The sequence below is a fragment of the Pseudomonas sp. R5(2019) genome (genome assembly GCF_009905435.1).
Taxonomy (GTDB): Bacteria; Pseudomonadota; Gammaproteobacteria; order Pseudomonadales; family Pseudomonadaceae; genus Aquipseudomonas.
On the sequence record NZ_JAAAMT010000038.1, the window covers coordinates 1 to 57,671 of the forward strand.

43 protein-coding genes (1 of these 43 running past the window's edge) are annotated in these 57,671 nt (G+C 60.6%); 21 read left to right on the plus strand and 22 right to left on the minus strand.

From position 1 onward, the window contains the following. Positions 1-294 precede the first annotated feature (294 nt). The 8 genes from GUY40_RS20915 to GUY40_RS20950 all read left to right on the plus strand — a co-directional run bounded on the left by GUY40_RS20915 (position 295) and on the right by GUY40_RS20950 (position 7,468). The gene (locus GUY40_RS20915) at positions 295-1,044 is read left to right on the plus strand and encodes a GntR family transcriptional regulator (protein WP_166570817.1); all 750 of its coding nucleotides are present in this window, start codon (positions 295-297) and stop codon (positions 1,042-1,044) included. Then, positions 1,041-2,759, plus strand: a complete 1,719-nt coding sequence (locus GUY40_RS20920) for a fumarate reductase/succinate dehydrogenase flavoprotein subunit (RefSeq protein ID WP_166570818.1) — start codon at positions 1,041-1,043, stop codon at positions 2,757-2,759. The genes GUY40_RS20915 and GUY40_RS20920 overlap by 4 nt, the downstream gene beginning before the upstream one ends. Before the next feature lie 22 nt (positions 2,760-2,781). After that, positions 2,782-3,027, plus strand: a complete 246-nt coding sequence (locus GUY40_RS20925; RefSeq protein WP_166570819.1) for a ferredoxin family protein — start codon at positions 2,782-2,784, stop codon at positions 3,025-3,027. Positions 3,028-3,161: 134 nt separating this feature from the next. Next, entirely contained in the window at positions 3,162-4,568 is a 1,407-nt protein-coding gene (locus tag GUY40_RS20930) for an ABC transporter substrate-binding protein (protein ID WP_166570820.1), read from the plus strand. Between the two features lie 11 nt (positions 4,569-4,579). Next, positions 4,580-5,377, plus strand: coding sequence for an ABC transporter permease (locus GUY40_RS20935; RefSeq protein WP_166570821.1), 798 nt, complete (start codon positions 4,580-4,582; stop codon positions 5,375-5,377). Next, the gene (locus tag GUY40_RS20940) at positions 5,374-6,228 is read left to right on the plus strand and encodes an ABC transporter ATP-binding protein (RefSeq protein ID WP_166570822.1); all 855 of its coding nucleotides are present in this window, start codon (positions 5,374-5,376) and stop codon (positions 6,226-6,228) included. Before GUY40_RS20935 ends, GUY40_RS20940 begins: the two co-directional genes overlap by 4 nt. After that, entirely contained in the window at positions 6,225-7,193 is a 969-nt protein-coding gene (locus tag GUY40_RS20945) for a HEAT repeat domain-containing protein (protein ID WP_166570823.1), read from the plus strand. The genes GUY40_RS20940 and GUY40_RS20945 overlap by 4 nt, the downstream gene beginning before the upstream one ends. Then, positions 7,190-7,468: a gamma-butyrobetaine hydroxylase-like domain-containing protein gene (locus GUY40_RS20950; RefSeq protein WP_166570824.1), complete on the plus strand. Its 279-nt coding sequence runs from the start codon at positions 7,190-7,192 to the stop codon at positions 7,466-7,468. Before GUY40_RS20945 ends, GUY40_RS20950 begins: the two co-directional genes overlap by 4 nt. On the opposite strand, the gene GUY40_RS20955 is transcribed toward GUY40_RS20950, so the two are convergent. Next, positions 7,462-8,367: a LysR family transcriptional regulator gene (locus GUY40_RS20955; RefSeq protein ID WP_166570825.1), complete on the minus strand. Its 906-nt coding sequence runs from the start codon at positions 8,365-8,367 to the stop codon at positions 7,462-7,464. The genes GUY40_RS20950 and GUY40_RS20955 overlap by 7 nt on opposite strands. 192 nt (positions 8,368-8,559) lie before the next feature. Here GUY40_RS20955 and GUY40_RS20960 point away from each other — a divergent pair, with 192 nt between their 5' ends. Then, positions 8,560-8,838: a DUF3303 domain-containing protein gene (locus GUY40_RS20960; protein ID WP_166570826.1), complete on the plus strand. Its 279-nt coding sequence runs from the start codon at positions 8,560-8,562 to the stop codon at positions 8,836-8,838. Between the two features lie 144 nt (positions 8,839-8,982). Here the strand turns inward: GUY40_RS20960 and GUY40_RS20965 are convergent, their stop codons facing one another. The 5 genes from GUY40_RS20965 to ribBA all read right to left on the minus strand — a co-directional run bounded on the left by GUY40_RS20965 (position 8,983) and on the right by ribBA (position 14,164). Continuing rightward, positions 8,983-10,134, minus strand: a complete 1,152-nt coding sequence (locus tag GUY40_RS20965) for an ABC transporter ATP-binding protein (protein WP_166570827.1) — start codon at positions 10,132-10,134, stop codon at positions 8,983-8,985. Positions 10,135-10,151: 17 nt separating this feature from the next. Continuing rightward, entirely contained in the window at positions 10,152-10,961 is an 810-nt protein-coding gene (locus tag GUY40_RS20970) for an ABC transporter permease (protein ID WP_166570828.1), read from the minus strand. Between the two features lie 6 nt (positions 10,962-10,967). Beyond that, on the minus strand, positions 10,968-11,906 hold the full coding sequence (locus GUY40_RS20975) for an ABC transporter permease (RefSeq protein ID WP_178117913.1): 939 nt from the start codon (positions 11,904-11,906) through the stop codon (positions 10,968-10,970). Then, entirely contained in the window at positions 11,891-12,916 is a 1,026-nt protein-coding gene (locus tag GUY40_RS20980) for a polyamine ABC transporter substrate-binding protein (protein ID WP_166570829.1), read from the minus strand. The genes GUY40_RS20975 and GUY40_RS20980 overlap by 16 nt, the downstream gene beginning before the upstream one ends. Positions 12,917-13,054: 138 nt before the next feature. Further along, positions 13,055-14,164: a bifunctional 3,4-dihydroxy-2-butanone-4-phosphate synthase/GTP cyclohydrolase II gene (gene ribBA / locus GUY40_RS20985; protein ID WP_166570830.1), complete on the minus strand. Its 1,110-nt coding sequence runs from the start codon at positions 14,162-14,164 to the stop codon at positions 13,055-13,057. 88 nt (positions 14,165-14,252) lie between these two features. Between ribBA and GUY40_RS20990 the strand changes: the two genes are divergently transcribed. Next, the gene (locus GUY40_RS20990; protein ID WP_166570831.1) at positions 14,253-14,546 is read left to right on the plus strand and encodes a DUF1330 domain-containing protein; all 294 of its coding nucleotides are present in this window, start codon (positions 14,253-14,255) and stop codon (positions 14,544-14,546) included. Positions 14,547-14,681: 135 nt separating this feature from the next. On the opposite strand, the gene paaZ is transcribed toward GUY40_RS20990, so the two are convergent. From paaZ to paaF, 11 genes are all read right to left on the minus strand, one after another. Beyond that, positions 14,682-16,736, minus strand: coding sequence for a phenylacetic acid degradation bifunctional protein PaaZ (paaZ, locus tag GUY40_RS20995; RefSeq protein ID WP_166570832.1), 2,055 nt, complete (start codon positions 16,734-16,736; stop codon positions 14,682-14,684). A 272-nt stretch (positions 16,737-17,008) separates the two neighbouring features. Next, complete coding sequence (paaE, locus tag GUY40_RS21000) at positions 17,009-18,085, minus strand: 1,2-phenylacetyl-CoA epoxidase subunit PaaE (RefSeq protein ID WP_166570833.1); 1,077 nt, start codon at positions 18,083-18,085, stop codon at positions 17,009-17,011. Between the two features lie 32 nt (positions 18,086-18,117). After that, on the minus strand, positions 18,118-18,651 hold the full coding sequence (paaD, locus tag GUY40_RS21005; protein WP_166570834.1) for a 1,2-phenylacetyl-CoA epoxidase subunit PaaD: 534 nt from the start codon (positions 18,649-18,651) through the stop codon (positions 18,118-18,120). After that, positions 18,638-19,393, minus strand: coding sequence for a 1,2-phenylacetyl-CoA epoxidase subunit PaaC (gene paaC / locus GUY40_RS21010; RefSeq protein ID WP_166570835.1), 756 nt, complete (start codon positions 19,391-19,393; stop codon positions 18,638-18,640). The genes paaD and paaC overlap by 14 nt, the downstream gene beginning before the upstream one ends. A gap of 8 nt (positions 19,394-19,401) precedes the next feature. Continuing rightward, positions 19,402-19,683, minus strand: a complete 282-nt coding sequence (gene paaB / locus GUY40_RS21015; protein ID WP_166570836.1) for a 1,2-phenylacetyl-CoA epoxidase subunit PaaB — start codon at positions 19,681-19,683, stop codon at positions 19,402-19,404. A gap of 17 nt (positions 19,684-19,700) precedes the next feature. Then, positions 19,701-20,690 (minus strand): 1,2-phenylacetyl-CoA epoxidase subunit PaaA, encoded by a 990-nt coding sequence (gene paaA / locus GUY40_RS21020; RefSeq protein WP_166570837.1) that lies wholly within the window; start codon positions 20,688-20,690, stop codon positions 19,701-19,703. A gap of 275 nt (positions 20,691-20,965) precedes the next feature. Further along, positions 20,966-22,273, minus strand: coding sequence for a phenylacetate--CoA ligase PaaK (gene paaK / locus GUY40_RS21025; protein ID WP_166570838.1), 1,308 nt, complete (start codon positions 22,271-22,273; stop codon positions 20,966-20,968). Positions 22,274-22,385: 112 nt separating this feature from the next. Next, positions 22,386-23,597 carry a 3-oxoadipyl-CoA thiolase gene (gene pcaF / locus GUY40_RS21030; protein ID WP_166570839.1) on the minus strand — a complete coding sequence of 404 codons (1,212 nt, stop codon included), beginning with the start codon at positions 23,595-23,597 and terminating at the stop codon, positions 22,386-22,388. Then, positions 23,590-25,107, minus strand: a complete 1,518-nt coding sequence (gene paaH / locus GUY40_RS21035) for a 3-hydroxyacyl-CoA dehydrogenase PaaH (RefSeq protein WP_166570840.1) — start codon at positions 25,105-25,107, stop codon at positions 23,590-23,592. The genes pcaF and paaH overlap by 8 nt, the downstream gene beginning before the upstream one ends. A gap of 1 nt (position 25,108) precedes the next feature. Beyond that, positions 25,109-25,900, minus strand: coding sequence for a 2-(1,2-epoxy-1,2-dihydrophenyl)acetyl-CoA isomerase PaaG (paaG, locus tag GUY40_RS21040; RefSeq protein ID WP_166570841.1), 792 nt, complete (start codon positions 25,898-25,900; stop codon positions 25,109-25,111). Between the two features lie 36 nt (positions 25,901-25,936). Then, complete coding sequence (paaF, locus tag GUY40_RS21045; RefSeq protein WP_166570842.1) at positions 25,937-26,707, minus strand: 2,3-dehydroadipyl-CoA hydratase PaaF; 771 nt, start codon at positions 26,705-26,707, stop codon at positions 25,937-25,939. Positions 26,708-26,976: 269 nt separating this feature from the next. On the opposite strand from paaF, the gene paaY reads away from it, so the two are divergent. The 6 genes from paaY (at position 26,977) to GUY40_RS21075 (ending at position 35,892) form a co-directional block, all read left to right on the plus strand. Further along, on the plus strand, positions 26,977-27,576 hold the full coding sequence (paaY, locus tag GUY40_RS21050) for a phenylacetic acid degradation protein PaaY (RefSeq protein WP_166570843.1): 600 nt from the start codon (positions 26,977-26,979) through the stop codon (positions 27,574-27,576). Between the two features lie 59 nt (positions 27,577-27,635). Then, on the plus strand, positions 27,636-28,559 hold the full coding sequence (paaX, locus tag GUY40_RS21055; RefSeq protein WP_166570844.1) for a phenylacetic acid degradation operon negative regulatory protein PaaX: 924 nt from the start codon (positions 27,636-27,638) through the stop codon (positions 28,557-28,559). A gap of 303 nt (positions 28,560-28,862) precedes the next feature. Further along, on the plus strand, positions 28,863-29,777 hold the full coding sequence (gene feaR / locus GUY40_RS21060) for a transcriptional regulator FeaR (protein ID WP_166570845.1): 915 nt from the start codon (positions 28,863-28,865) through the stop codon (positions 29,775-29,777). A gap of 108 nt (positions 29,778-29,885) precedes the next feature. Further along, positions 29,886-31,919, plus strand: coding sequence for a hypothetical protein (locus GUY40_RS21065; protein WP_166570846.1), 2,034 nt, complete (start codon positions 29,886-29,888; stop codon positions 31,917-31,919). A 183-nt stretch (positions 31,920-32,102) separates the two neighbouring features. After that, on the plus strand, positions 32,103-34,283 hold the full coding sequence (locus GUY40_RS21070; protein ID WP_166570847.1) for an autotransporter outer membrane beta-barrel domain-containing protein: 2,181 nt from the start codon (positions 32,103-32,105) through the stop codon (positions 34,281-34,283). A gap of 130 nt (positions 34,284-34,413) precedes the next feature. Further along, positions 34,414-35,892 (plus strand): hypothetical protein, encoded by a 1,479-nt coding sequence (locus tag GUY40_RS21075; RefSeq protein ID WP_166570848.1) that lies wholly within the window; start codon positions 34,414-34,416, stop codon positions 35,890-35,892. 12 nt (positions 35,893-35,904) lie between these two features. Here GUY40_RS21075 and GUY40_RS21080 read toward each other — a convergent pair whose 3' ends face one another. From GUY40_RS21080 to GUY40_RS21100, 5 genes are all read right to left on the minus strand, one after another. Next, entirely contained in the window at positions 35,905-36,975 is a 1,071-nt protein-coding gene (locus GUY40_RS21080) for a fimbrial protein (protein WP_166570849.1), read from the minus strand. 54 nt (positions 36,976-37,029) lie between these two features. Beyond that, positions 37,030-39,543: a fimbria/pilus outer membrane usher protein gene (locus GUY40_RS21085; RefSeq protein ID WP_166570850.1), complete on the minus strand. Its 2,514-nt coding sequence runs from the start codon at positions 39,541-39,543 to the stop codon at positions 37,030-37,032. A gap of 23 nt (positions 39,544-39,566) precedes the next feature. Further along, positions 39,567-40,319 (minus strand): molecular chaperone, encoded by a 753-nt coding sequence (locus GUY40_RS21090; protein WP_166570851.1) that lies wholly within the window; start codon positions 40,317-40,319, stop codon positions 39,567-39,569. A 91-nt stretch (positions 40,320-40,410) separates the two neighbouring features. Further along, positions 40,411-40,965: a fimbrial protein gene (locus GUY40_RS21095; RefSeq protein ID WP_166570852.1), complete on the minus strand. Its 555-nt coding sequence runs from the start codon at positions 40,963-40,965 to the stop codon at positions 40,411-40,413. A gap of 231 nt (positions 40,966-41,196) precedes the next feature. Further along, a complete protein-coding gene (locus tag GUY40_RS21100) occupies positions 41,197-46,140 on the minus strand; it encodes an RHS repeat domain-containing protein (RefSeq protein WP_166570853.1) in 4,944 nt (1,647 codons plus the stop codon). Positions 46,141-46,378: 238 nt separating this feature from the next. Here GUY40_RS21100 and GUY40_RS21105 point away from each other — a divergent pair, with 238 nt between their 5' ends. The 5 genes from GUY40_RS21105 to GUY40_RS21125 all read left to right on the plus strand — a co-directional run. Continuing rightward, positions 46,379-48,130 carry a hypothetical protein gene (locus GUY40_RS21105; protein ID WP_166570854.1) on the plus strand — a complete coding sequence of 584 codons (1,752 nt, stop codon included), beginning with the start codon at positions 46,379-46,381 and terminating at the stop codon, positions 48,128-48,130. Between the two features lie 114 nt (positions 48,131-48,244). Next, positions 48,245-50,518, plus strand: a complete 2,274-nt coding sequence (locus tag GUY40_RS21110) for a hypothetical protein (RefSeq protein WP_166570855.1) — start codon at positions 48,245-48,247, stop codon at positions 50,516-50,518. Then, on the plus strand, positions 50,511-53,348 hold the full coding sequence (locus GUY40_RS21115; protein ID WP_166570856.1) for a hypothetical protein: 2,838 nt from the start codon (positions 50,511-50,513) through the stop codon (positions 53,346-53,348). The genes GUY40_RS21110 and GUY40_RS21115 overlap by 8 nt, the downstream gene beginning before the upstream one ends. A 51-nt stretch (positions 53,349-53,399) precedes the next feature. After that, positions 53,400-53,954: a hypothetical protein gene (locus GUY40_RS21120; RefSeq protein WP_166570857.1), complete on the plus strand. Its 555-nt coding sequence runs from the start codon at positions 53,400-53,402 to the stop codon at positions 53,952-53,954. A gap of 91 nt (positions 53,955-54,045) precedes the next feature. Next, positions 54,046-57,671, plus strand: partial view of an RHS repeat domain-containing protein gene (locus tag GUY40_RS21125; protein ID WP_166570858.1) — the 5' portion only. The gene runs 274 nt beyond the window's last position; the window shows 3,626 of its 3,900 coding nt (coding positions 1-3,626); it begins with the start codon at positions 54,046-54,048; its stop codon lies beyond the right edge, outside the window.

The window sequence follows — 57,671 nt, forward strand, 5'->3', positions numbered from 1 at the left end:
CGCGATGGGCTGCGCAGCGGCCCCCGAGGCCGGTGATATCTACGACAAGCCCTGGGAATGCGGGCGACTTTGGAATCGCCGGGGCCGCTTCGCAGCCCATCGCGGCCAGGTCCGCTCCTACAAGGGTTTGCGTCGCTCTATTCCTTAACTGACCGGCATTAAAAGGCAAGCCTGGGCCCTACCATTGGATCAAAAGCGCCCTGTGTCTATAGATATAGCATTTTGGTATTTCAGATTATTTGGTTAGATCGACTATTGTTCACGGCATATCTTGTCATAACAAGTTGATCGCGCATGGCACAGTTACTCCCCCTGTCACCCGTTCCCCTCTACAGCCAGCTCAAGGAGCTGCTGCGTTCGCGCATTCTCGACGGCACTTATGCGCCCATGGCGCGCATGCCGTCGGAAAGCGAGCTTGGCGCTGCGTTCGAGGTCAGCCGCATCACCGTGCGCCAGGCGCTGGGCGACCTGCAAAAGGAAGGGCTGATTTTCAAGATCCACGGCAAAGGCACCTTTGTCTCCAAACCCAAGGCGTTCCAGAACGTATCGACCCTGCAAGGCTTGGCCGAATCGATGACGCAGATGGGCTATGAGGTGTTGAACCGCCTGCGCAGCTTCAAGTCGGTGCCCGCCACGGCGCTGGTCGCCGAGCGCCTGCAGGTGAAGGAGGGCACGCCGGTCACCGAGATCAAGCGGGTGCGCCTGATCAACCGCGCGCCGGTGTCGCTGGAAATCACCTACCTGCCGCAGAGCATCGGCGAGCGGCTGGAAAAGGCCGACCTGGCCACTCGCGACATCTTCCTGATTCTGGAAAACGACTGCGGCATCGCCCTTGGCCACGCTGACCTTGCGGTAGACGCCGTGCTGGCTGACGCCGACCTCGCCCAGGCGCTGGAAGCCGAGGAGGGCAGCCCGATCATGCGCATCGAACGGCTGACCTTTGATGCCAATGGCGCGCCACTGGATTTCGAATACCTCTATTACCGCGGCGACTCCTTCCAGTACCGCCTGCGGATCGACCGGAACAAGGAGCCGCGTGCATGAACACCCTGGAACAGGAATACGACATCGTCGTGATCGGAGGCGGCACCGCCGGCCCCATGGCGGCGATCAAGGCCAAGGAGCAGAACCGCGATCTGAAGGTGCTGCTGGTGGACAAGGCCAACGTCAAGCGCAGCGGCGCGATCAGCATGGGCATGGACGGCCTCAACAATGCCATTATTCCCGGCCACGCCACGCCCGAGCAGTACACCAAGGAAATCACCGTGGCCAACGATGGGGTGGTCAACCAGACCGCTGTGCTGGCCTACGCCGAACACAGTTTTGCGACGCTTGAACAGCTGGACCGCTGGGGCGTGAAGTTCGAGAAGGACGAGACCGGCGATTACGCGGTGAAAAAAGTCCACCACATGGGCGCCTATGTGCTGCCGATGCCCGAAGGTCACGACATCAAGAAAGTCTTGTACCGCCAGCTCAAGCGGGCGCGGGTGCAGATCAGCAACCGGTTGGTGGCCACGCGGCTGCTGACTGACGAGCAAGGCGCGGCCAACGGCGTGATGGGCTTTGACTGCCGCACCGCTGACTTCCATGTGATCAAGGCCAAGGCGGTGATTCTTTGCTGCGGCGCAGCGGGCCGCCTGGGCTTGCCGTCGTCGGGCTACCTGATGGGCACCTACGAGAACCCGACCAATGCCGGCGACGGTTATGCCATGGCCTACCACGCCGGGGCGGAACTGGCGAACCTGGAGTGCTTCCAGATCAACCCGCTGATCAAGGACTACAACGGCCCGGCCTGCGCCTACGTGACCGGCCCCCTGGGCGGGTATACCGCCAACAGCAAGGGCGAGCGCTTTATCGAGTGCGACTACTGGAGTGGCCAGATGATGTGGGAGTTCCATCAGGAACTCGAAGGCGGCAACGGTCCGGTGTTCCTCAAGCTCGACCACCTGGCCGAAGAAACCATCCAGGACATCGAGCAGATCCTGCACAGCAACGAGCGCCCCAGCCGTGGCCAGTTCCACGCCGGGCGCGGCACCGACTACCGCCGGAAAATGGTCGAGATGCACATCTCCGAGATCGGTTTTTGCAGCGGTCACAGCGCTTCGGGCGTGTGGGTCAACGAGCGTGCCGAAACCTCGGTCAAGGGCCTGTACTCGGCCGGTGACATGGCGGCAGTGCCGCACAACTACATGCTCGGCGCTTTTACTTATGGATGGTTTGCCGGCGTCAATGCGGCGACCTATGTGGCCGGGCGCGAGCACGGGCCAGTGGATGCCGCCCAGGTGGCCGCCGAGAAAGCCCGGGTCCAGGCCCCGCTGCTGCGTGAGCACGGCCTGCCACCTTCGCAAGTGGAGTACAAGCTGCGGCGCATGGTCAACGATTACCTGCAGCCGCCGAAGGTGACCAAAAAGATGGAAATCGGCCTTGAGCGGTTTGCCGCCATCGAAGCGGACCTGGCGCAGATCAAGGCCAACAACCCCCACGAATTGATGCGGGCGATGGAAGTGGCGGTGATTCGCGATTGTGCCGAAATGGCCGCCCGCGCCTCGCTGTTCCGCAAGGAAAGCCGCTGGGGCCTGTACCACCACCGGGTCGATTATCCGCTGCGCAATGACGCCGACTGGTGGTGCCACTGCCACCTGAAAAAGGACCCGAACGGCACCATGGTCAGCTTCAAGAAGCCGATCGAGCCCTACCGTGTGGCCCTCGACGATCAAGAACAGCAGGCCTACAACCGCCTGCGCGTCGGCGCCGCCTGAGCGCCCAAGGGAGAACCGAACCATGGCTTTTCAACCCCAGGAAATCTTCTTTCGCAGCAACGCCCCGGTCACGGTCGATGAAGACCTGTGCATCGCTCACAAAGGCTGCACCGTGTGCGTGGACGTCTGCCCGATGGATTTGCTGGCCATCAACCCGGCAACGCAAAAGGCCTACATGGCGTTTGACGAATGCTGGTATTGCATGCCGTGCGAAACCGACTGCCCGACCGGGGCGGTGAAGGTCGAGATTCCGTACCTGCTGCGCTGAAAAACACCGCAAGCCAACACTATAAAAAGCCACCGGCCACCCACCGGACGCCTGATGCCATACCCCTCGTCTCCTACCACGCCGACCCGTGGCGCAGACGATTTCCCGTAGCCAAGACTCGAGGGGACACACCCATGCGTGCACGCACCACCATCGCCGGCCTGTTACTGGCGGTCAGCGCCCTGTCGGCGCAAGCCCAGACCATCCGCATTGCCATCGGCACCCAGGACACCACCATCAACTGCGCCGCCGGCGGCCTGATGATTCGCGAACTGGGCCTGCTGGACAAATACCTGCCCAGGGACGGCGCCTATAAGGACGTCACCTATGACATTCAGTGGAAGAACTTCACCAGCGGCGCACCGCTGACCAACGAAATGGTAGCCGGCAAGCTGGACTTCGGCGCCATGGCCGACTTCCCAGGGTCGCTCAACGGCGTGGCCCATGAGGCCGCGGGCAGCCACAGCCTGTTTATCAGTGTGCTGTCCGGCAGCACCGAGGGCAGCGGCAACGGTATCGTCGTACCGAAGGACTCCAGGGTGCAGTCCTTCGCCGAGCTCAAGGGCCAGACCATTTCGGTACCTTTTGCTTCCACCGCCCACGGCATGCTGTTGCGCGCCGTTGCGGCCCAGGGCTGGGACCCGGACAAGGACCTGACCATCATCGCCCAGCCGCCTGAAGTGGCGGGCTCGGCGCTGCAGGCCAACAAGATTGCCGCCCACGCCGATTTCGTGCCCTTCGCCGAGCTGTTCGAAAGCCGGGGCTTTGCCCGCAAGATCTACGACGGCTCGCAGTCCAGGGCGCCGACCTTCCATGGCGCACTGGTCGAAAGCGACTTCGCGAAAAAATACCCGCAAATCGTCGTCGCCTACCTTCGCGCCAGCCTTGAGGCCAACCAGCTGCTGGCTGCAGAGCCTGAGAAATACAGCGAGCTGATCGAGAAGGTCACCGGCATCGACGCTTCGGTGAACTACCTGTTCCACGGCCCGCTGGGCCTGCAAACCCGCGACCTGAGCTGGAAACCGGAATACCGCCAGGCGGTGGCGACAGCCATCGACACCCTCAAGCTGCTGAAAAAGGCCGACCGTGGCCTGAACACCGACACTTTCATCAACGACCAGTACATCCGCGAAGCCTTCAAGGCCCAGGGCATGGACTACGACCAGCAGTTGCACCACTACGCCCAGCAGCCGCTGAAGGCCACGGATGCCAGCACGGGCGCTGCGATCACCGACTTCAAGAACGTCGCGCAGATCTGGGTCAAAGGCGAGCCGACGGTGCGCAGCTACGCCTCGCCACAATCAGCGTTGGCGGCACTGGCCAACCTTGAAGCCGAGGGCAAGGGCATTCGTGCCCTGTACACCCAGGCCAGTGACAGCGGCATCAAACTGTTGGCCAATCAAGCCTGGTTCGTTCGCGATGGCAAAGGCCAGCTGCGGGCCTTCCTGCTCAAGGAGCAAGCCGAGCGCCATGCGGCGAGCCACGGCGGCCAGGTCAATGATTTCTCGGCCACCCGCCGGGCATTCGTGGCCGCACGTTGAGGGCCATTGCGATGCCAAACCTTTTATCCACTCGACTGGGGCGTCGAGCGCTCCAGCTCGGTTCGGTGCTGGCGTGCCTGCTGTTCTGGCAACTGGCCGCAAGCCAGCGGCTGGACCTTGGGCTGGTGACGTTTCGCAACGTCCCGCCGCCGCTGGAGGTGCTGGCGGCGGCCTGGGCGCTGGTCAGCTCCGATGCCCTGGCGCGCCATCTTTTCAGCAGCCTGGGCCGAGTGGCCGCGGGCTACCTGGCGGCGGCTCTGGTGGCGGTGCTGCTGGGCCTGGCCATCGGCCGCTCGCGCTGGGCTGAAAGCCTGCTGCTGCCACCGTTGGAAGTGCTTCGGCCGATCCCGGCGGTGGCGTGGATTCCGCTGGCAATCCTGATGTTTCCATCATCGGAACTGTCGATGATCTTCATCACCTTCACCGGCGCCTTGTTCCCGATCCTGCTCAATACCGTTCATGGGGTTGAAGGCGTCGACCGCCGCCTGATCGCCTCGGCCCGCAGCCTCGGCGCAGGGCGCCTGGCGATCCTGCGCGAGGTAATCATCCCCGGCGCTGCGCCCAGCATCGTCACCGGGCTTGCGATCGGCATGGGGACCTCGTGGTTCTGTCTGGTCACCGCGGAAATGATCTCCGGCCAATGGGGTATCGGTTACTACACCTGGGAGGCCTACACCTTGCAGAACTACGCAGACATCATCGTCGGCATGTTGCTGATCGGTTTGCTGGGCATGCTCAGCAGCGGCCTGATCAAGCGCCTGGGCGGGCTCGCCACGCCCTGGTATCGCCTGCAGGAGAAAAGCGCATGAGTGCTCTGAAAACACCCAGCGTGAAAGGGCGCGTGGACATCGACCAGGTCAGCATTCGCCTGGGGCAGGGGCCGCAGGCGTTCGAGGCGGTGCAGGCGCTGAGTTTCGATATCGCCCCCGGCGAGTTCGTCTGCATTCTCGGGCCGTCCGGCTGCGGCAAGTCGACGTTGCTCGGTGCGCTTGCCGGGCACTTGCAACCTTCGGCCGGCAGCGTGAAGGTCGATGGCAAGCCGGTGTCCGGCCCGTCGCCCGAGCGCGGCATGGTGTTCCAGCACCATACCCTGCTGCCCTGGCGCAGGGTGCTCGACAACGTCGCTTTCGGCCTGAAGATGCAGGGCATCGGCAAGGCCGAGCGCCGCCAGCGCGCGCGGGAATTTCTCGCTTGGGTCGGCCTTGAAGATTTCGCCGAGCGCTGGCCGCAGCAACTCTCCGGCGGCATGCAGCAACGGGTGGAAATCGCCCGGGTGTTGATCAATCGCCCGGGCCTGCTGCTGATGGACGAGCCCTTCGGCGCGCTCGATGCGCAAACCCGCAGCCAGATGCAAGCGCTGCTGCTGGACATCTGGGCGCGCATCGGCACCACGGTGCTGTTTGTCACCCATGACATTGATGAAGCGCTGTTTCTGGCCGACCGCATCCTGGTCATGAGCCCGCGCCCGGGGCGCTTTATCGAAGACCTGCGGCTGGACTTTGCCCGCCCGCGCCAACCGGAGCTGATCACCAGCCCTGCCTTTGTCCACCTCAAACGCCATTGCCTGGAGCTGCTGCGCCATCAGGATGGCCGTGAACTGCCGCGCCTGACCCCGCTCGGGCTCCCCCTGGAAAACCAGAGGCCTCGATTTGCCCTATGAATACTCTTGTCAGTGACAACCCGGATATTCTCGAACTGCAACCGCGGCTGATCGATGAGGACGCTGCCGTAAGGCGCATCGCCCTGATCGAACTGGCCGACCTGGAAGACCCGGACGCTTTGCCATGGCTCACCGCCAGCCTGGGCGACGACCCGGCCGATGAGGTGCGCGCCGAAGCTGCGCGCTTGCTGGAGGCCTGGGAGGAACCGGAGGTGGTGCAGGCCCTGTGCGAAGCCCTGAGCGACCGTGACCTCAAGGTCCGGGTCGCGGCCGCGCAAAGCCTCAGCCAGCTGAAGACCGCCGAAGCCGGTCGGGTGATTCTGCCCTGGGCTTCTCACACCGATGTGTTCGTTCGCAGCAGCGCCTTGCGGGCCTTGCGTGAATTGCGCCTGCCCGCCAGCGCCGCCGTGGCCCTGGCAGCCTTGAACGACACCCAGGCCAGCGTGCGCCGCGAAGCGCTGGGCATTCTGGGCTGGCTCAAGCAACACAGTGCGCTGGCAGAGCTTGCCCGGCTGTTGCGCGACGACCCGGACACCGATGTGCGCCGCGCCGCTGCCGGGGCGCTGGGCTTTGCCAGTGACGACTCGGTGCTGGCCGCGTTGCAGGCGGCGCTGGAGGATGCCCAATGGCAGGTGCGCGAGGAAGCGGCCACCACCCTGGGCAAGCTTGGCCTGGTACCGGCCGGGCCTGCCCTGGTGAAAGCGCTCGATGACGACTATTGGCAAGTGCGCCTGCGCGCGGCCCGTGCATTGGGCCGCCTGGCCTTCCCGGCGGCGCTGCCGGGGCTGGTCGAATTGCTCGAACATCCGATCAGCAACCTGCGCAAGGAAGCCGCCCTGGCCTTGGGTGAATTGCGTGACCCGGCGGCGCTCGCTGCGCTTGAAGCAGCAGCGCACGACAGCGACCCCGAGGTGCGCAAGGCTGTGCGCATTGCCCTGACTCAACTGCAGGGTGGCGGGCAATGATCCCGGTCGCCCTCGACAACGCCCGGGGCCGCGGCGAGCTGAAGGTGCACTGGCAGGATGGGCTCAGCCAGACCTTCAGCCATGCCGGCCTGCGCGCTCGTTGCCCGTGCTCGCGCTGCCGGGCTGCGCGCCTGGGCGGGCGCATCGAGCTGGTCAGTGACAGCGTCCGGCTGATTGCGCTGAACCCGCAGGGCTATGGCGTGCAGTTGGTCTTCGACGACGGCCATGACCTGGGGATTTTCCCGTGGCATTACCTGCGCGAACTAACTCACTGAACGCGGAATTGCTCCTTGCAGTACTCGATAAACAACTGGGCTGGCTTGGTCAGCTGGGCGCGCTTGAGCCAGCCGGCGACCAACCCGGAGCCCGTCACGTTCTCGGCGATATTGACGCTCACCACCTGTTTGCCGTCGTAGGTAAACGGCGAGTGCGGTCGAGTGACCAGCACTGAAAAGCCGAAACCCTGGCCGACCATGCCACGGACCATCTCGATCGAAGGTGAGCTGAAAACGATATTGGGCGTTAGGCCCAGCTCTTCGAAAATGCTCACGAAGTAGGTCCGGCTAGGCTGCACGTCGAGCAGTATCATCGGTTCCAGCGCCAGGTCGCGCAGCGACACCTGGGCTTGATCGGCAAAGCGATGGCCCTCGGGCAACAAGGCATAGGGCCGTTGCGGCGCCATCAACGGCTCGGTTTCGATGGTGCCGTCCAGCTCGTGGTCGTAGAAAATCGCCAGGTCAAAGCGCCCGCCGGTCAGGCCTTGCACCAGCTCCTGTTGTTCGCCGTCCTGCAGGCGAATCTCGACGCCCGGGTAGCGCTCGCGAAAGCCGGCGATCAGGCGCGGCAGGTAAAGCGGGGCGACGGTTTCAAAGCAGCCGATATCGATCTGGCCGCAGATCACATCGTTGTCGGCCAGGGCGTTCTGTTCGAACTCCTTGGCCATGCGCAGCAGCTCCTGGGCCTTGCGGTAAAAGCGCCCGCCGCTCGGCGTCAGCGACACGCCCTGGGCGTGATGGCGGATAAACAATTGCACGTTGAAACTTTCTTCCAGGCCCTTGATCGCCGTGGAAATCGACGGCTGGGCGATATACAGCTTGCGCGAGGCTTCGGCGACACTGCCGCATTCCACGGTGGTGACGAAGTACTTCAGCTGACGCAGGGTATAGGAAGCCACGGCATACCTCGAAGACGTTCCGGTTATCCCGTTACCTTACCCTGTTCACGGCGCGGCGCTGCTTCGGATTTTGCTTGCCAGTGACAATATTTACGCTGGAAGGCGTGACTGGAGGATCAACGGTCATACGCCCTGGCGGGCAAGTGCTAAGCCTTGTGATTGGGGGTCACTGAGCAAGGCTGGAGGTGACACATGTTATTTATCGTCAAGTGGCGGGCGTGCCCGGCGTCGCGCGATGCCGCGATCGAACGTTTTGTCCGTACCGGTGGCTTGCCGCCTGAAGGCGTGAAGATGATTGGCCGCTGGCATGCGGTTGGCAGCGGTATGGGCTTTGGCGTGGCGGAGGCGGATGACGTCACGCCGGTTCAGCGCTGGGCCCTGCAATGGAATGATTTGCTCGAGATGGAAGTGTACCCGGCGATGACCGATGAACAGGCGGGGCCGTTGATGGCGGCGGCGGTGGGGCGCTGACGCTGCTGTTTTCCTGAAACACCGCAGCGTCTGTATCGCGAGCAAGCCTTGCTCCTACCGGGTAGGAGCAAGGCTTGCCTGCGATGACTTCAACACGGTGTGCCAGATCCACCGCAAGCCATGGTACATGGAAGTGAATGCCGTTCAGTGCGCCCCAGCGGCCTTGTTCAGGTCACCCTCGGTCCATTCGGTGTACACGCAGGCATCCGCCGTCGCCCAGCGCACTTTGACCGGGTCCCCTTGCTTGAGCGGCATGCCCGCCGCTGACAAGGCCTTGACCGTCATCGCCGTGCCGCCGGCGGTGATCACGCTGCAGGTTTGGCTTTCACCCAGGAACAACACTTCGGTCACCGTTGCGGTCACTTCGTTCCAGCCCGCCGCCAAGGGCTCCTGAGCGGCTTGCGGAACGCTCAGCGCCAGGGCTTTTTCCGGGCGCACCATCAACAGCACGTCCTGGTCGACTTTAAGCCCCGACGTCAGGCGAATCGACAGCGGTTGGCCTTCGAAGGTGGCCGCCGCATTGCTCTGGGCCTTGAACCGCAGAAAGTTGGAGTTCCCCAGAAACGACGCCACAAAGGCATTCGGCGGGTTCTGGTAGAGGTCATAGCCACTGCCCAGGCCGACGATTTTGCCGTGGCTGAAGATGGCGATGCGCTGGGACAGGCGCATGGCCTCTTCCTGGTCGTGGGTCACGTAGACAATGGTGATGCCCAGGCGACGGTGCAGTTGGCGCAACTCGTCCTGCAGGTCTTCACGCAGCTTTTTGTCCAGCGCACCGAGTGGCTCGTCCATCAACAGAATGCGTGGCTCGTACACCAGCGCCCGGGCGATGGCGACCCGCTGTTGCTGGCCGCCGGACAGTTGCGAAGGGCGGCGGTGGGCAAACTTGTCCAGCTGTACCAGCTTGAGCATGGCATCGACTTTCTTGTCACGTTCGGCCGCGGACAGTTTGCGGATCGCCAGCGGGAAAGCAATGTTGTCGCGCACCGACAGGTGCGGGAACAGCGAATAGCGCTGGAACACCATGCCGATATCGCGTTTGTGCGGCGGCACGTTCACCAGCGATTTGCCGTCGACCAGAATTTCACCGCTGCTGGGCGTTTCGAAACCGGCCAGCATCGACAGCGTGGTGCTTTTGCCCGAGCCGCTGGAACCGAGGAAGGTCAGGAATTCGCCTTCCTGGATATCCAGTGAAATGTTGTCAACGGCCGCAAAATCACCGTAATGCTTGTTCAGGTTGTGCAGGCTGACCAGCGGCTGCCGGGTTTGCGCGGACTCTTGGATTACAGCACTCATCGTCTTCTCCTGTGCGCTCAGGCGCTGATTTCATTGCGCCGGCGCAGGGCGGCGGCGATCACCATGACCAGTACCGACAAGCCGATCAGCAGCGTCGAGGCGACGGCGATCACGGGAGTCAGGTCCTGGCGCAGGGTGGTCCACATTTTCACGGGAAGGGTTTGCAGGGTCGGGCTGGCCATCATCACGCTCAGCACCACCTCGTCCCACGACACCAGAAAGGCAAACAGCGCGCCGGCCACCATGCCCGGGCGAATCCCCGGGAAGGTCACCTTGAACACCGCTTGCAGGCGCGAGGCACCGCAGATCACCGCCGCATCTTCAATCGACTGATCGAACAGCTTCAGCGAGTTGATGATCGAGATGATGGTGAACGGCAGGGCGACGATCACGTGGCTGACCACGAAGGAAAACATCGTCCCGGTGTAGCCCAGCTTCAGGAACAGCGCATACACCGCCACGGCAATGATCACCAGCGGCACGATCATCGGCAGGGTGAACAGCCCGTAGAGCATTTCACGGCCACGAAAACGTCCGCGCACCAGGGCAAACGCGGTGGGCAAGCCCAGTGCCACGGAGAAAAACGTGGTCAGGATCGCGACCTTGAGGCTGGCCAATGCAGCGTCTATCCATTCCGGGTTGGAAAAGAACTGGCCGTACCATTTCAGCGTCCAGCCCGGTGGCGGGAACACCAACCATTGCGAGGAGCCGAACGACAGCAGCACGATAAACACAACCGGCAGCACCAGAAACAATGCAATCAGCCCGGTGGTGGCGTAGAGGCCGAAGCGCAGGCGTCGGCTCATGGCGTTGGGAGTCAGGAGCATGATCGCTTACCTCGCGTTGCTGGAGCCGACCGGTGATTCCGGCTGCAGCTTCAGGTAGAAGTAGAACAGCACCAGGGTAATCACGATCAGCAGTGCCGCGGCGGCGCTGGCCAGGCCCCAGTTCAGGAACGATTGCACCTGTTGCACGATGAATTCAGGCAGCATCATGTTCTGCGCACCGCCCAGCAGGGCCGGGGTGACGTAGTAACCGAGCGACATCACGAACACCATCAAGGCGCCCGAGAACAGGCCCGAGCGGCACAGCGGCAGGAACACCTTGAAGAAGTTGGTCCAGGGGCTGGCACCGCAGATCGCGCCGGCTTGCAGCACCATCGGGTCGATCGCCTGCATGGTCGCCTGCAACGGCAGCACGATGAACGGGATCATGATGTAGGTCATGCCGATCACCACGCCGGTGAGGTTGTGAACCATCTCAAGCGGCACATCGATGATGCCCATCGCCATCAGCGCCTTGTTGATCACCCCGGAGGCCTGCAACAGCACCAGCCACGAGTAGGTCCGCGCCAGCAGGCTGGTCCACATCGACAGCAGCACAATGTTCAGCACCCAGCGGCCCCAGCCGCGTGGCACCAGGGTGATCGCCCAGGCCAGCGGGAAACCCAACAGCACGCTGAACAACGTCACCAGGCCAGCCACCGAGAAGGTGTTGAACAGCACCCGGGCGTAGGCCGAGTTGGCGAACAATTGTTCGTAGTTACCCAGCCCCGGTACCGGCTCCATCACCCCGCGCAGCAACAGACCAATCAGCGGCGCGAAGAAGAACAGACCCAGGAAGATCAGCGCCGGCAGCAAATTGCTGGCGCCACGCCAGCGATGGCTGAGCGACGTGTCGTTCTTGGCCGCCTTGCCGCCGGCGCTGGGCGCGCCGACAGCCGGGGTGGGTTGAGTGGGGGTAGCCACGGGCATTTTCATTTGACCAGCCATTCGTTCCACCGTGTCGCGATATCAGGACCGTTTTTGGCCCAGTAGGCGAAGTCGAGAGTGATCTGATCCTTGGCGTAGGCGGTCGGCAGGTTCGGGGCCAGCTCAGGCTTGAGCAAGCTGACGCTTTCAGTGTTGACCGGCGCGTAGGCGGTGAGGTTGGCGAACTCGGCCTGACCCTTGGCACTGCTGGAGTTGGCCAGGAACTTCATGGCGGCGTCCTTGTTCTTGGCGCCTTTTGGGATGACCAGGAAGTCGGCCATGACCAGGTTCTGTTTCCAGCTCACACCCACGGGTGCGCCGTCTTGTTGCAGGGCATAGACGCGGCCGTTCCAGAACTGGCCGAGGCTGGCTTCACCGGAGGCCAACAGTTGTTGCGACTGCGCGCCGCCGCCCCACCAGACGATGTCTTTCTTGATGGTGTCGAGTTTCTTGAAGGCGCGGTCCAGGTCGAGCGGGTAGAGCTTGTCGGCGGCGACGCCGTCGGCCAGCAGCGCCAGTTCCAGCACGCCCGGGCTTGGCCATTTGTACAGGGCACGCTTGCCGGGGAAGGTCTTGGTGTCGAACAGCGAGGTCCAGTCCACCGGTTTGTTGGCGCCGAGCTTGCTTTCGTTGTAGCCCAGCACGAAGGAGAAGAAGAACGACCCTACGCCATGGTCGGAGACGAAGCGCGAATCCAGCTTGCTGCGGTCGATGGTCTTGAAGTCCAGCGGTTCCAGCAGGCCTTCGGCGGCGGCACGCAGGGCGAAGTCGGCTTCGACGTCGACGATGTCCCATTGCACGTTGCCGCTTTCGACCATGGCCTTGAGCTTGCCGTAGTCGGTTGGCCCGTCCTGCACCACCTTGATGCCGCTTTCCTTGCTGAAGGGCTCAGCCCAGGCCGCCTTTTGCGCGTCCTGGGTGGTACCGCCCCAGCTGACGAAGTTCAAACTGTCGGCGGCCAGCGCAGCAGTGCCGGACAGCGCCAGAACGGCGGCGGCCAGCAGTGCGGTTGAACCTTTAGTGAATACCATGTGTACGCCCTCGATGTTGTTGTGATTGGGTCGACAGCAGCAGGTTGTTCAGGGTCAAACGTTATTAGGTCTACGGGATATCATATTATGGTATTCCAAACTTTTGGCAAGGCTTTTGGCCTGACCAGTCATCCGCTGCTAGCCGGTGAACGGAATGCTCTCCACCACTTCCAGGTCGTAGCCGGTCAAGCCCGCGTATTTCAGCGGCGGGCCCAGGTGGCGCAGCTTGCCCACGCCCAGGTCCTGGAGGATCTGCGCACCGGTGCCCACTTCAGAATAGATGCGTGATTGCGAGCGGCTGTACTGGCGGGGCGGCTGGGTCAATTGCGGCACGCGCTCAAGCAGCGCCTGGGACGATTCATGGTTGGCGAGCACCACCACCACGCCGGTGCCGTGCTCGGCGACCTTCTGCAGCGCGGCCCAGAGCGTCCAGTTCGACGGGCCGGTGTACTCGGCACCGACCAGGTCGCGCAGCGGGTCGATGACATGGACGCGCACCAGGGTGGGCTCTTCGCGGCGGATCTGGCCCATGACCATGGCCATGTGGACGCCGCCTTCGATGCGGTCTTCATAGGTGAACAGACGGAAGGTGCCGTGCACGGTCGGCAGGTCGCGCTCGCCATTGCGCACGATGGTGTGTTCGGTGCTCAGGCGGTAATGGATCAGGTCGGCGATGGTGCCGATCTTGATGCCATGGCGGGCAGCGAAGACTTCCAGGTCCGGGCGCCGGGCCATGGTGCCGTCATCGTTCATCACCTCGACAATCACCGAGGCGGGGGTGAGGCCAGCCAGGCGCGCCAGGTCGCAACCGGCTTCGGTGTGCCCGGCGCGGGTCAATACGCCGCCTTCGCGGGCCCGCAGCGGGAAGATGTGGCCAGGCTGGACAATGTCATCGGCACTGGCGCCGGGGGCCACGGCCGCCTGCACGGTACGCGCGCGGTCAGCCGCTGAAATACCGGTGGTCACACCGGTGGCGGCTTCGATCGAGACCGTAAACGCGGTGCTGAACACACTGCCGTTGCTCGGCACCATCTGTTCCAGGCCCAGCCGCTGGCAGTGTTCATCGGTCAGGGTCAGGCAGATCAGGCCGCGCGCTTCGCGGGCCATGAAGCTGATGGCTTCGGGGGTGCAGCAATCTGCCGCCAGCAGCAGGTCGCCTTCGTTTTCGCGGTCTTCGTCGTCGACCAGCAAGACCATCTTGCCTTGCCGGTAGTCTTCGATGATTTCTTCGATGCTGTTGAAAGCCATGGCGCGAGTACTCTTGTTCGGGTGAATGTTTGTTCTGATGGATTATGGTATACCATAAGACCAATTCAACCGAAACCATGAGGTCAGCATGAAGGCATATTGGATTGCCCACGTCGATGTCACCGACCCGGAGCAATACAGCGAATACACAAAGCGCGCGCCGGCCGCTTTTGCGGCGTTTGGCGGACGGTTGCTGGCCCGTGGCGGGCGCAGCGAGGCGATGGAGGGCAGGGCCACGCCGCAGCGCAGCGTGGTGATCGAGTTCGAGTCGTATGATCAGGCGCTGGCGTGCTACCGCTCGGCGCAGTATCAGCAAGCGTGCGGGCATCGGCAGGGCGTGGCCAGGGCCGAGGTGATCATTGTGGAAGGGGTTGAGGGCTGAAAGGGGCCGCTCTGAAGCCAGTCGGTTAAGGCGAATTACTTGTGGGAGCGGATTTATCCGCGAATAGCCTCACTGCGGTTCGCCTGAGATACCGCGGTGGTTCTATTCGCGGATAAATCCGCTCCCACATCTAGGTCAACCCTGCTTTTTCACCACCAGCGTCAAAATGTCATAACTGGCCACCAGTTCGCCCAGCTGGTTGGTCACTTCCACATCCCATGCCACCACGCCTTGGGGGATGCCCTGCGGGCTCTTTTTGCCCTGGTCGATCTTGCGTTTGCACGTCAAACGCGCCTGGATCGTGTCGCCGATACCGACCGGGTTGATAAAGCGCAGGGTGTCCAGGCCGTAGTTGGCCAGCACCGGGCCAGGCGCTGGCGAGACGAACAGCCCGGCCGCCGCCGACAGCACGAAGTAGCCATGGGCGATGCGCTTGCCGAATTGCGATTCCTTGGCCGCGATGTCGTCGAAGTGCATATAGAAGTGGTCACCCGACAGGCAGCCAAAGTTGACCAGGTCAGCCTCGGTGACGGTACGTCGATGGGTCAGCAACGATTCGCCGATCTGCAGGTCTTCGAAGTGACGGCGGAACGGGTGGACCTCGGTCTCGATCACCTTGGCGCCACGCACGTATTCACCGGTAACCGCCGCCAGCATGGTCGGCGAGCCCTGTACGGCGGTGCGTTGCAGGTAATGCTTGACCGCCCGCAGGCCGCCCAGCTCTTCACCGCCACCGGCGCGGCCCGGGCCGCCGTGCTTGAGTTGCGGCAGCGGCGAGCCGTGGCCGGTGGATTCGCCGGCGCAGTCGCGGTCCAGTACCAGTACCCGACCATGCAGGGCGGCGGCAGCCGGGACCACTTTGGCAGCAACTTTCGGATCATGAGTGATCAGGCTGGCCACCAGGCTGCCTTTGCCGCGCGCGGCCAGGGCAATGGCTTCGTCGAGGTCGTCGTAGGCCATCAGCGTGCTGACCGGGCCGAACGCTTCGATGTCGTGGGCGCCGCCTTCGGCATGCGGATCGCGAGCCTGCAACAGCGTCGGGGCGAAGAACGCACCTTCGCTGACGCCCTCACCGCGCGGGGCAAAGCCGTCGCTGGCGCCGAAGAGCTGGTCGCAGCTTTGCAGCAGCGCTTGCAGGCGCTCGCCGACGTCCTTCTGCTGGTCGTGGGAGGCGAGGGCGCCCATGCGCACGCCTTCTACCGACGGGTCACCGACCACCACCCTGGCCAGCCGCTCGCGCAGCCGTGTTGCGACCGCATCAATGTGCTTGGCCGGGACGATGGCGCGGCGGATGGCGGTGCATTTCTGCCCGGCCTTGGTGGTCATTTCCTTGGCCACTTCCTTGATGTAGAGCTCGAACTCTTCATCGTCCGGGCTCACGTCGGGGCCGAGGATGGCGCAGTTCAGCGAGTCGGCCTCGGCATTGAACGGCACCGAATGACGGACCAGGTTCGGGTTCACCCGCAGCTTGGCGGCGGTGTCGGCGGAGCCGGTGAAGGTCACCACGTCCTGGCCTTGCAGGCGGTCGAGCAGGTCACCGGTGCTGCCGATCACCAGTTGCAGGCTACCCGCCGGCAGCAGGCCGGACTCATCCATCAGACGCACCACCGCTTCAGTCAGGTAGCTGGTGGCGGTCGCCGGTTTGACGATGCACGGCATGCCGGCCAGGAAGCACGGCGCGAACTTTTCCAGCATGCCCCAGATCGGGAAGTTGAAGGCGTTGATGTGCACCGCCACGCCGCCGCGCGGTACCAGAATATGGGTGCCGGCGAAGGTGCCTTGCTTGCTCAGCTGCAGTGCCGGGCCTTCATGGACGATATTGCCCGACGGCAGTTCGCGCGAGCCCAGGCTTGCGTAGGTGAACAGCGTGCTGTTGCCGCCTTCGATATCGATCCAGCTGTCAGCGCGAGTGGCACCGCAGTGGTGAGAAATGGCGTACAGCTGCTCCTTGCGCTCGGCCAGGTACAGCGCCAGCGCCTTGAGTCGCGCGGCCCGTTGCTGGAAGTCCAGGGCCATCAGGCCGCTGACACCCTGGAGGCGACCGTGCTCGACGGCCTCCTGGAAGTCCGGGCGCTCTTCGTGGGTGCGCGCCAGAATGTGGCCGTCCAGTGCGCTGCGCAGGGGCTGGGCGCCGTGTTGACCGATCCAGCGGCCGGCGATGAAGCTTTGCAGCGTAGGGGCGTGAGACATTACGTAATCTCCGGGGTTATTTTTGTGTGGGGTGTGGGGGCCTCATCGCGGGCAAGCCCCAATGCCAGCCAGTTTAGGAACTGAACTGTAGGAGCGGACCTGGCCGCGATGGGCTGCGAAGCGGCCCCGGCGATTCTGAAATCACCTGCACTCGCTGGCTGAATCGCAAATGCCAGTGGCCTCAGGGGCCGCTGCGCGGCCCATCGCGGCCAGGTCCGCTCCTACAGGTGTTGCGTCGTTCAATATGCCCGCGATGGCGGCGCCGCGGTCCATCAGATCTGATCGAAATCCAGCACCACCTTGCTGCTGACCGGGAAGGTCTGGCACGACAGCACGAAGCCCGCCGCCACTTCGTAGTCTTCCAGCGCGTGGTTGCTGTCCATCTCCACTTCGCCTTCGATCACCTTGCACTTGCAGGTCGAGCACACCCCGGCCTTGCACGAGTACGGCAGTTCGGCGCCGATGGCGTTGCCGGCGTCGAGCACGCTGACGGTGTTGCGCGGCAGGTCGAAGGCCAGGGCGCGGCCGTCGCTGATCACGGTGATCTGGCTGACCGCCGAATCCAGCGCATGGGCGGCCTGGCGGGCTTCGCGCTTGTGTTCACTGCCAGCAGCGGCGAACAGTTCGAAGTGGATGCGCTCAGCCGGCATGCCCTTGCCCTTGAGCTGGTCGCGCACGGTTTCGGTCATCGCTTGCGGGCCGCAGATAAAGGCCGCGTCCAGCTGCTTGACGTCCAGCCAGCGGCTGAACAGCTGCTCGCATTTGTCGGCGTCGATACGGCCGTTGTAAAGGTCGACGTCCTGCTGCTCGCGGCTGAACACGAAGATCAGGTTCAGGCGTTGCAGGTAGCGGTTTTTCAGGTCTTCAAGCTGTTCGCGAAACAGCGCGCCGGAGCTTGAGCGATTGCCGTAAAGCAACGTCACGCGGCTGCCCCGTTCGGTTTCCAGCGTGGTCTTGATGATCGACAGGATCGGCGTGATGCCGCTGCCGGCGGCCACGGCCAGGTAGTGACCGTGGCGCGCGGGGTCGAGCGGCACGTGGAAATGCCCCGACGGCGGCATGACCTCCAGCACATGGCCGGGCTTGAGCACGTCGTTGGCATAGGCGGAAAAACGCCCGCCGGCCACCCGCTTGACCGCCACGCGCAGCTCGCCGTCATTGACGCCGGTGCAGATCGAATAGGAACGGCGGACTTCTTCGCCATCAAGCAAGGTGCGCATCACCAGGTGCTGGCCCTGGGTGAAGTGAAAGCGGTCTTGCAGCTCGGCCGGGATGTCGAAGACGATGGACACCGCGTCGCGGGTTTCAGGCCGCACTTGCTTGACGGTCAGGCTGTGGAATTTGCTCATGGTGGTTCTCCAGCGGGCTTGGCAAGGCCCGCTCAGATGCACTTGAAATAGTCGAAGGGTTCGCGGCAATCACAGCAGCGGTACAGCGCCTTGCAGGCCGTGGAGCCAAACTGGCTGAGCAGCTCGGTGTGCACGCTGGCGCACTGCGGGCAGCGGATCTCGGGCGCTTGACCCAGCAGGCTGCGCTTGCTGGTACTGCCTTCGGGCGGTGCGATGCCATAGGCGCGCAGGCGCTCGCGGCCGGTGGTGCTGATCCAGTCGGTGGTCCAGGCCGGGGTCAACTTGCGCTCAAGCTTCGGCGCGGCAAAACCGGCCAGCTCCAGCGCCTGACGGATGTCGTCCTCGATCACCTCGGTGGCCGGGCAGCCGGAGTAGGTCGGGGTGACCACTACGTGCAGGTGGCCGGCCTGCCAGTCGACGGCGCGGACGATCCCGAGATCGACCACGCTGACCACCGGCACTTCCGGGTCCATGACCTCGCCGAGCACGGCCCAGGCCTGGCGCAGGTCGTTGCCCTGGGCCTGTCGCGCGCCGCGGTCGCTGGCGATCAGCTCACCAGGTTGCATCGGGGTAGGCTCGTGGCAGGTATTGCATTTCGGCCAGCAGCAGGCCCAGGTGTTCGCTGTGCACGCCGTTGCGGCCACTGAGGTAGAAGTGGCTGGCGGGCGTTGGAACGGGCAGGGTGGCGCTGTCGAAAATGTCGTTTACGGTGCGTTGCCAGCTGGCGGCGATCTGCTCGGGCGAGGCACCGATGCCGGTTTCGAACAGACGGTCTTCGACGGCGTCGCTGTTGACCAGCTCGACGGTAAAGCGCCAGACCTGCGCGATAGCGGCGATCATGCGCTGGTGGCTTTCATCGGTGCCATCGCCCAGACGCTCGACCCACTCACCGGAACGGCGCAAGTGGTAAGTCACTTCCTTCAAAGCCTTGGCGGCGATGCCGGCAATACGCTCGTCGCTGGACTGGCTCAGGCCCTCAAGCACCGGGTAATGCCAGGCGTCATAGAAGAACTGCTTGAGCAGGGTCACGCCGAAGTCGCCGTTGGGCTGTTCAACCAGCAGCAGGTTGCGGAACTCGCGTTCGTTGCGACGGAACGCCAGGTCGTCGGCGGTGCGGCCGTCATCGAGCAGTTCGGCAGCGTATTCCAGCCAGTTGCGGGCCTGGCCGACCAGGTCCAGGCCGACGTTCATCAACGCCAGTTCTTCTTCCAGCGCTGGCGCGTGGCCGCACCATTCGCACAGGCGCTGGCCCTGGATCAGGGCGCTGTCACCGAGGCGCAGCAGGTATTGGATCAGATCATCGTTCATGGTCGACCTCACATGTGTCCGACTTCAGCCGGCAGGTCATAGAAGCTGGCATGCCGGTAGACCTTGTCGTCGGACGGGTCGAACAGCGGGTCTTTCTCATCCGGCGAGGAGGCGGTAATCAACGCCGAGGGCACCACCCACAGGCTCACCCCTTCGCTGCGGCGGGTGTACAACTCGCGTGCGTTCTCGATCGCCATGGCGGAATCAGCGGCATGCACGCTGCCGACATGTTTATGGTTCAGGCCGTGCTTGCTGCGCACGAAGACTTCGAACAGGGTCCACTCGGACATGACAGATACTCCGGGAATCAGGCTGCGTTCTTGTTGTGTTTTTTGCGGGCGTGGGCGACCGCAGCTGCGCGCACCCAGGCACCGTCTTCGATGGCCTTGCGGCGGGTGGCGACGCGTTCCTGGTTGCACGGGCCATTGCCCTTGAGCACCTCATAAAACTCGTTCCACTGGATCTCGCCGAAATCGTAGTGGCCGCGTTCCTCGTTCCACTTAAGGCAAGGGTCCGGGGCGGTGCAGCCCAGCAGTTCCAGCTGCGGGATGGTCTGGTCAACGAAGCGCTGGCGCAGTTCGTCATTGCTCTGGCGCTTGATCTTCCAGGCCATGGACTGGGCGCTGTTGGGCGAGTGTTCGTCGCTTGGGCCGAACATCATCAGCGACGGCCACCACAGGCGGTTGATCGCGTCCTGGACCATGTCCTTCTGGGCCTGGGTGCCATGACGCATCATGGTCAACAGGATTTCGTAGCCCTGGCGCTGATGGAAGCTCTCTTCCTTGCAGATGCGCACCATGGCCCGGGCGTAAGGGCCGTACGAGGTGCGCTGCAGCACCACCTGGTTGACGATGGCGGCACCGTCGACCAGCCAGCCCACCACGCCCATGTCGGCCCAGCTCAGGGTCGGGTAATTGAAGATGCTCGAGTACTTGGCGCGGCCGCTGTGCAGCTTGGCGATCTCTTCGTCGCGGTCGGCGCCCAGGGTTTCCATGGCGCTGTACAGGTACAGGCCGTGGCCGGCCTCGTCCTGGATCTTGGCCATCAATTGCAGCTTGCGCTTGAGGCTCGGGGCGCGGGTGACCCAGTTGCCTTCGGGCAGCATGCCGACGATCTCGGAATGGGCGTGCTGGGAAATCTGACGGATCAGGGTTTGCCGGTAGGCGTCGGGCATCCAGTTCTTGGCTTCGATCTTGATTTCAGCGTCGATCTTTTCCTGGAAGGCACGCTCCTGCGCGGACATTTCGTCCAGCGACTTGAGGCGTTTGACGCCGGTCTCAACCAGTTGTGCGTACATGCTGTGTCTCCAGCCCGTGAAGGGGTGTGTGGCCTGGAGGTATTTATAAGCGATACATAATTTAATTACAAACACAAAATAACGTGTCGTATGTGTTTTTGTATCGCTTTTTCCCGCGCACATAAAAAAGCCCCGCCAGGGCGGGGCAAGGGAAGATCAAAAGCTTCGCGGATAAATCCGCTCCCACATTAAAAACCTCGCCACAGAGGATGGGTCGGGTTACCTGTGGGAGCGGATTTATCCGCGAATAGCCGCTACACGGTCTAAAGCCTCACTTATCGGTTATCAATCACATGACAAGCCTTACCCTCCGAACGCTTCATCGAATGCGCCGGCTGCAGCACGATCCGCGAGCTGATACCGATATAGGTCTTGATGTGCTTGCTCAGCTCGGCACACACCGCCTTCTGCTGCTCATCGCCCAGTAACTGGTGTTCAGCCTTGAGCTCCACGTGCACGTCGATGCTGTCCAGGTTGCCATTACGATACAAATGTATCTCGTAATTCTCTGAAAGCTGTTTGACTTTAAGTACTTGCTCCTCGATCTGGGTCGGGAACACGTTGACGCCGCGGATGATCAGCATGTCGTCGCTGCGGCCGGTGATCTTGTCAATACGGCGCATCGGTCGCGCGGTGCCCGGCAGCAGGCGCGTCAGATCGCGGGTGCGGTAGCGAATCATCGGCAGGGCTTCCTTGCTCAACGAGGTGAACACCAGCTCGCCCAACTCGCCGTCTGGCAGCACGGCACCGGTGACCGGGTCAATGATCTCGGGGTAGAAGTGGTCTTCCCAGACGGTCGGGCCGTCCTTGGTTTCGGCGCACTCCATGGCCACGCCCGGGCCCATGATTTCCGAGAGCCCGTAGATGTCCAGAGCGGTGATGCCCATTCGCGCTTCAATGGCGGCGCGCAGTTCCGGCGTCCACGGCTCGGCGCCGAAGATGCCCAGGCGCAGGGCCAGCTTGTGCGGGTCGATGCCCTGGCGTTCGATCTCGTCGGCCAGGTTAAGCATGTACGACGGGGTGACCATGATGATGTCGGGCTGGAAGTCGCGGATCAGCTGGACCTGCTTTTCGGTCTGCCCGCCGGACATCGGGATCACCGTGCAACCGAGGCGCTCGGCGCCGTAGTGGGCGCCCAGGCCGCCGGTGAACAGGCCGTAGCCGTAGGAGATATGCACCTTGTCGCCACGCCGGCCACCGGCGGCGCGGATCGAGCGGGCGACCACGTTGGCCCAGGTGTCGATGTCGTTCTGGGTGTAGCCGACCACGGTCGGTTTGCCGGTGGTGCCGCTGGAGGCGTGCAGGCGCACCACGTCATGCATCGGCACGGCAAACAGGCCATAGGGGTAGTTGTCACGCAGGTCCGACTTGGTGGTGAAGGGCAGCCGGGCCAGGTCGTCCAGGGATTTGATGTCGTCAGGGTGGATGCCGGCTTCATCGAAGCGCTGGCGGTACAGCGGTACGTTTTGATAGGCGTGGCTGACGCTCCAGCGCAAGCGTTCGAGCTGGTGCTGGCGCAGTTCGTCGATGCTGGCGGTTTCCATCGGGTCGAGCACGGCGGCATTGGCAATGTGCATGTTCATGAATTCACTCGAATTGTTTTTGTGTCCAGCCGGTCGCTGCCGGCTTGAGTGCATGAGCTCAAGGATACCCCTGCGCCCACGGCCTGTTGTGACTCTTTGGTCGGGTGGCGGCTCAGCCGTCCAGGCGCTCGATGATCAGCGCGATGCCCTGGCCGACGCCGATGCACATGGTGCACAGGGCGTAGCGGCCGTTGCGTTGTTCCAGTTCATGCAGGGCGGTGGTGACCAGCCGTGCGCCGCTCATGCCCAGCGGGTGGCCCAGGGCAATGGCGCCGCCGTTGGGGTTGACCCGCGTGTCGTCATCGCGGATGCCCAGTTCGCGCAGCACGGCCAGGCCCTGGGCGGCGAAGGCTTCGTTGAGCTCGATCACGTCCATGTCGGCCAGGCTCAGGTTGGCCAGTTCCAGCACTTTGCGCGTCGCCGGCGCCGGGCCGATGCCCATGATGCGCGGCTCGACCCCGGCGGTGGCCATCGCCACCACCCGGCCGCGGGCTTTCAGGCCATAGCGCTGAGCTTGTTCGCGGTTGGCCAGCAGCAGCGCGCAGGCACCGTCGTTGACGCCTGAGGCGTTGCCGGCGGTGACGCTGCCGTTGGCGCGGAACGGGGTACCGAGCTTTGCCAGTTGCTCAAGGGTGGTGTCGGCACGTGGATGTTCGTCCTGCTCGACGATCTTGGCCGGGCCTTTGCGCTGGGGAATCTCGACCGGCACGATCTCCCTGGCCAGGCGACCATTGAGCTGGGCCGCGGCGGTGCGTTGCTGGCTACGCAGGGCAAACAGGTCCTGGTCGGCGCGGGAGATATTGAACTGCTCGGCGACGTTCTCGGCGGTCTCCGGCATCGAGTCGATGCCGTACTGTTTCTGCATCAGCGGATTGACGAAGCGCCAACCGATAGTGGTGTCGAAGATCTCCGCCTGGCGCGAAAACGCGGTCTCGGCCTTGCCCATCACCATCGGTGCACGGGACATGGATTCGACGCCGCCCACCAGCATCAAGCCGGCCTCGCCGCAGCGAATGGCGCGAGCCGCCGTGCCGACCGCATCCAGCCCCGAACCGCAGAGGCGATTGAGGGTGGTGCCCGGCACGCTCACTGGTACGCCGGCCAGCAGCGCCGACATGCGCGCGACGTTGCGGTTGTCTTCGCCCGCCTGGTTGGCGCAGCCGTAGATCACGTCATCGACCTGGTTCCAGTCCACTTGCGGATGACGCTTGAGCAGCGCACGCAATGGCACGGCGCCCAGGTCGTCGGCGCGCACGCCGCTCAAGCTGCCTGCGTAACGGCCAATCGGCGTGCGTACGGCATCGATGATCAGGGCATCATTCATGAAACAGGCTCCCATCGGCCAATTGCCGACGCAGTTGCAGGGAAGGGCGGTAACGCTCCTCGCCATAGGTGGATTGCAGGTTGTTCAGGACGGTGGTCACGGTGGCGATGCCGAGGCTGTCGGCCCAGGCCAGCGGACCGCGCGGGTAATTGACCCCGGCGCACATGGCCAGATCAATGTCCGCCGCCGAGGCCACGCCTTGCAGCAGCGCGTCGGCACCTTCGTTGGCGAGCATGGCGACGGTGCGCAGCACGCACAGGCCGGGGCTGTCACGCAGGGCGCTGGCGCGGATGCCGACGGCGGCCAGCAGGCCCACCGCTTGATCGATGGCCGCTTGCGAAGTGCCGGCGGCCCAGCTGATGCCCAGGCGGCTGGCGCTGCGGTAGTCCAGCGCCAGGTCGAGCAGAATCAGGTTACTTAAGCCCTCTTCAAAGGCGCGCTGGCTGGCCAGGCGACCGTCGCTCAGCGCCAGCACCGCGTCGCCGACGCGCAGCAGGCCCCGGCCATCGCGTTGCAGCACAGCAATGCCTTGATCGCGCAATCGGTCGAGCAACGGGCTCAAGGCACCGAGCTGGCCTTCGACCACCACACTCTCGACCTGGGTCGTGCTGCTCAGGCTGGCGGGTTGCGGGCGCTCTGCACCTTCGCGGTAATCATAGAAACCGTGCCCGCTCTTGCGGCCCAGTCGACCGGCGTCCACCAGTTCCTTTTGAATCAGCGAGGGCTGGAAGCGCATGTCCTGGTAGTAGGCGTCGAACACCGAACAGGTCACGGCGTAATTGACGTCGTGGCCGATCAAATCGGTCAGCTCGAAGGCGCCCATGCGAAAGCCACCGGCCTCGCGCAGCAAGGCGTCGAGGGTGGCGCAATCGGCGACGCCTTCCTGCAGCAGGCGCAGGCTTTCGGTATAGAAGGGCCGGGCCACGCGATTGACGATAAAGCCCGGGGTGGAACGGGCAAACACCGGTTTCTTGCCCCAGGCGCGGGCGGTGGCGTGCAGGCTGGCAGCCAGCTCCGGGTCAGTGGCCAGGCCGCAGACGATTTCTACCAGCGCCATTAGCGGCGCGGGGTTGAAGAAGTGCATGCCGATCATGCGCTCGGGGTGTTGAAGGCCTGCGGCAAGGCTGGTGATCGACAGCGACGAGGTGTTGCTGGCCAGGATGCAGTCCGGCCGGCACAGGGCCTCAAGCTGGGCGAACAACTCGCGTTTGACCTGCAGGTTTTCGACGATGGCTTCGATCACCAGGCTGGCATCGGACAGGGCCAGAAGTTCGTCGGCCGGTTGCAGATGGGTCATGCAAGCGTCGTAAGCACTGGCGGCCAATTTGCCGGCTTCGACGCGCTTGCTCAGTTGTCGGCCAATCCCTTCGATGGCCTGCGCTGCGGCGCCGGGCCTTTTGTCGTAAAGGCGGACCGGGTGGCCCGCTTGCGCGGCGACCTGAGCGATACCGGCACCCATGGCGCCGGCGCCGATCACGGCCACTAATGCATTGTTGTTCAAGGCCTGCATATCAGTGCCCCTTGAAGTTTGGCGTGCGCTTGGCCATGAATGCGCTGACGCCTTCACGGTAGTCGTCGCTGCGCCCGGCCAGCCGTTGCAGGTCTTTTTCCAGCTCCAGCTGTTCATCGAAGCTGTTGTTGAAGCTGGCATTGAGGCTGCGCTTGATCAGGGCCAGGCCATAGGTGGGCTGAGTGGCCAGATGGCGCGCCAGTTTCAGCGCTTCGTCACGCAGTTCGGCATCGTCGACGCAGCGGTAGATCAGCCCCCAGTCGGCGGCCTGCTCGGCGCTCAGGCGGTCGCCCAGCAGGGTCAGGGCCTTGGCGCGGGCCATGCCGACCAGTCGTGGCAGCGTCCAGGTGCCGCCTGAGTCCGGTATCAAACCGATCTTGCAGAAGGCTTGAATGAAGCTGGCCGAACGTGCTGCCAGCACCAGATCACACGCCAGCGGGATGTTCGCCCCGGCGCCTGCCGCCACGCCATTGACCGCGCAGATGACGGGCATTGGCAGGTCGCGCAGCTGGCGGATCAGCGGGTTGTAGAACTTTTCGATGGATTCGCCCAGGTCCGGCGCGTCGCTGCCGGGGGCGACGTTGCGGTCTGCCAGGTCTTGCCCTGCGCAAAAGCCACGGCCTTCACCGGTCAGCAGCAGCACTCGCACCTCGGCGTTCTGGCGCACCTGCTTGAGCGCCTCGCGCACTTCACTGTGCATCTGCGCGTTGAAGCTGTTGAGCTGGTCGGGTCGGTTCAGGCTGAGGGTGGCAACGCCTGCCTCGATGGAAAACAGAATGTGCTCGAAACTCATGGTCGGTGGCTCTCGGTCAATCGAAACGGAATGGGGTCACTTGCCCTGGAACCGGGCGCGGCGTTTTTCCTGAAAGGCTTTGATGCCTTCATTGCGGTCCTCGGTGCCGGCCAGCAGGGTGAAGGCGTGGCGCTCGAAGCGCAGGCCGCTGGCCAGGTCGCTGTCCAGCGCCTTGAGCAGCGCTTCCTTGGCCAGGCGCACCGCTAGCGGTGCCTTGGCGGCAATACTGGCGGCCACTTGCAGGGCGCGCTCAACGGTGAATTCGGCTTGAGTGATTTCACTGACCAGCCCAGCCTGCCGAGCCTGGCGGGCGCTGATCGGCTCGCCCGTCAGCACCATTTGCATCGCCAGCGACTTGCCCACCGCGCGCAGCAGCCGCTGGGTGCCGCCAGCGCCGGGCATGATCCCGAGGTTGATTTCCGGCTGGCCGAACAGGGCATCCTCGCCGGCGATGATGATGTCGGCATGCATGGCCAGCTCGCAGCCGCCTCCCAGCGCATAGCCGTTGACGGCGGCGATCAGCGGTTTGCCAAAGGCGGTGATGGCTTGCCAGTGGGCCAGGCGCGGGTCGTTAAGGATGCCGACCAAGTCACGTTCGGCCATTTCCTTGATGTCGGCGCCCGCCGCGAAGGCCTTGCGGCTGCCGGCGATGACCACGGCGCCAATGGCCGGGTCGGTCTCGATGCGCTCAAGCTCGGCGGCCAGTTCGCCCAGTAATTCGGTGTTCAGGGCATTCAAGGCCTGCGGACGTTGCAAGGTGATCAGGCAGACGGACTGCAGGTATTGCACGGTCAGGGTTTGAGGCATGACGGCTGTCCTCAGGGGTACGCCCGGCGTGGGCGCCGGCTGGAAGGGTTGGATCGGCGCGGGGCCGTTTTGCTGGAGTATACGCATAAAGCGATACAGAACAGCAAGTCAAAAGTTAAATTAACGTGTCCTATTAATGGCGAGATGACACATCGACGATGCTATATGTCAGGGATATCGGTGCTTTCGTGTTTCAAAATGATGTGATACAAGGTTTGTTAAAAAATACATCGCATTGTGGTGTGATGACCGCAGCAAGGGAGAACGCAATGACCTGCTACAGCCTCGACGGCCTGACCCCGGTGGTCGATCCCACCGCCTATGTCCACCCGACAGCGGTGCTGATTGGCGATGTGATCATCGGCCCGCACTGCTACGTGGGGCCGTTGGCAAGCCTGCGCGGTGACTTCGGCCGGATCGTGCTGGAGGAGGGCGCCAACCTGCAGGACACCTGCGTGATGCACGGCTTCCCCGACAGCGACACGGTGGTCGAGCGCAACGGTCATATCGGCCACGGGGCGGTGCTGCATGGCTGCCGGATCGGTGCCGATGCGCTGGTCGGCATGAACGCCGTGGTGATGGACAACGCCCACATCGGCCCGCGCTCGTTTGTGTCCGCCGCGGCCTTCGTCAAGACCGGCTTCAGTTGCCCGGAGCAATCGCTGGTGATGGGGGCCCCGGCGAGCATCAAGCGCACCTTGAGCGATGAAGAGGTGAGCTGGAAGCAGGCCGGCACCCGCGCCTACCAGGACCTGACCCGCCGCTGCCTGAACGATATGCGCGAATGCACACCCCTGGCGGCTGTTGAAGCAGACCGACCACGCATCAGCGACACGGGGCACCGGCCCAAGGCCGCGAACGCCGGTTAATGCGTGCGCCCGCCCCGAGCGGGCGGTATATTTCCTCCTTTTTTCACTGCGGAACGTCCATGTCGTCGCTTACCCCGCTCAATCAGTTGATCACCCGCTTTCAGGAGCAGACGCCGATCCGTGCCAGCTCGCTGATCATCACCCTCTACGGGGATGCCATCGAGCCTCATGGCGGCACGGTGTGGCTGGGCAGCCTGATCCAGTTGCTCGAACCGATGGGCATCAACGAGCGGCTGATCCGCACTTCGATCTTTCGCCTGACCAAGGAAAACTGGCTGACCGCCGAAAAGGTCGGCCGGCGCAGTTATTACAGCCTGACCGGCACCGGCCGGCGGCGTTTCGACAAGGCCTTCAAGCGGGTCTACAGCTCGACCTTGCCGGCCTGGGACGGTTCCTGGACGCTGGCCATGCTCACCCAGTTGCCAGTAGACAAGCGCAAGCCAGTGCGTGAAGAGCTGGAGTGGCAAGGCTTTGGCGCGATCTCCCCGGTGGTGCTGGCCTGCCCGCGTTGCGACCGCAGCGACGTCAACGCCACACTGATCGACCTGGGCGTACAAGAAGACACCCTCCTGTTCGAAACCACCGCCCAGGACGTGCTGGCCTCCAAGGCCCTGCGCATGCAGGTGCGCGAGAGCTGGAACATCGAAGAGCTGGCGGCGCACTACAGCGAATTCATCCAGCTGTTCCGCCCGCTCTGGCAGGCGCTGCGCGAGCAGGACAACCTGGTGCCGCAGGATTGCTTCCTGGCGCGGATCCTGCTGATTCACGAATACCGCAAACTGCTGCTGCGCGACCCGCAGTTGCCGGATGAGTTGCTGCCCGGCGACTGGGAAGGGCGCGCGGCCCGGCAGCTGTGTCGCAATATCTACCGCTTGATCGTTGCCAAGGCCGAGCAGTGGCTGGCCGATGCGATGGAGACGGCGGATGGGCCGTTGCCGGATGTGGGCGAGAATTTCTATCGCAGGTTCGGAGGTCTTAAATAGCCCCAATGCCAGTCAGCTAAGGACCGGAGCACAGACGTCCATGTAGGAGCGGACCTGGCCGCGATGGGCCGCGCAGCGGCCCCATGGGCCTGTGACATCTGCGAATCAGCTTGCGAGTGCCGGCGGTTTCAGAATCGCCGGGGCTGCTGCGCAGCCCATCGCGGCCAAGCCGGGACGCCGGACCGCCGCTCCTACAAGGGTTGCGTCGTTCTATCCCTTAACTGACCGGCATTGGGGCAAGCCCTGCTCCTACCCGTTATCAATACCCATAACAACAGCGATCAATCGCGAGCGAGGCAAGCCATGAGGACCTCCACTTCAACCGCCCGGGATGGCTTTGACCATTGGTTGAACAACATCAACCAGATCTGCGGCGCGTTCGATGCGCAGCCGATGGGCAGCGCCTTCAGCGGCCAGATCGAGGCCTATCACCGCGGCGCCCTCAAGCTCAGTATCGTCGATGCCTGCCAGGCCCGACTCTTTCGCGGCCAGCGCGAACTGGCCGCCAGCGAAGGCGGCAACTACTTCGCGGTGTTCCAGCTTGAAGGCAACGCCGCCATGGCCCAGGGCGACCACCGAGCGCTGCTGGACTGCGGCGACATCACCCTGATCGATGCCGACCAGCCTTGCGATTTCACCTACAGCGAAAACTCCCGCCAGGTATCCCTGATCCTGCCGCACACCCTGGTCGAACAGGCGCTGCGTTTCAACACCGTGCGCTGCGGCGAGCGCATCCCCGGCAACTCGCCGGTGGCCACGCTGGCCAGTCGGCTGGTGCTGGAAACGACCCGTCAACCCGCCCTGAGCCATGCTGAAAGCGAAGCCACCCTGGAGGCCATCGTCAGCCTGTTGCGCCCGGCCATTGGCCGTGCCGAACCTGCCTGCGATCAGCATGAGCGGATGTTTCGCAAGACCCTGGCGTTTATCGACGCGCACATCAAAAGCGACGAACTCTGCCCGGAGTTGCTGGCGCGTGAGGTGGGGGTGTCGGTACGCGGCCTGTACCGGATGTTCTCGAAAAAAGGCCTGGTGGTGGCCCAGTACATCAAGAACCGACGGCTGGATTTCTGTGCCGAATCGCTGCGCCAGCGAGGTGTGGAGCAGAAGCTGTCGGCGCTGGGGTATTCCTGGGGGTTTTCCGATTCGAGCTATTTCTCTACGGCGTTCAGGGCGCGCTTTGGCGTGTCGCCGGGGGAATATCGCAAGCAATTCGCCTGAACCGGTCTTTATACGCCGGCTTCGTGTAAGGCGCTAGCTGTCAGTTCTACGAGTACTTGTAGTAGGAAAAATCGCATTCAATGCCCTCTGGGATGTCCTTCCCGCCGCATGTTTGCGGATGACCCGCTGGCAACTATTCTCGGAGAACTCAAGATGACAGCGTTTGAGCAAGCCAACGCATCGGAACAGCTACGCATTGCCGACCGAAAGGCCAAGGTGTTGCGCGCCAAGGCGCGGGCGATATCGCCCCCGATCATTACCGAAGTGATCACAGGTTATGAATCCACTGGCCTGGTCCCCGTCAGCGCGCTGGGCGCAGACCTGGAGCTGGGGGGTATCCGTTGGGAAAACTGGGCGCCTCACGAAGAGTCCGATACATTAGAGATCGAGTGGAGACTACTGGGCGCCACCGATTGGACGCCTGTTTCCGACCCCGAGTCGATCGACGGTTCGGCAGCAGGCCCGGCGTTCCCATTAACGCGATTTATTCCCCGTTCGGCGTTTGAAGCCTTCAAAGAGCAGAAATTCGAAGTCCGCTTCACCGTGACGGACTTTTTGTTGCAACAATACAATTCAGGCATTGCCAAGCTGCACATCGACAACGCGCCCATTTGGGACGGTTCGGATTTTCCTCCAGCCATCATCCTCCCGCACCCGGTCATTACCGATTCGGTATTAACCGCGGAGCGCGGGGTGATTGTCGAGATTCCAGACTTCGTCGATGAATATAAAACAACAGCGAAAGTGCTGGTTGCCTGGTTGAAAGATATTCCTGACACCATGCCGCCCTCGGGCAATATATTTGAAGTGGTGCCCGTCGATCGCAAAGTCACGATCAGTGCCACTGATATTCAAGCGTTGGGCTCCGGCAAGCACTGTGTGGTTTACATCCTGGTTGATGCCGCTGGCAATCCGAGCGCCATGTCGTATCCGCGGAACATACAAGTTGCCCTGGGGGCGTTGCCCAGCGGCTTTCCTGTGCCGCGGGTGCCGCTGGCACAAGCGGCTGATGGCTATCTGATTGACCGTGCGGATGCGGCTGAGGGCGTTACGGTTGCTATTGATACAATCTCGAATGTCATCGATGCCGACCGTATTCAAGTCGTGTGGGGCAACGTTGAGTTAGAAAAGATTCCCTATCAGGTCCTCAAGCCTTTTCCGATTGTTGTGCCGATCAATTGGGAGCAGCTCAAGGAAGCCTATGATTTTACGGCGGGCGGGTCGCAAACCACCGAGGTCACGTATCGGGTGTTTCGTGGCGAGTACCAGGTCGGTAGCAATCACACTGAAGTGGAAGTCGACCTGGAAATTGTCGGTCCGGAAATTCCAGGCCCTGATCCAGACCCAGGTGCTCCGCATCCCGAGCTTATCCCGGCTGTGTTGACCAGCGATTCCGGTCTACCCAATCAAATTTCCAAGGTCGATATCGGTAAGGCGGCTTCCGTCGAGATCACGCTCCATCCCGATCTGGTGTTGGATTCGGTGGTAACGCTGTTTTACGACAACGTCCCGGTAGGTAACCAAACCATCACGGACCTCAGTGTCAACCTCACCTTCACCGTGCCATGGACAACAATCGACGCACAGGGCTCCAACCCAGCCTTGCTTATTGATTACCGCGTAGCGCCCAAAGATTCTCCCAACCCGTTTAAATCAAAACCTACGCCAGTAGCGGTTGATATTGAACAGATCATTCTGGATGCCGTTGAGTATCCGGATGCATTCACTGGCGGATCAAAGCCGCGCCTGGTGTGCAGTTCCTTGCAAGCGGGCGTTGATGGCAACGGCGTTCCCATCTATGGCATTCGGGTTCGGGTCCCACTCTCCAAATATGTGGTTGTCGGTGCCGAGGTCACCCTTAACTGGGAAGCGACGAAACTCGGTGTTCCTATTGCGGGTACTGAGCTCGAAGAAACGGTTACGGTTCCAGTCGGTTCCGTCGGCCACTTTGACTGGTTCGTCGAATATGAAAAGCACGTAAAGCCGACTTATGGGGGGTCCGCCGACCAGTCCGGCGAAGGCCACGCGACTTACACCATCTCGGTGGGTGGCGATGATCACTCAGCTGCTGATCATAAAATCGATATCACCATGTCGGGCGGTCCCGGGGGCGGCAGTTGCCCTATTCCGCCCGCACCTTAAGGACGATGACCGGGCAGCCTGAAGAGGCCGCCCGGTTGTACCCGGAAAATAGCTGTAGGCGACTCAGAAATTTCCTACATATCGGGTTTGTTGCTTTACGTAACCTGCGCGGCAATCGAGCGCTGTAGGAAGTTACTTACAGCTTTCTCTCGCTCAATCACCGTCAATCAGGGACCCGATCCTATGAAGAGTCACCCCGGATTTTTGTTGCGCCCTCTCTACCAATCACTGCGTTGGGTGCCGGTTGTGCCCTTGTTGATGTTCACCGAGCAAGCCTTGGCATTGAACACGATCAATGGCATCCACGTCTCGATCAACTCGACCACAGCAACGGACGCTTATGCGCTGATCAATGGCGCTACATTGACTGCCGATGGCGCCCAGACCCAGAGCATTGAATCGAATGATTCCACCCTGGTTTTCAATGGATCCACGGCGACGACCGCCAGTGGTGACGGCATCACCCTGCGCAGCAGCCAGGCAACAATCGCCGGCAGCTCGGTGACCAGCACCGGCACAGCACTGATCTTATCCAAAAGCGTCGGTGGGCTCACGGGTGCCAGCGCCGACGTCACGGGCAGCACGCTGACGGGCGGTCGAATCGGTGTATTGGTGGGCAATGGCGATCTGACGGTCAGTGGGAGTCAGATCGTGGCCACTGCCGCCAATGGCATGGGCTTGCGCCTGGCACAAGGCTCGGCGACGGTCAGTGGCAGCCTGATTCAAGGGGGTGAGTATGGCGTTCAGCTGCTCTCCGGTTTCGATAACGGGCAGAACCGCCTTGAGTTGTCGAACAGCCAGGTGCGCGGCGTTACTGGGGCGGCGCTGGTTGTGCAGAACCTCACCTCGCAACCGACCAGCAGTGAGATTCTGGTGTCCAATGGCTCTCAACTGATCAGTGGCAACGGTAATGTGTTGGAGGTGCGCGATCAATCGACGGCGCACATGACCGTCGATGCCAGCGATTTGCTGGGCAACGTGGTCGTCACCGATGGCGCTCGTGCCGATCTGGTCCTGCAAAACAAAGCCACCCTGACCGGACAACTTGAGAACGTCGCCAGCCTTGGCTTGAACAGTGGCGGGGCCTGGCACCTGGTGGGCGACAGCCAGGTGGGCGATTTGAACATGGCTGGCGGCTCGGTCAAGTTCGGTGAGGCGGCGCAGTTCTACACCTTGTCGGTTGCCAACCTCAGCGGTAATGGGACGTTTGTGATGGATGCCGATTTCGCCAAGGGTCAGGTCGATCACCTTGAGGTGACCGGCACGGCAACCGGCAATCACCAGCTGGCGATCAACAGCAGTGGCGCCGATCCGCTGGCCGACACCCAGTTGCACGTTGTTCATGCGGCAGCGGGTGATGCGAACTTTGCCCTGGCCGGCGGGCGTGTGGACCTGGGGACCTGGTCTTATGATCTGCTGCAAAGCGGTAATGACTGGTACCTGGCTTCCAACGGCACGATCAGTCCGGCGGCGGCTTCCGTCATGGCCCTGTTCAACACCGCACCGACTGTCTGGTACGGTGAGTTGACCTCCCTGCGCTCGCGCATGGGGGAGTTGCGTCTGGACGACAAGAAGGCCGGTGGCTGGATTCGTGCCTATGGCAACAAGTACAACGTTTCGGCCTCATCGGGCGTCGGTTACCAGCAAACCCAGAACGGCTTCTCTATCGGGGCCGATGCACCGCTGGGCGAGGGTTGGCTGCTGGGTGTGATGGCCGGCCACAGTCAGTCGGACCTGAGCCTCAAGCACGGGACCTCCGGCGAGGTGAGCAGTAGCTATGTCGGCGGCTACCTGACCTGGATGGATGACGCCAGCGGCTACTTCGCCGACGCGGTGCTGAAACTCAACCACTTCTCCAACAAGGCCGACGTTGCCATGAGTGATGGCCAGCAGGTCAAGGGTGATTACACCAGCCATGCGGTGGGGCTGTCGGGTGAATTCGGGCGACGCATCACGCTTGCGAACGACTACTTTGTCGAGCCATCCGTTCAGCTCTCTGCCGTGCGCATCAGCGGTGAAAGCTACGACCTGGACAATGGCTTGCAGGCCAAGGGTGATAGCAGCCATTCGCTGTTGGGCAAGGTGGGTGCCACGGCCGGTCGCCACTTCGACTTGAGCGAGGGCCGCACGGTCGAACCGTATGTGCGGGCAGCCTGGGTGCACGAGTTCGCGAAAAACAACGAAGTCAACGTCAACAGCAATGTCTTTGACAATGACTTGTCCGGTTCGCGTGCAGAGGTAGGTGTAGGTATTGCGGCATCGCTGGGCAACAACTTCCAGCTGCACAGCGAATTCGATTACAGCCATGGCTCGAAGATCGAGCAGCCGTTTGGCGTGAGTGTCGGTCTGCGTTACCTCTGGTAGACCATTCCCTCGCGTTGTCTACCTGTCAGTTCTGTCAGTAGCGAGCGAGCAGCGGATACGTTTCAATCGTTCTCACCCGCGTCGGTACAAGCCCTGGCTTGTACCGACGCATTTTTCATGTGAGGGAAGGATGATGCCGGTTTCCAAGCTGCAGGCTCTGCACACCTACTTACGATCTCTGCTATCGAACGCCATCAACCGGCTGCTCGGCCGACGCGCATTGTCCACCCTGTTAAAGCCCCCCGAGGTTCCCTCGGCATTGGGGCTGCCGGACGGTGCCACTCAGGTAAACCTCTTGCACCGTTCGGTGTTGGATCAGCCCTTGCGTGTCAACATCCCGCTCTGGGAGAACTCTGCCCCACCTGGCGAGAAAGAGACCGTCACGCTTCGCTGGCGGAACAACACGTCGTTTTCGAAGCCCCTTACCGGGCCCATAAATCAGGCAGATCTGTTCATAGAGATTCCGCCAGAGGAGCTGATCGAAGGGGTTCAGCGGCTCTGGTATGAGGTGACTGAGTGGATCACTGAGCAAGTGTTCCTCTCCGAGGAGATACAAGTCACCATCGACAAGACGCCGCATACGGTGACTGGCGCGGGCCTGGATTTCCCGCCGCAAGTGATCAGTGACGGTGTCACGGATCGTTGGCTGACCGACAATGGCGATCTTGTGGTGCCCGTCAGGCCGTTGTATCAGACCCCGGGTGCGGGTGACACGCTTCGCTGGTTCTGGAGCAACACTGTTTCGGGTCAGGAGCTGGCCGGCGAGAAGGTGCTGTCACTCGCCGATATCACGGCTGGCATCAAGGTGACGTTCACCGAAGACCTGATCCGCAGTCGACCTGAGGGTGATTTCTACGCTCATTTCAAGGTGCTGGACCGCGCGGGTAATGAAAGCGCGGACTCAGCCCGCGTGCCGATCAAGGTCAGTGCCGCCCCCATCGCACGCTTTCTGCCCAGGCCTGACGTGCTCAACGCGCCCGGAGACAGTCTTGACCCTTCGGACTCCACCGGGGGGGCGACGGTGAAAATACCTTCGAATGCCGTGATCTACCCAGATGAAGCGGTTGTTGTGTACTGGGGGGTGCCAGATACCGTGGGTGCCTTCGAGACCGCAGCCCCGAGCTCGTCCGGTGACCGCGAATACCGGATTCCCGCTGCCAATATTGCGCCCTGGATCGGCAAGACTGTGGTGGTGTATTACACCGTCATGGAGAACGGCGTGCCGTTGAAGTCTTTTGAATGCCCCTTGCAGGTGGAGAAATTGTCTGGAATGCGGACCATACAGTTTCTCCCGCTCAGTGGCACCGGCAATCTGCCGTTGAGTCAGATTGCCGAGAATGGATACGCCACGTTCACGCTGCTGCCCTGGCAGTTTATCGCCTTGGATCAGTTTCTGAGGGTCACCCTCGAGGGCGATGTCACCATCAATGTGCTCGATGCAGAGCCGATCACCACCACGACAGGGGTGATTACGGCCGGCCGGGCGAGCAAGGCAGATCTCAGGAGGCTGGGCGTTAACAAGATCTTCAGCATCAAAGCGTGGGTCAGCTTCGACAACAAGGCGACCTGGCAGCCATTTGGCATCGCCAGGCCACGATTGATCGAATGATGCGTTGTTCATTCACTGGTAAGTCAGCGTGAACTTCAAGGCGCCCTTGGCCCACCCCGCCTCGACGCTGTCAGCGATCTGGTAGAGGCGCGCCTTGAAGCCCAGCACCGTTACGCCGTTGTTGATGTTCTGAATGGGCACGTCGTTGTCCAGTGCGACCGGTGTAACCCCGTCGGCTCGCAGCACCTGAATACCGACCCCAGTGGCGTCGGAATCAGTGGTCAGGGTAAATATCCCATCGGCGCGATTGCCGTGGGGCACAGAGCCGAGAATGCCTTCCAGGCGAATGTGCGCGACGGCAATGTCTTCAGCGGCATTGGTTTGGCAATCGCTGAGCGTGATCTTGAAATCGACAGCAGGCGTGGAGGAACCCTGGCCTGTGAAATCGCGGGTGTCGAATGTGCCCAAGCGTACCGGGTTGGCATCAACCGGGCTGCCCGTCACGCCGCACTGCGCCTGATTGATGGTGCCGTTCAGCCGCAGGGTGAAGCCACGGGGCAGGCCTGGAAGTTCCCCGACGACCAATTCATCATCGAGTGAGTGTGGACCGGGTCTCATAGGCCCCGTCTTGACCAGCGTTATCCGGTTCCACACACCGACAATTTCCAGGTGGCCGCCCCATTCAACGGTGGTTTGGGCGGTAAACGGAACGCGCGGTTCAGAGCTTTGCTCATCGATGGGTGCAAAGCCAATGGTTGTTTGACCGTTGAAGGGTCGCCAAAGCTGGACGATCGCGCCGACCCCCTGGATGCTGGTGGGCAGTATCTTGCTGTCACTGAAGGCGCCGCTTGCAAGACCACCACTGCTGAGGATCGGCCCGGTGGGTGACAGCGCACGAAACGTCATTGGAGTACCGAATGGCTTGTTGCAGTTGATTCTGCTGCCTTCAACGGCAGGGGTGGTGACTCTGCCAAACGTCCCCAGCTCGGCGCCAACTCGCGCATCACGGGCCACCCAGACGGTCCCCAGGTTACGGGTCGCGGTGAAGGATGAGCCAGTTGTATAGACACAGTCCGCCGCTGCAGTCTGGTGCAGGAGCGCCACTAGCAGCGTGGCCAGGCAAGGTCGCAAGGATGTTCTCATTCAAGGGTCCTGAGGGAAGAAGGGTGGGCGACAGGCGATACCTGCCATCCAGAGTCAAAGGCAGGTGACGGTCTGCAGGCGGTAACCCTGATCCTCATCCATTGCGGCCGGATCGATGGGCAGTTGGCATTGCTGGTCGCCCCAACGAACCGACAGTGTGTGTGGCGTGCCAGTGGTTGAAAGCATGACTTGGCCACCCTGGCCAATGACCCCCAATACGTGTCCCTGCGCATCAACCACCTGCGCGCCGAATGGCAGGGCCTGACCGCTCGCTGTGCGGGTGGTGAGTACCAGTCGATTGACCTTGCGCGCCGGGAACGTTGTCTTGACCACGGCGCCACGGCGGGGAATGACCTGCTGTGCACCGTTGTCGATTTCGACTTCCGGGCCCAGTTGGTCGGTCTCCAGTTGCACCAGATTGGAACGGTAAGGCTGCAGATACGGCAACAGTGCATAGCCTCGGGCATTGGTTTTGGCGCCCGCCGCATTGGTGATGCCGACTCCGCTGATGTCTGGCACTTCGATCAACGCACTGGTGTCACCCAGGTAAGGGCCCAGCTCCAGGCCGCCTGCATGCAGCAACAGAGCACCACTGGCATTGACGGACAGATTGCGATAGCCATTGCCTTGGGTATAACCGCTTGCGAAGTTACCGACGGGTGTCTGATATCCCAGAGAAACCGCTGCGGTTTGCTGCTGACGGGTATCGCGGCTGAGCGAGGTTTGATAGCTGAGCTGTTGTGAGTCTGCATTTCCGCTCAGGCTCGCGCGCTGGCTGTAGCCCTGGCGGTCGTGATGCACATCAAAGGTGGCACGCGCGGTGCGTGAGCCGAACTCCAGCGGCATTGAAATGCTCAGGCCGATCTGGCGGTCGTTGTCGCGTCGCTCAGTCAAGGATTGCGAGGCAAACAGGTTGTAGCTGACACCTCGGTGGTGGGTACTGGCGTTGAGCTGAAACTGGCGGTGCAGCGTCGGGCTTTGCCAGTAATCCTGATGGGAGTAGGTCAGGCTCAGGGAGAGGTTGTCGAACAGACGCTGGTGGACAGACGCTTCAAGCCGGCTTCGGCGGCTTGCGAGGAAGCGGCTGTCGTGGCTGCGCTGGCGCACGGCCTCGTCGAAATCTCGATAGCCTTCGGTGGAATAGCGATAACCGGCAAAGCGCAGGTTGGTATCGGTCTGGAAGGTCTTGCCATACTTGAGCGCATAGCTCGACCCGCTCACGCTGTCATGGGTGGCGGTGTCGAGGTCGCTCCGGGCCCAGGTCACATCCAGTGCCAGGGCGCCAATTTCCCCCAGATCGCGAGCGGCGCCCAGGGTGCTTGCGCGATAGTAATCGCTGGCCATCAGGCCCCCGTACAACGTCGAATTCCAGCCTATGCCCATGGCCAGTGTGCCTTGCCAGAGCAGCGGCTGGTCGAGTTCGGCGGCCGCATTGTAACGACCTGCCGCCGCGCTGTAACGCCAACTGCCTTCGCGCAACAGGTTGCCCAGTGAGGCATAGGGTTGGATAAAACGCCGGACTTGTCCGTCGGCTTCGGTCAACACCACTTCCAGTTCACCGCTGCCGCCCGCGGTGCTGAGATCGTCAATCACGTACGGGCCGGCACTGACGTAGGTCGAATAAATCGGGTAGCCGTCGCGCAACACTTCGAGTTTGGAGCGGCTTTGGGCAACCCCGCGGATGATCGGGGCGTACCCCTGCTGCGAATCGGGCAGCATGCCCAGGTCCGAGCCGATCACCACCCCCTTGATCGGCACACTGCGCATGATCTCGCTGCCGGTGAAGGTTTCGCCCAGGGTCAGGTTGGCGTGGGTACCGGGCAGGTCGCGCTGAACGTAGGTATAGGCGCGCAACCATTCGCGCTGCCCGTCTTCATTGCGGCGCAGTGATTGACTGCTGCGCAGGCGCCAGGCACCCAGATTGATGCCGCCATTGAGGTACAGGTCTTCGCTGCTGTTGCTGGCGCCATAACGGCTGCTGCCTTGCTGGGCCGAGAGTTGATAATTGACGAACGCGGCGTTGATGCCGTAATCCCATTGTTCGGGGTCGATATAGCCGAGTGCTTCTCGACTGACGGCAATTTGCGGAATGGAGATTGCCAGGTGCAGGCGGGCGGCATCGAAGTCAAAGCGCGCCCCTGGAATCAGCTTGCCCAGGTCGATGCACGGCATTTCCAGCAACAGTGGATCGCCCACTGAACTCAGGCGCACCCCCAGGGTCGCGAGCAATTGCGCTGACAGGCAGGGCCCCAGGACGCCCTGTTCATTGCTGGCAAAGTAGAGCGTGCGCGGGGAGCTCGGTGTGCCATTGACCGAGAGATCGACGCGGTACTCACCCTCGGCCAGGCTCTGGCCCGTGCCAAGCGCGGTCAACGCATGGCTGGCCGCATCGCTGGGCTGATTAGCGTCCTGGTGCAGGAAGCCGCTTTGAAACGTCACGGTCGATTGTGCCTGCGCCGCTGGCAGGTCGACGAGATTGGCAGCGCTGCCAATCGCCAGGCACTGAAGCAGGGGGCGGGCAGACCAGGGGCGGCGACGTGGAGGCAGAGGCGAGTAGGGCGAAGTCATGGTGTCAAAGGTTCCGGACAACGTCAGGGAGCGGCTTGCACTGAGGCGTGAAGTGGCGTGGTGGTGCCGCCGAAGTCATTGATGGTCGAGAACGTCACCTGCAGCCCGGGCGTGTGCTTGACGCCGTCGAATGTCACACGCTGGTGAGTGAACGGCTCGAGCATGGGCGCCTGTTGCAGCTTGTGGGTGCGGCCGTTGTCGCTGACCTCCAGGCGGCTGAAGGTGTAATGGAAGGGCGTGGGATTGTGCACCTGCAGGTGCAGCACGCCGTCTTGCTCATGGGCGGTCCATTGCAGCTCGCCCAGGCGCGCGCTTGGGTGACCTTGCACTTGAGTCGGCCGATAGAAGAACTTGATCCGAGTGCGCAAGGCGATGTTCAAGACGTTGTCCGCCTGGCCATTGGCTTCGGGAATTTCCTGCACATTGAAAAAAAACAGTGACTCGCGATCGGTCGGCAACGCATTGGGCAGCCCGTTGATCTGCACCTGTTGATCCTTGCCCGGATCAAGCCGGAACAACGGAGGGGACGGGATGAAAGGCACGGCGGTGCTGGTGTCATCGGCACTCGTGTTGACCCAGGTTTGCACAGCGAACGGGCGGTCGCTGGGGTTGTTGACGACAATCGAAGCACTGCGTTTGTCGGCGTCGAACACGATACGGGTGGCACTCAGGGTCAGCGCGGCTTGGGCGGGGAGTGCGCTGATCAGCAGGGGCAGGCAAAAGCAGGCGGCAAGCAGCGGCCGCCGGCGGTCTCTTCGCGAGATCAGGCCGGGCATGGCAAAAGTCCTTAAGGGTAAATTCAGCGGATACACAAGGCAGCGAACCGCTCCCAGACAGCCAGGGAAAACTGGCCGGGAGCGGGGGGCGTTATTTGATTGCGACGACGAAGCCGACGTCTGCAGAGGCAATACCGGCCGTCACCGTCTGCGCGGTGGAACGGTAATAGGCATTGAAGCGCAGGTCAGTCTCGCCGCCGGTCACCAGATCATATTCAGCGGACTCCACGCCAGGCTTGAGCGCCGCCCTGTTGTTGTCACGCAACGAGATCGCGACGCCTGTAGCGACGTCCAGGCCAGAGTTGATCGCGAAGTAGTCACCGCTAGTGTCCGCGATGCCGCTGAAGGTCACAGTTGCCGTGCTGCCTGTGGGGATCGTGCAGGAAGAACCGGAACCAGCCTTGACGCGCAGGATGAAGGCCTTGCCATTGTATTCCTGACCGATTCCGGTGAACTGGCTTGCGTTGACGGTGCCCATTTTGACCAGGCTGCCAACCGTGCCATCAGTCGGGTTGACGATTTCAATCGCGCAGGTGCCGCTGGTAATGCGGCCTTCGAAGTTAATGGTGCCGGTGTTGGCGAAAGCCGAAGTGCCGGCCAGGCTGGCAGCCAGGCCGAGGGAAAGAGCGAGAAGCGATTTTTTCACGACGCAAAGTCCTTGTTTGCAAGCGCCACACAGGTGTTGCACGCGAGACGGGTGGCGGGGGTGCGGTGGGTTAGGGGAGTGGAGCGGTGTCTCGGTGGGGCGGGAGTTTAGGGAGGGGGTGGGGCGTGGGGATATGAGAGAACTCTCAAAAACGAGGGTATGGCAGGAGCGGGGGCTCCTGCCGATCTAGAGGCTATTGGGATGTGCAGTCAGCACGTTCTGCTCAGTGGATTAACGTTTTCTTACATCTGCCCCCCACATTCGGCCGAGGGCTCCGGTGGTGGTGATAACGTTCGATGGCCCGCGCACCACCCAATTCCCATCCTGCTTAGTTGAGGTCGAAAACTGAGAAGGAGTAGAAACCCCGCCCGCTGCAGGAGCTGTCGCAGATGTCGCAGATGTCGAGGCCAAGGCTGGAGGCGGAGTAGTTGTTACGGCTGGTGTAATCGGAGTCGGTCGTGTTGATAATGGTTGAGGAAGATGCATCTTTATTCTCGGAATTCTCGGAATTCTCGGAATTCTCGGAATTCTCGGAATTCTCGGAATTTCTAATTTCTTGGCGGCAAACTGCCAGCTGTCCCCGCGTGGAGCTGAGATCCCTGCCAGCTCGTCATGCCACCCCCCAGTCAATCTTGTGCTGGCACGTGTCAACGATGATATAGCCCCCGCTCCCAACTGAAGTGCCAGAGCTCCGTAGCCAGCAATTTGTGAAGCCGTCAAAAGGGTGTTGTTTCCCGTAAACATCCCAGTAGTCGACCCAATAGTGGATGCGGCCTGTAACCCTGCTCCTACAATGGCTGTGGCGGCCTTGGTAGCGGCCACCGTTCCTGCCATCGCCCCCAATACCGCCGTCGCGGCACCAAAGGTTGCGACTGCAGTGAAAATGACACCCACGGCAATGCCGAGCCACCCCATAAAGCCGATACCGCCGCCGAGATTGTTGATCGGCTCGTTCTCCCAGGGCGCGGCAATCCGTCCGCCCGTCACCGAATGCCCACTGGGGTCACGCCAGTAAATCGGGTTGGCTTCGAAGGCCACATACGGGTTGATGCCGCCTTCTGCGAACGGCGCCAGGTTGTCCCGGCTGTGAAAGCGCATCAAGGTCGGGTTGTAGGCTCGGTAGCCCGCCCCCAGCAGGTACCAGTCACTGACCCAGTCCAGCAGTTCGCCATGAAAGCCCAGCAGGCTCTTGAACCCCGCGTCCGCCGCGCGCTCACCATAGGCGCCATAGGTCGCGGTTCGCACCGCCCCCTGTTGGCTCTCGGCGCGAATGCTGTGGTCTGCCGCTGGTATGAGCATCAGGGTGTGTGCATCGGTACCGGTTCGCTGTTGGCCCACAGGCATCTCACCGTCGTGCAGGAAATGCACGTGCGAGTCCTCCTGGGCACTCATGCTCAAGGTATTGCCCTCATAGAAACGCCACGACTTCGGTTCAGTGCCATGATCGACGCTGGTCAGTTTGTTGTGGCCGTCATAGCCGAAGGTCGCGAGCGGCTGGTCGCTGGCACTGTTGATGCCGACCAGGCGGCTCTGGCTGTCGTACGTGAGCTTGAGCCCGCGTTCGTCATTGAGTTGGTTGCCATTGTCGTCATAGGTAAAGGTCGGGGCGCCACTCGCGCGCTCGGGTGTGTAGACGATACCGATTAGCTGGCACGGGTTATTCTGGGCGTAACTGAACCGCGCACGCTCCGTCTTGCGCGGATCGCTATCGTCGACGTCAGCAAACACGTGGACCGTGCGCGTCAGGTTGTTCAGTGCATCGTAGTTGTAAACGACCTCCTGGACAGGTCTGCCCTGATTGCTCTGCGGGAGCGTGCGACCGCTGCACAGATGAGAGACCAGTCGACCGTTCTTGTCATACGCGAACTCTTCTGCCAGCTCAGTGACAGCGCCCACGCTGAGTTCACGCTTTTTCAGCAGGCCGTCCGGTTGCCATTCCTGGGTCAAGGTCCTGGCAGGTTGGCTATCCACCTGTTGCCGACGCGAGGTCTCCCGACCCAATGCATCATATTCATACTCGCAGACCAGAGTGCTGTCAGCGCTCTGGTCTGTCGTGGTGGTGCTTTGCAGCTGCCCGAGGCCATCGTAGGCAAAGCGCACGCTCAGATTGCCTTGACTGAGGGTGCACACTCGCCCGCTCGAGTCGTACTGGTGCCGGGTGACCATGTTGTCGGGGGCCGTGCGCGAGAGAGGGCGGTCCATGACCGAGAAGCGGTGCCGGGTTGTCCAGACGCGGTTCTGAACGTCGGTGAAGGTTTCCTTATTCAGTTGGTGAGATTCGTTGTACGTGTAATCGTATTGGCCAAGGTCGTTTTCGGCACGGGTAACATCGGCGCTGCTGGAGTCATATTCAAAGGTGGCGAGCCCTTCATCGCTCTCGCAGCTCAGGGGCTGTGCGGTCAGGCGCGGTTCATGGGTGAAATGGAGTCGATCCCCTTTGGCGGTTTCATGGATGCTGGGTAGCGGTTCGCTGCCCTTGTATTCGAATTGCTCCTTGTAGGTGCCTACGATGACCGATGTCCTTCGCCCCAGGCTGTCAAATGTTTGGCTGCCAAGGTTGATCCACTTGGATTGGTTCCACACCTTGAGCTCTGCAACAAGCTCCTCGATGCTGTGATCCGCGTATCGACGTTGAACCTTGTCGCCGGTGGGCAGGGTGATTTCAACACGGCGCCCGAAGTCGTCATACGCATAGGAAGTGGTTTTACTCGACAGACCGCTACCGATGCTTTCGGTATGGGTGCGACCCAACCCGTCGTAGGTGAAATGCTGCTCGGCAAGAACGCTGCCATCGTCGCTGAATTGTTGGATGCTCTGCGCTTCGCCGAATGGGTTCAGGTGTGTTTCGGTCACCGCGGTCTTCAACCCGTCAATGCCGCTGCCTTGTTGCCAGGCGCGAATGATAGGGCCCTGGTGGTCACGGGTGCCAATCGGGTCTCGTTCCTCGAACACCATCACTGCGTCCGGGCCAAGGCTTTGCGAGCGCTCACCCCAGTCGTTGTAACGGTAGGTCGTTTCCAGCACCAGCGGTAGCTCATCGATATAGTCGTAGTTTTTTTCACTGATCAACTGACCGATGGCATCGTATCGGGCGGTGTAAGTCTCGCGCATCGGAGTCGGGTTACCTTCGAACACATGGCTACGCTGGACTTCGACGACACGACCCTTGCCGTCCATCAATGTCTTCGTTCTGACCCCTTTTGCACTGGTTTGCTCGACGCTGGCGACTTGCGTCGTTGAGGCGCAAAGCTGGTATTTGTACTGAACGCTGGCCGCGAAGGGCGTTCCAGCCGCTACGGTTTCGCGGGTGATGCGTTGCAACACGTCGTAGGCAAAGCGGTTCTCGCTACCGGTTACGTCCCGCTCACTCAGCAGTAGCCCGTTCCACACCGAATGTTGCTGCCAGGTGACGGTTTGCAGGCCGTCAAAACCTGTCAGGGTTTGCTCGATTCTGCGTACCGGTTGGCCGCTGCTGTCTTCGGCCGGGGTGTATTGGAATGCGGTGGTGTGGGTTTTTCCGTTCAGGGTGACGACCTGGGCTGACGGCAGGCCATGGAGAAGGGCATTGTCCGGGTCGTCGAAGTAACTCAGCGTTGTCTTCTTGAGTTCTTGATCGCCCTTCTTCAGGACTTCACTTTCGAGCGCCAGCCAGACGGGCAGTCCATTGCCGGCAAGGGCTGGCATTTCACGGTAAGTGAATTCTGTTGTCAGGGTTGGTGCATTCTGCGCGGGTGAGGCAGGAGTCACGGTATGGGAGCGCAAGTGACGGACAAAGCCTCGGGTGTCAGCGGGGCATTTGCCGGAAACACCCGTCGCCGGGTACCACTCGTTGACTTCCACCACCCCCGAGGATCGGGTGATGCGGCGCACGTTACCGTAGGGGTCGTACTCAGTGGTGTCTTCCTCCGACCGCATGCGGTTGGTATTGGCAATCTTCCAGCGCTTGATGCTCTTGACTGGCAATAAATAGTTGGGGGGCTGAGATTGAATGGGGTCGTTATCGAGGATGTTGAACTCGGTTTCGATTTCCTGGATAGAGTCACCTTGACGGGTGCTTTCCAGGATCAGTTGATGAAACTTGTTGAAGGTCCGTTCGGTGCTGCGCACAAACGCGTCGCCCTTGAACAGTTCCTGGACTGTTTGGTAAAGGTAGGCGCCGATGTACTGACCGAGGTTGTCCAGGCCATTGTCGCGCCAGATGATCGGCAAGTTCCCGCCCAGGAAGTTGTTGAGCCCTGGGTATCGGTAACGGGTCTCGGTCTTCGGTTGCCCGACACCTGGAAAATCCAGGTGCCGGCTGACACGGGGCAATGGCGGGCGGCGGGCATCGGCGGGGAACTCATGGCCGTTGTCGGCTCCTTCAAGGTAGTAGTATTCATGCCACCCACCGCCGGGCGACTCGACTTTGCTCAAACAGTGATGCTGGTTGACCAGGCGATAGTCGAGTCGCCAGGTGGGTGCATCGACAGCAGCACTGGTATTGTCTTTCGGCAATATGATTTTGGTGACATAGCGCTCTGCGCCGGACAATTCCATCACGAACTCGGCCAATGCCGCGCCATTCTGCCCCTTGTGGGGGTGAAGGGCATATACGACACGTCCGTCCTCGCGCTGGATGTGGAGTAATACCTCGCCGTCGCTGTCCATGATTCGCTCAAGCATCGGCTGATCTCTGAACGTTGTGTAGGTGAAACTGACCCAGTAGCCCTGTTCGTTGTAATACCGGGTGGGTAGCGCCACACGGCCGACGCCGGAGTCCTGGACCTCGAGAATCTCACGTTCACCTGACTTGTGATGCACGCAAAAGCGCGTATCGGTCTCTTGAAAGAAGTGGAAATGGTCCAGATGCTTCTCTTGCATCACCAACTCGTTGGTGGCGCTGTTGACGCCGGTGACGGCGAACTTTTCACCCGATTGAAGCGTCAGGAGATTGTTACCTGGCATGAATTGCAATTGAGAAAGATTGAAATTCCACCCCAGACCAAACCCCGAATCCTCAGTGTTCAGTGGATTGAAGCTCAGCTGCGGGGTCATGCCTGGCCCGCGCAGTGAGTTACAGTGAAATTCCGGCATTTGAATGGATAGGGTGCTCTGACCCGTACGCGCATCTACGCCGGCACTTATAAAGCTCATGAAGTTCCAGGCGGTGGTATGCACTGAAGTGGACGCCGTCATGGTCGAAACCTCGGTAGTCAATGGGGAAGTGGCTAGTTGAATAGGTGTGCATTTAAATGGCTGGTTTTTTTTACGCTGCCCAGCACATTGACGTGCTCTACAACCCAACACTACCCGTTTTAGCGGCATTGAAAACCTAGCAGTTCTGTCAGTAGGCAGGGCGGCGGGAAGCGCGTAAAAATGACCTCACTTCGGGTGTGAACTCACACCTTTGTTGACGAGTCATGGAGTGCAGAGGATGGTAAACCCACTGGCGATGCCACATATTCCTGGTCTGGATGATCGGCAGTCGATTGACTATGAAGGGCTGAACGGTGGTGCCGTGCAGACCTTTATAAAATACGCTGGCATGGCGTTGAATGACTGGATTCAAATCAATATCCGAGGTTGTGGTGAACGGGGTGAAGTCGTTGATTTGGCGGGTTATGACCAGCTGATTGAAGTGACCTCGATCGATGGGTTGGGGCAGCCCTTCGAAATCGCCAACGATTTGGTGGCTTTATTACGAAAAGGCATCATTTTTTATTCTTATGCTCAAGAACTGTCGCGAAATCCCAGGGTGCTGGGCCCCGAGTCATCGCGACTTGTATTTTATGTTGACCGGCCACCCGCGGAGCTCAACGGGGGGTTGGCTGTCGCCCAGTGCCTTGATTCTCATGAGTTGCATTTGGCCTACGAAGAGATACCCGGTGTTGGCGCGACACTTGTTATTCCTGCGTATCAGGATATGCAGAAAGATCAGACCGTGCGTTTAACCCTGACGTTCTGGGATGGAGATTACTCGGAAGACTCACACTCCGCGTTCACGTTGCAAGACGATGATGTCGGGCATCCTTTGCATGTTTTGGTCGAAAGAACAAAATTCAACTACTTCGATTTTTTCGACCTGCACTATGTCATTGAATACCCAGACCAACACGTTATTTCTCCGTCGCAACGCTTTCAATTAAGCATGCCAGCGGGTGAGCGGTTGCCTGCCCTTTCCGTCACCGAGGACGCCGGTAATGGAATCGACCCTGATAAACATCCCCGAGGTATTGAGCTGTGGGCGGTGTTTGATTCGGATATTCGTGAGGGCGACGAAGTGCTGCTGTGTGCCGACGCCGGTACGAGGATCTTGCAGTCGTTTACGGTTGACCCGACAACGCTTGCCAGCGGTCAAGTGCGATTCAGGGTGGGGCCGCAGTGGCTGAAGGACAATGCTGGCGATACAGCGAAGTTCTTCTATCAACGTGCTCGCCAAGGGGCTGAGGCAACGTCAAAGCCATTGTCGTTGAAGCTTCGCGTGTCGCTTGACTTGGCCGAGGTAAACGTCAAGGGAGCAACCGTCGAGAACGGGGAGCCGGGTGCGGTTGCGGGGTATCTGAAGGCTGGCGACGCTACTGGCGGAGTCGAGATTAATATACCGAACGAGGTCAAGTTGCCTCCCAGTGCTAGCGTCGTGCTGCGTTGGGCAGGCCATTCAGGCAGCGGTACGACGCAAGCAGACCCTGAACCGAACAGTGATAATCGATTCTTCAGGGTGGGCCCTGAGTTCGTGGCGCCTAATATCGGGAAAAAACTGACCATTCATTATGAAGTCACTCCACCCGGTGACACTTCAGACCGCTACACGCTGGAAATAAAAGATGAGGGTGGCTGGACAAAATTGCAATGTCCGTTGTTGGAGGGCGGTGAACGCTTGCCGCTCAACAAGGTACCGCCCGAAGGCGCTGAATTTACACTCGCTGCCTGGATGTATATGGACGTAGGGCAGCGAGTCAGAATGATCGCGAAGGGACCCAGTGGCATCGAAGATCATTGGTTGCGTCGTGACGTGGCGGTGACTGAGGACGAATGGTTTGATGACCAGATAAGTGAACGGTTGCCGCGCGAGTTTCTAGAGTCATTGACGTTGAATAGCAAGTTCACGGTGACGGTTTGGGTCAGTTTTGATGAGGGGGCAACGTACGTGCATTTTCATCAACTGACGATCCAGTTGGTTGCTTGATGGTCGGTTCGGCGCTGAACACCGAAATGGGCTGTTTATTTTAAGTGTCAATCATCACCCCGTGCTGTGCAATCAGTGCGCGGGTGCAGGTGTGACTTTATCAGGAGCGTTTACATGTTGGATAATTTATCGGAACGTCTATTGGCGCCGCGTCGCGAGCCTGGCCGTTTGTTCGACTGGGAAGCCATCGTGCAGTTCAGCGAGTCCGCAGTCATCACGTTGTTTCACCATGCTTATATCGAGCGCCTTCGACTGGGCTTTGATGCGCACGCTTTCGAAGGAGGGGTGCAGCTTGAGGGAACTTCGCTGACGCGCCATTTCGCAGGTGTGAAGTTTGGCCCGCCGCAACTATCTTTTGAACCCACGTCGCCGGGTAACCCAAGGATCGGCATGATCCTCGAAGTGCTGGGTGGCAGCCAGGCTCTTTTGGAGACGAGTTACGGCCAAACTCGAATCGTCAGTTTGTCGAATTACAGCCCCCAACCCGGCAACGCGGCTCATCTCAAATGCACCGTGATACCGACATCCGATCCACGTCGGGTAGTCATCAATTTGGGGATCATCGAAGACAGCGAGTTTGAATTCGGCGGTACGTTGGTTGAACAGCGTATGATCGGGCGCGCGATGGCCGCCTTTTTCAGTGAACAGGAAGAATCTGCCAGGCTATTGAAGATTCTGGCGTTCAACCCGGATAAACAACCGTTATTGACCCCCCGTCAAATTGACTTGCGCCTGCAAAAATACGAAGCAACCGGCGAAACCAGCTTGTATGTGCTGCCGACATTCGATTATGGGGTGGGTGGTAATTACCCGGCTGCCGACGGTCGCTTTCCCGAACTGGTTCCGGAGGGTAGCGCAGGTGCAGCGATCGTCTCGTCGAAGCTGGCGCACCGCGCGGCATTGGGCCAGGCCGCCTTTGGCTGGCTGGAGGAACCGGACGCCTTCGACCTATCCGACATTGACGCGGCCCTGAGTTGGATGATCGCAAAAAAGGGCGAGCTGACTATCCTTGACACCGATGGTCGGGATGAGGTCTACGAGTACCGCTGCAACCGATTCAGTGTGCCCTTGGGTCAAGGCACGGTTCCGCTGAGGCTGGACTTCGAAAACAATTGGGCGAAGCAGCATTGGCGAACCACCTTCGTCCCATCTGTGCAGTACAGGCTTGTGGACCAACCCATCTGGACGCCTGTTACCCCCACGTTCCAGCTGGATTTCGAGCATCACTTTTACATCGCGCCTGGTGATGGCGCGCCGATCGAAGCGCAACTTTATCCGCCTGTTGATAAGGCCCCCGAGATCAGCGAACTATCAAGCAATGCCAGTTCATCGACCCTGCCAGCCGGGGTCATCAAGTTCATTCAGAATCTGGTCTCTGACGCTTTGTTGATCAAGCTCACAGACCATATGAGAATTAAATCCTCGGAGATGCTCCTCGCCGGTCTGGACCTGGCCGATGGCCTTGCACTCGAGCCAACGTTGTCGGCCATGTCCCGCGATCGCGATATGGAGAGCATTGCTCAACTCGGGCCCCGGGAGGCGTCATTTCAAGTTGTGGATCCGAAAACGGTGCTGGTTCCGGGCCAGACCGTGCAGTTTGTGACCGAGCCTGCGCGAGCAGGGTTGAAGTGGAAGGCTGTGCTGATCACTGGCACTCACGCGGGGAGGATAGACGAAGACACCGGCAGTTACCGGGCTCCACCGCCACACACGCTTGTGGGGTCTTACAGCCAAGTGATCGTAGAGGCGCGGGACCCGCTCACCGATGAACGCAGTCACTGCCTGCTCACTGTCACGGCGCAGCCTCTTAACCTGAGCACTTTCTTTCAGGAAAGTTGGCCCGATCAAACCTGGTCGCTGAGTGCGTCAAGTTTCAATGGCGCAAAGGTGGATTGGGCATACTCCGGCGCAGGCAGCATGGAACCAACAGTCAACGGATGCGATTACAAAACCCCGCTGGCAGACGATCTGAGCGACTTTTACACCATCGAAGAAGTCCAGGCCACTGCCGCAGACGATTCAGACAAGGTCACGGTCCTTATCAAGAAGGACGAGCCAGACCTGACAGTGATGGTTGATGCGGACGCTGTGCTGCCAGCGGGGCAGGTTCAGTTGATCGCCAAACGTAGAGGCGAGCCCCGGAGTGCCGAATGGAAGGTGCTGGCGGGCGGAGGCTCGGTTGATGCGCAATCGGGTGTGTTCAGCGTATCGCCAAATGACACGAATCGTTTTGCAGTGATCACCGCTCGATCCGGCGAAAACGACGATCCATTTATGGGCCACATCAACCTGCTGCTTCCCTTGAGCAACTACCCCGGCTTGATGAAGAAACTGGCAATGCCGAGTCCAGAGTCGCATGCGTCTGAAGGAGAGAGCCACCATGAGTAATTTGAACGAGTTGCTGGCCGAGATGCGCCGCGGTTCCGTCACCCGCAATTGGGGCGCGGTCTCGGCGCAGAGTCGAAGCCGCACCAACCGGATGCTGGCCGAGCAGTACATCGAGCGTCTTGATCAGAAGAGCTACATTGTGCCGTTAACGGCGGTCGTGGCACTGGAGGACGGAGGCACCCTCCACCTGACAGGCCTGACGCTGGGCCAGCCGTTGCTGCAGTTTCATACGGCGTCGATGGTCAACTCGCAGGCCGTGCTCACAATGAACATTGTTGCGGGTCACTCTATGCACAAGGGGCCGGCGGGCAATTTGATCGCCGCGTTCACCCTCACCGAAGGTCATGGATTCCACGTTGAGTTTGATATCAACCTGGGCATGGTGGTGGGGGAAGTGGATCGGCACGGCAGGGTGACCCTGGACTTGTCGAAAGGGGCAAATCTTCGTTGCAACCTGGCGGATGGCAATCCGATGGTGCGCGATGCGTTGGAAAAACACCTGAAAGCGCGCTTTGATGAGATGCCGGCCGATCGCCGTGTGTTCCAGGTCGGTAGCGTCGATCTCAAGGGCTACAACATGCTCAGCCCTAGAGCATTCAAGATCTACACCCAGCCTGCACCTGGGGCGAAAACCTTCGGCGCAAAGAACTATGGTGACGGTGCGGTGGTGATCTTCATCCAGTTGGTCGGCAATGCCGGCCCTGGTCAGGTGCCCGGAAACTTTCCCTATTTGATTCCTGATGATCAAGATGGCGACGGCAATGATCGGTATTCGGCCGTGCTGGTGGTTGCCGAATCGCTGCTCGAGCATCTTTCCGATGATCGCGACGAAGTGTTCGATGCGCTGAACAGCCTGCTTTACCCGGGCAACAACGCATTCGTCAAGGTCGCGGAATACACGCCAAGGGACCTGCTGGTGGTCGGCAATATCGACCCCATTACGACTCGATACCAGCTTGAGCCTCAGTTCACGTCAATTCAGGCCGGTGAGTCGCTTTCCTTCACCCTGCGTGACGGCAAGGGTACGCCCATCCAGGCGAGCCGTTGGGAAGCGGTAGGGATGCAAAGTCACACCACCGAAAGCCAGGGCAGCATGAAGGCCAATGTCTACACCGCTGCCGCTCGCGATAAACTGGGCCATGCCTGTCTGCGGGTGAGGGTAACAGCGAGCGTTGAGAAAGACGGTCGAACCTATCGCGCATCGGCGCTGGTGCTGGTCAACGCCGACCCGCTGCGAATAGCACCTGGTTTCAGTACCGTTTCTTCAGCCGGCGCCAGCGCCTCGCTGGTCGTGGCAGGTGTGGAAGGGGCCCCTCGTTGGCAGTTGCTGGGTGCCAGGCAGGGTTCGCTAAGTACCGAAGAGGGCGCGCAAACAAGGTTTATCCCTGACGCTGATACCGCCACCCGGGCGCTGGTTGTGCAGAGTCTGCAAGCCCTGTCAGGCACCGCCAACAAGGCCAAGGCTGTGGTGATCGTGGCCAACGGGAAAAGCACCCTGAGTGTCGAACCCGCCTATCAGGGGCAGCTCAAGCCTGGCCAGTCGCGGCAATTGAGTGTCACCGACAACCTGCTGCCCGGGTGTACCCGGCGCTGGAAAGTGCTCACTGAAGGTGCAAGTGTCAGTCCCGGTGGGCTGCTCACCACCACCAGTGAAGCGAACGCAAGCCCTTGTGTTGTACTGATCGAAGAGGTCCGTAATGGGGTGGTGATCAAGCGTGGCACGAGTGTCCTGCAGGTAGATGATGTTGACCCTGAACCCACATGGACGCGATTGACAGAGTTTTCCATCAGGGTAAACGGCGGGCAAGAAGGAGAACGACAAGGCCGGGTGTATGCCAATGGTTATCAGCAGCTCAGAACCGAGATAACAGTCCAGCCGGCGAACGAGGGCAATCAGGAAACCTTCCTCAGCGAGGACGAGATAAATTCGATACGCCTTGTGTTTGCAAAAAACGATCAAGGGGTACCCAGTCTCCCTGCGGATGAGGAGGGGATTGCCGAGGGAGGAGGTTTACCTGCCTGGCAAACCAACTCGGTGTTCAACGAAAAATTCGAACTGGCGAATGGGATAGTGCAGTTTGACGCCGCCTCAGCTCGCAAGAAAGAATTGATCGATACTTATATTCACACCCGTGCAAATGCTTCTGAGCGACTCTATGCCGCGCTGACCCGTGATGACAATAAAGAGTTCGCTTCAAACGCAGACAACAGTGCGAGAGGCGTGATTGAAGTCATCCCGGTACCCATTCCCACGTTTGAAGACGGTCTCTATACCTTCACGCGCCGACGGATGGGCAAGCCACCGGCAAACAAACAAACGGATGAAAATTGGGACTTTGATTGGGTTTTGGACAGCGTTGATTATTGGACGTTGACCTTCAGGCCGAAGGAGTTCGTGATCGTTGAGTTTCTACCGACCTCGTTAGCATCGTCGGGACCTCCCACGTCGATTATTCGCTGGGAGAGTGAGCAGTATGAGGAAGCGATGTTCAGTTATCTTGGCTGGCTGTTCAAGTCGACTGTGCCAGAGGAGAGTAAATTGGGCACGGTAGGATTCGACTATGTGCTCGAATCGATTATCGGTAAACAGCGAATGACGCAAGCGGCCGAGGACAGTGCTGTCGCGTTCGGAAGCGTGGTGTTTGTGCTCAATCGATCCAGCAGTACCCCGTATGTTCCCCGGGGCGCACTGGCGAGAAACAAGATGGATAAATTCCTTAAACTCCTTGCGCGTGATAAACAGGGTAATCCGCACCACCGAGTGATCAGTTTCGAAACAGCAGGTACACCGTACCATCGAGACAAGCTTGTGCATATCAAAAGTGCGTGAGTCAGCAATTGATTAATTGTCAGGATTATCCTATTTAAGAGGTGAAGTAGCATGGATATCAAAAAGACTAGGCTTTGGCGTTTGTTGTCGGTGATTTTACTGGTTGGGTGGCTGGGCGTAGGCACAGTCTCTGCGGAAATATATCCAGACGGGTCGATTGCTTTTTTCAATAAGGAAGGGGATCAGAAGTGTTCTATTCCTTTTGTATCGGGATTTAGAGCGTTACATGCCATCCAAGGCTGCAGCGATAACCAGGCTTATTATTTTGGTCTTTCTTCGGTTCCATCAGCTACGCGGTTTTTTCTGTGTAGTGAGCGTTTGGATCTTCCTGTTGATGGAAAGAATAACTGCTTGAATCAGTTTGATTGGAAATATACCCTGAAGACAACTCGGGTTATTACCACGACTGATAAGATTAGAATTTCCGACCTTACGAACAAAGCGCCAGGTACGGTTGTTGTTCCCGGCGTTGTGGTTGTGAAGATTGAGCACAATGGTGGGAATATAGATGGAAAATTATCAGCGGTAAAAATTTTCCGCTCCGCGCCTGGCCCCGGCCCGACAACCGCTCCAGCCACTACCGCTGCACCGGTAAAAACCCAGTAAGCGAGTAATCTGTTAGTTAGCGTGTTGTGTCTTGCTTTTGGCGGGGTGCCATTCTGCCCCCGCCGATATCAATCTATCAGAGGTATTTGTCATGGCGACAACAACGTCGGTGCATTCCCGTGCCTTCAACTTCAGCAGTTATGTCGAGGGCGGTGTTGACAAGCGCACTGCTCAATACACGGTGAACGTTGCACTTCCTGAGGTAAAGACCAATAACCTGCAGGGGCCGGGTTTTCCCCTGGCGCTTAAATTCAGCCCGCTTAGCCCTGTGGACATGGGCTTCGGCCTGGGCTGGAACCTTAATCTTTCGGAATTCGATATTCGCGACAAGATTATCTCGTTGCACACCGGTGAACGCTTTAAAGTGACGGGTACCGGCAGCAATAACGAACTGCAGATGGATGAGAAAAAACTCAACAGTTTTCGCTTATATGAACCGGCGCCCAACCGCTATCGTGTGGTTCATAAAAATGGACTGATCGAGATCCTCGAAGCGCAGGGTGCCAGCGGCAACCAGGTCGCCTTGCCGGTGGAAATCTATTCTCCCCAGGGTCACAAGGTGAGACTGACCTACACCATGTTCGGCGAATATCCGCGCCTGGAGCAGGTCATCGACGATACCGATCAGGTGCTGTTGAAGATTGACCGCAGTAGTGATCAGGTGGTGCTGAGATTGCACCCCAATGCACCGGGTGGGCCACTGGCGCAAATTGACATGACGCTGTCGACGGCCGACAAATGGGTCAGCGCCATTATCTTGCCGACCGCCGAACGGGCCAGTTGGCGCTTTGCATACAAGCCGATTCGTGAGTTCGCGGTTATCACCCAGGTAGAAACGCCCATGGGGGCAGTAGAGCAGATCTTCTACGACGATGAAGGTCACCAGTTCCCGGTAAAAAGTGGTCGCCTGGCGTTGCCGCGAGTGACCCGGCACCTGACAACCCCGGGCCACGGCCAGGCCGACGTTGATGTGCGTTTTACATTCCCGAACATCAATAACTTTCTTGGCGGTGGCCTGAATATTGATTGGGAGGGTACAGGCCAGGACAACCTTTACAGTTATCTGGCGGATTACGTTTACAGCGTCGAAGAGCATCTGTTTGAAAACGATGCCCCCGTGCGTACCGTGGTGCGTGACTTCAACCGCTTGCATTTGTTGATCTCGGAGAAAACCGTGCAAGGTGACAAGGCGCATACGGTGTTGAACACCTACGACTTGCTCCCCACGCGTCCGATCAACGAGCAAGCGCCTCATTGCCAACTGCCCCTCACCACCATTCAGCGCTGGTCGCTCAGCGATTCGACACGACCGCGCAGTGAAACCACTACCTACAAATATGACAGCGAAGGCAACCCGACGCGGGAAGAAAAACCCAACGGTGTTATCGAAACCCGTGAGTGGTACCCAAAATCAGCTTCAGACGGTTGTCCTGAGGACCCGCATGGCTTTATTCGCCACTTGAAAAGCCTTACGGTCACCCCCGCCACCTCGGGCGAAACCGGTGCGCCCACCCTGAAGACGGAATACCGTTACAAGGCTGTGCCCCCTGTCAACGGCAGTGGTCAATTTGACTGGATCGCCGAAGAGCGCCAGATCTTGAGTGCGGGTACCAAAGAGCTCAAGCGTACGGAGCTGTCCTATATCGAAAAACCGGCTGAACCGGACGTGCATGGCCGTATCAGCGAGCAAAAAGTCACCTTGAATAACAACCCTACCAAAATGTTCTACGCCTACAGCCGCGTCGATAGCCAAGACGGTCATCCGCTGTTGGAAACAGTCCTGACGGTGGAGGGGTTTGATGGCAAAACGAAAGTGATGACCACCCGCGATGTCATCAGAACGGGGCATCCAAAAATCGAGTACGACGATAACGACGTGCAGATTGAGTACGAGTATGACTTTCTGGGCCGGGTGACGAAAGAAACCGTTGCACCGGGCACTGCCTATGAAGCCTTTCGCACCTTCGCCTACACCCTGTGCGCAGGTGCGGGTGAACAGGCCACTCAGACGGTGGTCGATGTCAACGAGGTCCCGACGGTCAGCAGATTTGACGGCCTGGCCCGCGTGGTCGAAGAGCTGCGCGACGATAAGGACCCGGGGGCCCGAAACGGGACGCTTCGACCCATCTATTCCGCCGTTTACAACGCCCTTGGCCAATTGGTCAAAGAGACAGTAAAGGACATTGGGGATGAATTTTCAGAGCAATTGACCACTGAATTCCTGTATGACGAATGGGGCGAGCAGCGGTGCGCCATTGGCCCGGATGGCGTCAAAAGCTTCGAAGAAACCGACCCGCTGGGAAGTACCGATCACCGCGCACCGATCAAGACCAGTTGGCAGGAATCAAGCGACGGCCGAGTCCGCAGCGGTAAAACCGTGACGCGGTTAGACCTGTTCGGGGAAGAAGTCCTGGTCGAGCGTTACGATGTTGCAGAGACAAAGATCAGTCGTACCCAAAGCCGCCGTGATGGCCTGGGGCGCTTGAGCCAATCGTTGGAAGGCGTTAATACAGCAACTGCCTATGTCACTCGGTATGGGTATGACGAGTTCGATCGTGAAGTGAGCAAGACGCTTCCAGACTTGGCCGTGGTACGGCGCGAATATGCTGATCACAGCGACAAGGACCTGCCAACCAAAATCAGCGTCAATAACAAAGAGCTCGGGTGTCAAACGTTCAACGGTCTGGACCTCAGAACGTCAGCGAAAACAGGCGGGCGGGAAGAGCGGTTTGAGTATGAACAAGGCCTGAGCCAGCCTTCCATCGTGACCAAACCGGATGGCTCAATCGTGGGATACGACTACACTCCGCGATTGCATCAGGAGCCTGTTGAGCGACGTAAACCGAACAGCAAGGCGACCTATGCGTATGATTCGAAGAATGCCAGGTTGTTGACGTGTGTCGAAGACGGCGTGGCGCTCGAACTCACGTATTACAGCAATGGCGAGCGCAAAACCGAGAAGCGTACCCAAGGCGGCGATGAGTACACCATGGCGTACCGCTACAGCTTGCTGGGCAAACCGCTGGGCTACACCGACGTGCTCGGCCAAACCCAGCGCCATGAGTATGACGCCGCCGGCCGGTTGTCGAAGACGGTACTGGGCACCACCACCACCGGGATTACCTACGATTCGCTCGGCCTCACCGACACGGTGACGACCCATGACAGTGGCCAGCAACTGGTCACCCGCTTGAAACACGATGAGTTCGGGCGTGAAATCGAGCGCCAGTTTGATTTCGGTGGCTCGATTCAAACGATGACTCAAACCTACGACCATGGCGACAGGTTGTTGACACGCACCCTGGTTGAGGGGGGCACAGTCCTGCGTGACGAGACGTACGGGTACGACAACCGCGATCGCCTGGTCAGCTACACCTGCGAGGGAAGTGAAAAGCCGATTGATCCGTATGGTCAGGCAATCAAGGAGCAGGTGTTCCGCTTCGATGAGCTCGACAACATCACGACCGTGATCACCGTTTTTGAAAACGGGGGTCAAGAGGTGCAAAATCGGGCGCGATACTTCTTTGAAAACCTGAAGGATCCGGCGCAACTGACCCGGGTGACCAACAACCAGGTGGATTATGGCTACCCGGCCGAAATTCGACTGACCTATGACCTCAACGGCAACCTGACGACCGATGAGGCGGGGCGTACGCTGGAATACGACAACCTGAACCGATTGATGACAGTCCGTGAGCCAGGCAGGGCTGCGCCATC

What these genes read in the sequence shown, in the direction of transcription:
- GUY40_RS21100 (WP_166570853.1), bottom strand. Translation starts at nt 46,140, where the DNA reads ATGACGGCGTCCACTTCAGTGCATACCACCGCCTGGAACTTCATGAGC.
- GUY40_RS20980 (WP_166570829.1), bottom strand. Translation starts at nt 12,916, where the DNA reads ATGGTATTCACTAAAGGTTCAACCGCACTGCTGGCCGCCGCCGTTCTG.
- GUY40_RS20965 (WP_166570827.1), bottom strand. Translation starts at nt 10,134, where the DNA reads ATGAGTGCTGTAATCCAAGAGTCCGCGCAAACCCGGCAGCCGCTGGTC.
- GUY40_RS20990 (WP_166570831.1), top strand. Translation starts at nt 14,253, where the DNA reads ATGAAGGCATATTGGATTGCCCACGTCGATGTCACCGACCCGGAGCAA.
- paaY (WP_166570843.1), top strand. Translation starts at nt 26,977, where the DNA reads ATGACCTGCTACAGCCTCGACGGCCTGACCCCGGTGGTCGATCCCACC.
- GUY40_RS21085 (WP_166570850.1), bottom strand. Translation starts at nt 39,543, where the DNA reads ATGACTTCGCCCTACTCGCCTCTGCCTCCACGTCGCCGCCCCTGGTCT.
- GUY40_RS20940 (WP_166570822.1), top strand. Translation starts at nt 5,374, where the DNA reads ATGAGTGCTCTGAAAACACCCAGCGTGAAAGGGCGCGTGGACATCGAC.
- GUY40_RS21115 (WP_166570856.1), top strand. Translation starts at nt 50,511, where the DNA reads ATGAGTAATTTGAACGAGTTGCTGGCCGAGATGCGCCGCGGTTCCGTC.
- GUY40_RS21105 (WP_166570854.1), top strand. Translation starts at nt 46,379, where the DNA reads ATGGTAAACCCACTGGCGATGCCACATATTCCTGGTCTGGATGATCGG.
- paaZ (WP_166570832.1), bottom strand. Translation starts at nt 16,736, where the DNA reads ATGTCTCACGCCCCTACGCTGCAAAGCTTCATCGCCGGCCGCTGGATC.
- GUY40_RS20930 (WP_166570820.1), top strand. Translation starts at nt 3,162, where the DNA reads ATGCGTGCACGCACCACCATCGCCGGCCTGTTACTGGCGGTCAGCGCC.
- paaH (WP_166570840.1), bottom strand. Translation starts at nt 25,107, where the DNA reads ATGCAGGCCTTGAACAACAATGCATTAGTGGCCGTGATCGGCGCCGGC.
- paaE (WP_166570833.1), bottom strand. Translation starts at nt 18,085, where the DNA reads ATGAGCAAATTCCACAGCCTGACCGTCAAGCAAGTGCGGCCTGAAACC.
- GUY40_RS21090 (WP_166570851.1), bottom strand. Translation starts at nt 40,319, where the DNA reads ATGCCCGGCCTGATCTCGCGAAGAGACCGCCGGCGGCCGCTGCTTGCC.
- pcaF (WP_166570839.1), bottom strand. Translation starts at nt 23,597, where the DNA reads ATGAATGATGCCCTGATCATCGATGCCGTACGCACGCCGATTGGCCGT.
- GUY40_RS21070 (WP_166570847.1), top strand. Translation starts at nt 32,103, where the DNA reads ATGAAGAGTCACCCCGGATTTTTGTTGCGCCCTCTCTACCAATCACTG.
- paaF (WP_166570842.1), bottom strand. Translation starts at nt 26,707, where the DNA reads ATGCCTCAAACCCTGACCGTGCAATACCTGCAGTCCGTCTGCCTGATC.
- GUY40_RS20960 (WP_166570826.1), top strand. Translation starts at nt 8,560, where the DNA reads ATGTTATTTATCGTCAAGTGGCGGGCGTGCCCGGCGTCGCGCGATGCC.
- GUY40_RS20950 (WP_166570824.1), top strand. Translation starts at nt 7,190, where the DNA reads ATGATCCCGGTCGCCCTCGACAACGCCCGGGGCCGCGGCGAGCTGAAG.
- paaA (WP_166570837.1), bottom strand. Translation starts at nt 20,690, where the DNA reads ATGTACGCACAACTGGTTGAGACCGGCGTCAAACGCCTCAAGTCGCTG.
- GUY40_RS20945 (WP_166570823.1), top strand. Translation starts at nt 6,225, where the DNA reads ATGAATACTCTTGTCAGTGACAACCCGGATATTCTCGAACTGCAACCG.
- paaC (WP_166570835.1), bottom strand. Translation starts at nt 19,393, where the DNA reads ATGAACGATGATCTGATCCAATACCTGCTGCGCCTCGGTGACAGCGCC.
- GUY40_RS20925 (WP_166570819.1), top strand. Translation starts at nt 2,782, where the DNA reads ATGGCTTTTCAACCCCAGGAAATCTTCTTTCGCAGCAACGCCCCGGTC.
- paaG (WP_166570841.1), bottom strand. Translation starts at nt 25,900, where the DNA reads ATGAGTTTCGAGCACATTCTGTTTTCCATCGAGGCAGGCGTTGCCACC.
- GUY40_RS21075 (WP_166570848.1), top strand. Translation starts at nt 34,414, where the DNA reads ATGATGCCGGTTTCCAAGCTGCAGGCTCTGCACACCTACTTACGATCT.
- GUY40_RS21110 (WP_166570855.1), top strand. Translation starts at nt 48,245, where the DNA reads ATGTTGGATAATTTATCGGAACGTCTATTGGCGCCGCGTCGCGAGCCT.
- paaD (WP_166570834.1), bottom strand. Translation starts at nt 18,651, where the DNA reads ATGCAACCTGGTGAGCTGATCGCCAGCGACCGCGGCGCGCGACAGGCC.
- GUY40_RS21065 (WP_166570846.1), top strand. Translation starts at nt 29,886, where the DNA reads ATGTTTGCGGATGACCCGCTGGCAACTATTCTCGGAGAACTCAAGATG.
- paaB (WP_166570836.1), bottom strand. Translation starts at nt 19,683, where the DNA reads ATGTCCGAGTGGACCCTGTTCGAAGTCTTCGTGCGCAGCAAGCACGGC.
- GUY40_RS21080 (WP_166570849.1), bottom strand. Translation starts at nt 36,975, where the DNA reads ATGAGAACATCCTTGCGACCTTGCCTGGCCACGCTGCTAGTGGCGCTC.
- ribBA (WP_166570830.1), bottom strand. Translation starts at nt 14,164, where the DNA reads ATGGCTTTCAACAGCATCGAAGAAATCATCGAAGACTACCGGCAAGGC.
- GUY40_RS20975 (WP_178117913.1), bottom strand. Translation starts at nt 11,906, where the DNA reads ATGGCTGGTCAAATGAAAATGCCCGTGGCTACCCCCACTCAACCCACC.
- GUY40_RS20920 (WP_166570818.1), top strand. Translation starts at nt 1,041, where the DNA reads ATGAACACCCTGGAACAGGAATACGACATCGTCGTGATCGGAGGCGGC.
- GUY40_RS21120 (WP_166570857.1), top strand. Translation starts at nt 53,400, where the DNA reads ATGGATATCAAAAAGACTAGGCTTTGGCGTTTGTTGTCGGTGATTTTA.
- GUY40_RS20915 (WP_166570817.1), top strand. Translation starts at nt 295, where the DNA reads ATGGCACAGTTACTCCCCCTGTCACCCGTTCCCCTCTACAGCCAGCTC.
- paaX (WP_166570844.1), top strand. Translation starts at nt 27,636, where the DNA reads ATGTCGTCGCTTACCCCGCTCAATCAGTTGATCACCCGCTTTCAGGAG.
- feaR (WP_166570845.1), top strand. Translation starts at nt 28,863, where the DNA reads ATGAGGACCTCCACTTCAACCGCCCGGGATGGCTTTGACCATTGGTTG.
- GUY40_RS20970 (WP_166570828.1), bottom strand. Translation starts at nt 10,961, where the DNA reads ATGCTCCTGACTCCCAACGCCATGAGCCGACGCCTGCGCTTCGGCCTC.
- paaK (WP_166570838.1), bottom strand. Translation starts at nt 22,273, where the DNA reads ATGAACATGCACATTGCCAATGCCGCCGTGCTCGACCCGATGGAAACC.
- GUY40_RS20935 (WP_166570821.1), top strand. Translation starts at nt 4,580, where the DNA reads ATGCCAAACCTTTTATCCACTCGACTGGGGCGTCGAGCGCTCCAGCTC.